Source organism: Roseovarius sp., from assembly GCF_965228755.1.
GTDB lineage: Bacteria > Pseudomonadota > Alphaproteobacteria > Rhodobacterales > Rhodobacteraceae > Roseovarius.
The window spans coordinates 111,434-164,859 of record NZ_CBDDIG010000002.1; the positions used below are offsets into that span (position 1 = coordinate 111,434).

Genomic DNA, 53,426 nt, shown 5'->3' on the forward strand with positions numbered 1-53,426 from the left:
AGGCCGATCGTGTCTTCCAGTTCGCCGGCAAGCGTGGTGGCAATATCGGCGAAGAATTCCGGCTGACCAAGTTCGATCTCAAGGGCCTCGATTTCCCCTGCTGTGTGGTCCAAACCCATTGCATACACCCGTACAAAACAAACGTCTGGTGGCATGGGCCTGCCGCGCCACCGCTGATTTCCGCAGCATTGGCGCAAATACCTAATTTTAGGTGAACCGGCCCCCGGATTACACGCGGCCGGCCAAAAAAAACGGGCCGCGCATTGCGGCCCGCCTGCAGGATCGTCCGAAAGGCGCTGCTCAGTGCAGCTTGGCCTCCACGTCGGCGATCGACTCGTCGATCAGCTTGTTGGCCTGCGTCGCGGAGATTTCCTTCGCCACCACTTCCTTGGCCACGGCCACTGCCACGGTCACGGCCCGGTCGCGCACTTCCTTGACCGCGCTCGCCTCGGCCGAGGCGATCTGGTCTTCGGCGGCCCGGATCCGGCGCTCGATCGACACTTTCAGGTCGGCCTTGGCCTTCTCGGCGGCCTCCGCGGCCTCCTGCTTGGCATGGGCGACGATGCGGTCCGCCTGGCCCTGCACCTCTTTCTGCTTGCGCTCGTAGCTGGCCAGCAGCGTCTGCGCCTCCTCGCGGATGGCGCGCGCCTCGTCCAGCTCCGACTTGATGCCCTCGGCCCGCTTGTCCAGCTGCTTGCCCACAAGGCCGGGCACCTTGAGATAGAGAAGGATTGCGATGAAAAGCAGGAACGAGATCAGCACCACGAAATTGGTGTTCGACAGCGAGAAGAACGGGCCCGTCGCGGCCAGTGCGGGGCTGCCGGCGGTCAGCGCGGCGAATGTTGCGATCAGCTTCTTCATGTCGCTTACCCCTTGACCCGCGTCTGAACCGCGTTGGAAATCGTCTTGTCGTCGGCCTTGATGCCAAGCACCGCGACCAGCTCCTTCGCCGTCGCCTCGGCCACGTCCTTGACGCTCTCCATCGCGGAGGCGCGGATCTCGCCGATTTTCTTTTCGCCCTCGGCCGCCTTGGCGGCAATCTCGGCATCGGCCTTGGCCGTGGCCTCGTCCAGCTCGGCCTTGATGTCGGCCTTGGTGGCGGCGATGATGTTCTGGGCTTCCGCCCGCGCATCGGCCAGCGCCTTGTTATACGCTTCCTCGGCCTCGGAGGCTTTCGCCTTGAGGTCCTCGGCCGCGGCCAGATCGTTGGTGATGGTCCCCTGACGCTCGGCCAGAACCGCGGCGATGCGCGGCAATGCGAGGCGCGACAGGATGAAGAAGATCACGATCAGCGTGACGACCAGCCAGAAGATCTGGTTGCCCATCCAGTCGGGGCACAACTGCGGCATGCCGACCGCGCCGCCACTACTGTCGACGCAGGCACTTACAGTTTCATGCGTTTCGCTTGCCATGACGTCCTCCTTGGGAACTTTCCGAATACACCGGGCGGCTGCGCGTGTCGCGCCGCCACCCGGCCGTAAGGATCAGGTTCCGCAGGGTTTAGACGGCAAACATCAGCAGAAGCGCGACGAGGAACGAGAAGATCCCCAGGGCTTCCGAGAACGCGATACCGATGAACATGGTTGCGGTCTGGCCACCGGCCGCCGACGGGTTGCGCAGGGCGCCCGACAGGAAGTTACCCACAACGTGGCCCACACCGACAGCTGCACCGCCCATGCCCGTACAGGCAAGACCAGCACCGATGTAAGCACCCATTTGTACGACGTCGCCTTCCATTTCATGTCTCCTTACGTTGGAATTGGCAAAAAAGGTTGTTCGATCCCTAGTGGTGCGGATGCAGCGCATCCTTCAGGTACACGCAGGTCAGGATCGTGAACACGTAGGCCTGGATGAAGGCCACGAGCATTTCGAGCGCGTAGATCGCAGTGATCGCCACGATCGACAGCGGGGTCACGACAAGGCCGATCCCCGCGGAAATCAGGATCATCGGCGCGAAGGCCGCGAACACCTTGATCACGGCGTGGCCGGCCATCATGTTGCCGGCAAGACGGATCGAGTGGCTGACCGGGCGCACGAAGTAGGAAATCACCTCGATCAGCGCCAGGATCGGCCGCAGCGGCAGCGGCGCGGCGCTGATCCAGAACAGGCTGAGAAAGCCGGCACCGTGCTTGACGAAACCCAGGATGGTGACCGTCAGGAACACCGCCATCGCCAGCACCGCCGTCACGCCGATATGGCTGGTGGTGGTGAACGAGCCGGGCAGCAGGCCCAGGAAGTTCGAGAAGACGATGAACATGAACAGCGTCATGATATAGGGGAAATACGGCAGCGCGTCCTTGCCCGCCACGTCCTCGACCATCTTGCGGATGAAGCCATAGGCAAGCTCGGCGATCGACTGGATGCGCCCCGGCACCAGCGACCGGCTCGAGCTTCCCAGCACCAGCAGCGCGAAGATGCACAGGATCGTCAGCGCCATCCACAGCGTCACGTTGGTGATGGTGAACATGCCCACCGGCCCGTCGCCGAACAGCGGCTTGACGATGAACTGGTCCATCGGGTGGAAAACCAGCCCGCCCTCTTCTGCGTGTTCGGCACCGTTCGCTGCTTCAGTCGCCATCTTTCATCCTCTTGTCTTCCGCCCCGTCGGGCGCGTCGTCCGCCTGCTGGATTTCCTTCGCGCTCCGCATCATCGTCTTGATGCCGGCCACGAAGCCCAGCAATGTAAAAATCACGAGGAAGACCGGAAGCGTGCCGAAAAGGCTGTCCAGCCCGAACCCCATGCCGAAACCGATCGCCAGACCGGCCACGAGTTCGATCACCATCCGCCACGCAAGATGCGCCTGGCTGTAGTGCTGTTCCTGGTGCGGCTTCGGGGTGTCCTTGCCTTTCAGCCTGTTGATCCTCGCCTCGAGCTGCGCCATGCGCTCGCTGTCATCTGGATCGGTCACCCTTGCCCCTCCGGAACGGTTGCGCCTTTGCTATGCGCGGGCGGGCCCCGAGTCAAGCGCGCGCGGCACCGCAGAAACCGGCCTGCAAGCCATTGGTTTCAAATTACTTTCCAATCCCCGTCAATCACCTCCACCACCCGCCGCGCCCCACGTCGCGCCGCAAACCCCGGATTCCGCATATTCAACCATTCGGTTGAGGTTACCGCGCCCGGACGGCCCGCACGCATCATCCCCGTTGACGGCGGCGGCCCGAGCGGGCTTAACAGGTGCCATGTCTCACCCGCTCGATGCCGCCTTCTCGGCCCTTGCCGACCCCACGCGCCGCGCCATCCTCACCATGCTGCTCGAGGATGACATGGCCGTCACCGACGTGGCCGAGCCCTTCGACATGTCGCTCGCGGCCATCTCCAAGCATCTCGGCATCCTCAGCCGCGCGGGCCTCATCACCCAGGAACAGCGCGGCCGGGTGAAATGGTGCAAGCTCGAACCCGACGCCCTGCGCGACGCCTCGATCTGGATGCAAAGCTTCGGCCAGTTCGAGGCGGTCAATCTCGACGCCTTCGAACGCTTCCTCGCCTCCGAGCTTGCCGATGACCGCTGACCACATCCCGCTCTCGCCCGACCGCCTGCCACCGGCCATCGTCGAGCGGCTGCAACTGCCCCTCGTCATGCCGATGGAGCCAGGCCCCGAGGCCGCCTGCGGCGTCTTCCGCGCCGATGGCAGCTTCCGCCAGATGTCGCGTACGCTCCTCTCCGGCGCCCGCCTCTCCGGCATCCCGCAGCTCGAACAGACCCCCTTCGCTGAAATCGTCCCCGGCCGCTGGCTCTTCGTCGGCATCGGGCGGCACCATTTCGGCCATTTCGTCGTCGAGACCCTGATCCGCCTCTGGGCCCTCGGCCCCTACCGGGACGAGCTCGACGGCATCGTCATCATCCCCAAGGACGGCATGGACTTCTCCGTCGCGCTAGACCGCCGCTACGGCAGCTTCCTGTCGATGCTGACCGAGGGCCTGCCGGTCCACCTCGCCAAGTATCCCAGCCGCTACGAAACCCTGCTCCTGCCCTCGCCCGGCTTCGGGCCGCTGGGCTGGGTCGCGGGCACCGATATCTACCGCCGCGAAATCCGCGCCCGCATCGCCCGCCACATCAGGCCGGATGGTCCGGAAAAACTCTACATCTCCCGCTCCGCCCTCAAGCAGGAGGAAAAGCAGGTCCATGACGAACAGAAGATCGAGGACCTGATGCGCCGCGCGGGCTACCACATCTTCCACCCTCAGGACCACACGATCGAGGAACAGCTCGCCTTCTACATGGCCGCCCGCACCCTCGTCGGCGGCGACGGCTCGGCCTTCCACCTCGCGCCCTTCTCGATGCAGCCGGGCGCCCGCGTCGGCCTGATCCAGCGCCGCCACCGGCCCAAGGTCTTCGACGCCTTCACCGCCCAGATCGAGGCCTTCGCGCAGTCCGAAGTCAGCCTGATCCGCCCGGTACTGCCGAAAACCGAGGACACCCCCCACCCGAGCGAGGCCGCCACCCCGATCGACTTCGCCGTGGTGGAAGAGGAACTCGACAGCGCCGGCTTCCTCTAGCCCCGCACCACGTCGCGGCGGCGCACGACCCCGGCTTCTTCTGGCCAAAAATATCCCCGCCGGAGGCACCGGAAAATCCCATTTTCCGGTCAATTTTCCGCCCCGGAAAATTCCCCCGCCTCAGCCCGGGTGCTCGTCCTTCAGCAGAAGCACCAGCGCCACCACCGTCATGCCGACCCCCAGCAGCACCATCCCCGGCGGCAACCCCTTGCCCAGCGCCGCCTGCCAGCAGGCCACCCATGTGGGCGTCAGGTAAGTATAGGCCATCACCTTCGCACTCGGCAGCCGCAGGCTGGCGAACTGCAACAGCACGAAGGTCACCGCCGTCGCCATCACCGCCGTGTAGGCGATCGTCACCCAGACGATCGGCGGCAGCGTCGCCCACTCGGTCGCGATCAGCTTTTGCCACCCGGCCGCCGTCACCAGCACCGTCGCCCCCACCATCGCCCCGAAAGAGAACACCACCGGCTTCTCCCCGCGGTTCAGCAGCCGCACCATCGGCGTATAGACCGCATGCGCCACGCAGCCCCAGAAATAGACGATCTCGCCGCGCCCCACCTCGAAGGCCGCCACGTCCTGCCAGCTCGCGTCGAAGATCACCCACAGCGCGCCCACCGCCCCCACGGCCAGCGCCAGCGCCATCCGCGCCGTCGTCACCTGGCGCAGGAGCAGGTAGCCGAACACCCCCGACAGGATCGGCGTCAGCGTGAACACCGCGGCGGCCGACACCGGCTCGGCGGTCTTCAGCCCCTCGAACATCAGCACGAAGTACAGCCCCATCGACCCGCCCAGCAGCAGGTACCGCCACGGCGCCGCGAAGGCCTTGCGCGGAATGCCGGCCACCACGTGCGCCGCCACGCCCAGGATCACCGACGCGGCCATGAACCGCACGGCGTTCAGCACCACCGGCTCCACATGGTTCGCCGCCATCGAGCCCAGCGCGAACGACCCGGCGACCAGCGCCGAGAAGCAGAGCATCGCCAGATGCCCCTTCATCGCTTCGGTCATAGGTCCTCCCAGGCCTTCGCACGATCCTTCAGGAAGGCCAGGAAGGCCTGCACCTTGGTGGTCCGGTGCAGGTCCATATGCGTGACCAGCCACAGCGGCGCCGCCCATTCCTCGCGCGGTTCGGTCACCTCGACCAGCCCGCCCATCTCCTCGGCCTGCAGCCGCGACATGAACCCGATCCCGGCGCCTTCGCGGATCGCCCGCCGCTGGGCATGCACGTCTCCGCTCCGGAAAGTGATGCACTCCACCGGCACCGTCTCGCGCAGCCAGCGCGAGAACGGCGCGCGCGACTTGGGATCGTCGGCACTGACGAACCGGTGCTTGTGATACTCGCTCACATCCTTCGGCAACCCGTGGGCCGCGGCATAGCCTTCGCTGGCGAACAGCGTGATCCGCTGCTTGTGGAAGGGCTGGACCACGTTGTCGGGCTGGTCCGGCGGGTTGCCCGCCCGCACCGCCACATGCGCCTCGCCGTATTCCAGCCGGAACAGCCGCTCGCCGGTCAGGAAGCGCACCACGATCTCCGGGTGCTCCTTCTGGAAATCCGCCAGCACCGGCACCAGCAGGTGGCTGAGCCCGCCCAGCGTGGTCACCACCAGTTCGCCCGACACGTCGTTGCCGCGCCCCTTGATCCGGCCGGCCAGCTGGCTGAACTGGTCATCCGTCGCCTGCGCCACGCGCAACAGGTCCTCGCCGGCTTCGGTGGGCGTATAGCCCCGCGCATGCCGCTGGAACAGCTTCACGCCCAGCCGCTCCTCCAGCGCGTCGATATGCCGGATCACGGTGGCGTGGTGCACACCCAGCACCTCCGCCGCGCCGCTCACCGTCCCGATCCGGGCGACGTTATACGCCGTCCGGATTTCATCCCAGTTGTCCATCGGCATCGCCTATCCTCCGGTTTGCGCCGCCAGCGCGGCAGGTTTGCGCCATTCCATCATCAGCAGATAGGGCGCGCGGTTGTAGCGATCGGCCTTCGCCCCTCCCACGGCCCGCGGCTCGTCGAAATGCTCCAGTTCCAGCCCGAGCCCCAGCAGCGTCTGCATGTACCACGCCAGCGGACGGTGCCAGTTGAGGATCGACATCCCCTTCCATTCGGCGCGAAACGCGTGGTGCTCGAAATACCGGTCCACCACCATGCGCGCCGCGACATCCTCGTCGCGTGCCCAGCCATCCGCCTTGGTCTGCGACGCGGTCAGCCACCCTTGCAGGTTGGCGATCAGCAGCCGCCCCCCGGGGGCCAGCACCCGCGCCATCTCGGAAAGCCCGGCCCGCGCGTCGGCAATGTCGATCAGCGTCAGGTAACTCACCACCAGATCGAAGGCGCCGTCACCGAACGGCATGTCCTCGGCCCGGCCTTCGACGAAAACGGCGCCGCCGCGTTCCCGCGCCGTATCAAGCAGCGCCGGCGTCGGGTCGAGCCCCGTCACCTCGGGCACCTGCGCCGCCATCATCCGACAGAACCGGCCCTCGCCACAGCCCACGTCCAGCGCACGCCGCGCCCCGCCGACCCGCTCCAGCATCGGCGCGTCGAGAACCTGCGCCCGGCTGAAATCCCCGTCGCGGCCCACATGCTCAAGCCACGCGGCGGCCGACCGGGCCCAGCCATCATCCATGTCGTCCCTCGGGTTCATGTGCGAATATCAACATAGCCTATCACTTTCCTAGCGTTGCGTTCGCGTCAGCACAAGCCAATCTTCATGCCAATCGCAACCAACCTTCCAAGGAACCCATCCCATGACCCACACCATCCTGCATATCGACACCTCCGCCCGGCATACCGGATCCGTCAGCCGCGATCTCTCGGCGCGGATCGTCGCCGACCATCCCGGCGCCCGCGTGATCACCCGTGACCTCGCCGACGCGCCCCTGCCCCAGATCACCGAAGACTGGGTCGCCGCCAACTTCACCCCCGCTGACAGCCGCACCCCGGCCCAGCAGGCCGTGCTTGCCCAGTCCGACGCGCTCGTCGCCGAGCTGAAACAGGCCGACACCGTCGTCATCGGCCTGCCAGTCTACAATTTCAACGTGCCCACCGCGCTCAAGGCATGGATCGACCTCGTGGCCCGCGTCGGCCTGACCTTCCGGTATACCGAGAACGGCCCCGTCGGCCTGCTCGCCGGCAAGCGCGTCATCGTCGCGCTCGCCTCGGGCGGCACCGAAGCCGGCTCCGACATCGACCACGCCACGCCCTACCTGAAATTCATCCTCGGCTTCATGGGCATCACTGATGTCACCATGATCGCCGCCGACCGGCTGGGCATCGACGCCGAGGCCAGCATGGACAAGGCGCTGGCCCAACTGGCCGAACTGCGCACCGCCGCCTGACCGGCCGGCTGAATTCATGAGCAATCCGCCGCCCGCCTCGCCGCGGGCGGCGGTTTTTTCGCCCGCTCCCCCGCCGAATTTGCTATCTTGCGTACAAACGGCGACCGGGAGGCCAATGAAGATACGACGCAACACGCCCGACCTTCTGGTCGCCGAGCAGGTGCCGCTGCTGCTGGCCATCGTGCTGTTCGCCTTCGTCATGGCCTTCGTGACACCCGGCGTCATGCTGGTCTTTGCCGGCGAATGGCTGGGGCTCGCCTTCGGCGGGCTGGGCGGCGGCCTCGGCTTCGCGGCAATCTGCGTGTTCGTCGAACGGCTTCAGGTCATCCTCGACACGTCCAACAGGACCGCCACGATCCGCCGCCGGACCGTGCTCAGCCAGCAGGAGGTCGTTCTGCCGCTGGTCGAGCTCGTCCGCGCCACGACCGAAAGCACCTACAGCTCGGGCGAGACCCGCCAGCGCCTCTTTCGCCCGACCCTCGTGCTCGACGACGGCACCGGCGCGGGCGAGGTGCTCCACCCGATCACCAACGTCTACTCCTCCGGCACTGGCGCCGCCCGCCTCGTCGCCGCTATCAACGACTGGCTCGCCGTCAGCCGCCGCACCAGCCAGCCCGCCTGACCCTGCCGCGGCAGCCTTCACTTGACTCGCCGGCGCTTTCGGCTTAACCGACCCCAAATTTCCGGAAGTCCGTAAAGCTTCCGGTCCCATGGGCCCGGCCCGGGATCGCCCCCCACCAGCGAGTTTCGCCCGTGGGGGCGTTTATGATTTGAACCGCCTCTCCTATGTTCGGGGGGCATGACAGTAACCGGCGAAGGAGGCCGCAGGCATGTTTGAAAATCTATCAGAACGCCTATCCGGCGTCCTCGACCGGCTGACGAAACAGGGCGCGCTGTCCGAAGACGACGTCAAGACCGCCCTGCGCGAGGTTCGCGTCGCGCTGCTCGAGGCCGACGTCTCCCTCCCCGTCGCGCGCGAGTTCATCAAGAAGGTACAGGACCAGGCCACCGGCCAGGCGGTGACGAAATCCGTCACCCCCGGCCAGCAGGTCGTCAAGATCGTCCATGACGCGCTGGTCGACACGCTGACCGGCGAAGGCGACCCCGGCGCCCTCAAGATCGACAACGCGCCCGCCCCGATCCTCATGGTCGGCCTGCAGGGCTCGGGCAAGACCACCACCACCGCCAAGCTCGCCAAGCGCCTCAAGGAACGCGACGGCAAGCGCGTGCTCATGGCCTCGCTCGACGTCAACCGCCCGGCGGCCATGGAACAGCTCCAGATCCTCGGACAGCAGGTCGGTGTCGACACCCTGCCCATCGTCAAGGGCGAAGACCCGGTCACCATCGCCAAGCGCGCCAAGACGCAGGCCTCCCTCGGCGGCTATGACGTCTACATGCTCGACACCGCCGGCCGCCTCCACATCGACGCCGAGCTGATCCAGCAGGCCGCCGATGTCCGCGACGTCGCCAACCCGCGCGAAACCCTGCTCGTGGTCGACGGCCTGACCGGCCAGGATGCCGTCAACGTCGCGACCGAGTTCGACGACAAGATCGGCGTCACCGGCGTCGTCCTCACCCGGATGGATGGCGACGGCCGCGGCGGCGCCGCCCTCTCGATGCGCGCCATCACCGGCAAGCCCATCCGCTTCGTCGGCACCGGCGAGAAGATGGACGCCATCGAAACCTTCGAGCCCGAGCGCATCGCCGGCCGCATCCTCGGCATGGGCGACATCGTCTCGCTCGTCGAAAAAGCCCAGCAGACCATCGAGGCCGAACAGGCCGAGCGCATGATGAAGCGCTTCCAGAAGGGTCAGTTCAACATGAACGACCTGAAGATGCAGCTCGAGCAGATGCAGAAGATGGGCGGCATGGAAGGCATGATGGGCATGATGCCCGGCATGGGCAAGATGGCGAAACAGATGGAAGGCGCCGGCATCGACGACCGGATGCTCGTCCAGCAGATCGCCCTGATCCAGTCCATGACCAAGAAGGAGCGCGCCAACCCCAAGATCCTCCAGGCCTCCCGCAAGAAGCGCATCGCGGCGGGCGCCGGCATGGAAGTCTCCGAGCTCAACAAGCTGCTCAAGATGCAGCGGCAGATGGGGGACATGATGAAGAAGATGGGCAAGATGGGCAAAGGCGGCATGCTGAAACAGGCCATGAAGCGCATGTTCGGCAAGGGCGGCCCCTCGCCCGAGGAGATGGCCCAGGGCATGGACCCCAAGGCGCTCGAACAGGCCGCCCGCCAGATGGGCTCGGGCCGCGGCATGCCCGGCGGCTTCCCCGGCATGGGCGGTGGCCAGTCCCTGCCGCCGGGCCTCAGCGGGTTTGGCAAGAAGAAATGAACGGCGCGGCCCGGATATCCGGCCCGGCGGCTGACGGCGCGGGGGCAATTCCCCGGCTCGAGACCGTGCGCCTGATTCTCCGCGCCCCGCGCGTCGAGGAATTCGAGGCCTATTGCGCCTTCGTCGCCAGCGACCGCGCGGCGCACATGTTCCAGCTCGACCGCCCCGCCGCGTGGAAGGAATTCGCCGCCGAGCTGGGCCACTGGCCGCTCTTCGGCTACGGGCCCTGGCATGTCGAACGCCGCGAGGATGGCGCACTCGTCGGCGCGGTCAGCATCCTCAACCACGACACCTACCCGGAAACCGAGATCGGCTGGCACCTCTATGACGGGTTCGAGGGCCAAGGCTACGCCTTCGAGGCCGCCACCGCCGCCCGCGACTGGGCCTTTGCCGAACGCGGCCTGCCCACGCTGGTCAGCTATATCAGCCCCGGCAACACCCGCTCCATCGCGCTGGCCGAACGCCTCGGCGCAACCCTCGACCGCGACGCGCGCGGCGAAGACGAAACCGACCTCGTCTACCGCCACGCCCGCCCCGCCGAAAGGGCCGCGCAATGACCCTCGCGCTGCACATCCCCCGGCTGGAAACGCCCCGCCTGATCCTGCGCGCGCCCGAGCCTGCCGATTTCGAGCCGCTCTGCGCCTTCCTCACCGACCCGGTCCGCGCCTGGGGCTTCGGCGTCGAGAAAGACCGCCCGACCGCCTGGCGCTGGTTCGCCGCCAATATCGGCCACTGGGCCCTGCGCGGCTACGGCTACTTCACCATCGAGATGAAAGAAACCGGCGAGGCTTGCGGCATCTCCGGCATATGGGAGCCCGAGGGCTGGCCCGAACCCGAGGTGGGCTGGGTCGTCTTCGACGGCTACGAGGGCAAGGGCATCGCCTACGAGGCCGCCACCCGCGCCCGCGACTGGGCCTATACCGATCTCGGCCTGACCACGCTCACCTCGAACATCGTGCCCGGCAACACCCGCTCGGTCGCGCTGGCCGAACGCATGGGCGCCACCTACGAGCGCACCTACCACAACCCCAACATGGGCGAGGACATGCTCTATCGCCACCCGGGCCCCGCGGCGCTCGGGCTCGAGACCGACAATGACGGCAGCCCGGAGGCTTACGCCTGATGTCGCTGCCCCCCTCCGTCCCCGTGATCGAAACCGAAGACCTGATCCTGCGCGGCTACCGCGAACAGGATTTCGAAGCCTTCGCCCGCTTCGCCGCCTCCGACCGCGCCCGCTTCGTCGGCGGGCCGCAGGCGCGCTACGACAGCTGGCGCTCCTTCATGGCGGGCATCGGCCACTGGTCGCTCCGGGGCTACGGCATGTGGATGCTCGAACACCGCGAAACGGGCGAGGCCGCGGGCCGTGTCGGCGTGATCTACAATGACGGCTGGCACGAGCCCGAGCTGGGCTGGCACATCTACGACGGGTTCGAGGGCCGCGGCTATGCCTACCAGGCCTGCCGTGCCGCCCGCCGGCACGCGGCCGAAGAACTCGGCATGAACGCGATCATGTCCTACATCGCCCCCGACAACACCCGCTCCCTCCGCCTGGCCCAACGCCTCGGCTGCTGGCACGAGCGCGATGTCGAGGTGCTGGGCAGCCCCTGCCAGCTCTGGCGCCACCCGACCGAACTGGTGGGCGCATGACCCACCCGATCCCCTTCCACGAAACCCCGCCCACCGGCGCCACGGCCGATCTCGCCGCCCGGATACAGGCGCTGATCCCGGTGCTGGAAACCGAACGCCTGGTCCTGCGCGCCCCCCGGATCGAGGATTTCGAGGCCTTCGCCGCCATGGTCGACGGGCCGCGCGGGTCGTTCTTCGGCCACCCGCAAACCCGCGCCGACGCGTGGGAGATCTTCATGCAGCTCACCGGCACCTGGCCCCTGCGCGGCCACGGCGCCTGGACGATCACCGACCGCGCCTCCGGCGCCGTGCTGGGCATGGTCCTGATCGGCGCCGAACCCGGCGACATGGAGCCCGAGCTCGGCTGGGCCGTCACCCCCGAAGCCGAAGGCCGCGGCATCGCCTTCGAGGCGGCACAGGCCGTCCGCGACCACGCCTTCGGCCCGCTCGGCCTGACCCGGCTGGTCAGCTACGTGGATGCCGACAACATCCGCTCCGTCGCGCTGGCCGAACGCCTGGGCGCCACCCGCGACCAGGCCGCCGAAGCCGCCCTGCCCGAGGCCGACCGCTGCGCGGTCTACCGCCATTCCGCACCGGGGGGCCGCTGACATGGCCACCGCACAGATCCCCGTCCTCGAAACGCGCCGCCTCTCCCTGCGCGGGCCGGAGCCGCAGGACTATCCGGATTTCAAGGCCACCTTCGCCTCCTACCGCTCGCGCTTCATGGGCGGGCCGCTCAACCCGTACGAGACCTGGATGCTCTACGCCGCCGAGATCGGCCACTGGACGATCCGCGGCTACGGCATGTGGATGATCCACGACAAGGAAACCGACCGCACCCTCGGCATGGCCGGCGGCTGGTTCCCCGCGGCCTGGCCCGAACGCGAACTCGCCTGGATCATCTGGCCCGAAGAGGCCGGCAACGGCTACGCGCTCGAGGCCACCCACCGGGTCCGCAAGCACCTCTATGCCGATCTCGGCTGGGATAACGCGGTCAGCTACATCGACCCCAAGAACCTCGATTCCATCCGCCTCGCCGAACGGCTGGGCGCGGTCCGCGACCCCGACGCCGCCACCATCGACGGCAACGACACGGTCTACCGCCACCCCGCGCCCGAACGCCTTCAATCCGGCCAGCTCCGCGACGGGATCGAACTCGAAATCGAGCATTACTGCGACCCGCTCTTCAAACCGAAGGGGATGCCCATTGACTGACGCAACCACCCGCGCCGCCTCGCTCCTCAAGGAGCACCGCGAGAGCATCGACAGGCTCGACGCGATCCTCGTCTACACGCTCGGCGAGCGCTTCAAACACACCCAGGCCGTGGGCAAGCTCAAGGCCGAACATGACCTTCCCCCGTCCGATCCGGCCCGCGAAGAGGCCCAGATCGCACGGCTCGAAGACCTGGCGACCCAGGCCGATCTCGACCCGGATTTCGCCAAGAAGTTCCTGAACTTCATCATCGCCGAGGTGATCCGGCATCACCAGCAACACCAATCGTAGGGCGGGTCACCCCGCCGAACCAACGCCATTCAAAAGGAGAAATCGCAATGGCCATGAAAATCCGCCTTGCCCGTGGTGGCAGCAAGAAACGTCCCTTCTACAGCATCGTGGCGGCCGACAGCCGCATGCCGCGTGACGGCCGCTTCATCGAGAAGCTGGGCACCTACAACCCGCTTCTGCCGAAGGACAGCGAGGACCGCGTCAAGATGAACGTCGAGCGCATCCAGTACTGGATGGATCACGGCGCCCAGCCGTCCGACCGCATCGCCCGCTTCCTCGAGAACGCCGGCGTGCTCGAGAAGAAAGAGCGCGCGAACCCCAAAAAAGGCACCCCGGGCCAGAAAGCCCAGGACCGCGCCGAGCAGAAGGCCGAGAAGGCCAAGGCCGCCGAGGAAGCCGCCAACGCCCCGGCCAAGGAAGCCCCGGCAGAAGAGGCCGCTTCCGAAGAGGCGACCGAAGAGTAAATCGGGCAGGAAACTGGAATGTCGCGGTTCTCATCAGACTTCCAGTCCGGCCTGATCGACCTGATGCGGTGGCGGCGCGACGTGCGCCGTTTCCGCACCGATCCGGTGGACGAGGCGCTGCTGACGCAGTGCCTCGACACCTTTCTTCTCGCCCCCTCCGTGGGGCTCTCCGAGCCATGGCGCCTCGTCCGCATCGAAAGCGACACCGCCCGCGCCGCCGCGCTCGACAATTTCCGCGAAATGAACGCCCAGGCGCTCGACGGCTATTCCGGCGACAAGGCGAAGCTCTACAGCACGCTCAAGCTCACCGGCATGCAGGAAGCCCCGGTGCAACTCGCCGTCTTCTGCGACACCGCCACCGCCAAGGGGGCGGGGCTCGGTGCGCTGACCATGCCCGAGATGCGGCAATATTCCGTCGTCGCCGCCATCACCCAGTTCTGGCTCTACGCCCGGGCGCAAGGCTTGGGCGTCGGCTGGGTCTCCATCCTCGACCCGGCCCGCCTCCGCCGCGACCTCGACCTGCCCGACGACTGGTCGCTCGTCGCCTATCTCTGTGTCGGCTGGCCCGAGGCCGCCTCCGACACCCCCGAACTCGAACAGGCCGGGTGGGAAGACCGCCGCGGCTCGCTCCCCCTGGAGGTGCGCTGATGGAAGACCGTGTCTGCCTCGGGGCCATCGCCGGCGCCTTCGGCGTCAGGGGCGAGGTCCGGCTGAAAAGCTTCACCGCCGAACCCGAGGATGTCGCCGCCTACGGCGCGCTGACCTCCGAGGACGGCCGCCAAAGCTACGAGATCACCCTGACGGGCCAGACGAAGAACGGCCTCACCGCCCGCCTTTCCGGCATCGCCACCAAGGAACAGGCCGACGCCCTGCGCGGCACCCGCCTCTATGTCGACCGCGCCCGCCTCCCCGAACCCGAGGAGGACGAGTTCTACCACGCCGACCTGATCGAGGTGGAGGTCTTCGACACCGGCGGCACCCGTCTTGGCACGGTCAAGGCGGTTCACAACCACGGCGCCACCGACCTGCTCGAGATCCGCCTGCCCGGCAGCGCCGCCACCGTCCTGCTGCCGTTCACCCGCGATGCCGTGCCCACGGTCGATCTCACCGCCGGCCGGATCGTCGCCGACCCGCCCGAGGGGCTCTTCCCCGACGACGCAAAAAGCTGATTGCGTACGAAACGGCCGGAACCAGACGCATCACGTGACGTTATCCCTCAGACGCCGCCATATTCCGCGCGGCCAACTGAAAGGACTGCTCCAATGCTCGAATGGATCCTCATCCTCCTCGCCATCGCCGCCATCGCCGCCATGCTGGGCTTCGGCCGCCTCTCCGGCGTCGCCCTCTCGGGCGCCAAGATCCTCGTCGTGGTCGCGCTCGTGCTCTTCCTGCTCATGGCGCTCGGCGTGATCGCCCTCGGCTGACCCTGCCGGGCCGGGGCCGGTCACGACGAATGCGCTTGACCGCCCCGGCCCGACACCCCCAAAAGACAGGCCATGTCTGACCAGCCCCGTTCCCATGGCCGCAAATCCATCACCGCCTCGCTGAAACCCCGCGGGCTGATGGATCACAACCCCCGCCTCGCCGGGGTCTGGACCGCCCATATCATCACCCTCTTCCCCGAGGCCTTCCCCGGCGTGCTGGGCGAAAGCCTCACGGGCCGCGCTCTGAAAGACCGGCTCTGGGCGCTGGAAACCACCCATGTGCGCGAGTTCGGCGAAGGCCGCCACCGCAATGTCGACGACACGCCGGCCGGCGGCGGCGCCGGCATGGTCATGCGCGCCGACGTCATGTCCCGCGCGATCGAGGCCGCCACCTCCGGCGCGCCGCCCACGCGCCCGCTCCTCTACCTCAGCCCCCGCGGCCGCCGCTTCGATCAGGCCATGGCCCAGCACCTCTCCGAAGGCCCCGGCCTCACCATGATCTGCGGCCGCTTCGAAGGGCTCGACGAGCGCGTCATCGAGCACTACGGCATCACCGAGGTCTCGCTCGGCGACTTCGTCCTCACCGGCGGCGAGATCGCGGCACAGGCGATGATCGACGCCACCGTCCGCCTGCTGCCCGGCGTCCTCGGCAACGCCGCCTCGACCGAAGAGGAAAGCTTCACCTCCGGCCTTCTCGAACACCCGCAATACACCCGCCCCGCCGAGTGGAACGGGCGGGCCATCCCCGAAGTCCTCCTCTCCGGCAACCACGCGAAAATCGCCGAGTGGCGGCAAGAGCAGGCCGAAGCCCTCACCCGCGCCCGCCGCCCCGACCTCTGGAAAGCCTACACCGCCCGCCGCGACAAAAGCGACTGACCCCTCGCCACCGCCCCTTCCGCGTCCTATCTTCAAGCCGAAGCTCAGGGAGGGGATCACCATGCACCGACGTACCGTTCTCAAGGGCGCCTTGGCGACCGGCCTCGTCACGACCCTCCCCCGCCTTGCCACCGCCGACCCCCTCACCCTCACCGCCGCCCCGGGCGAGGCGCCCCTCGTCGTCCCCGACGGCCCGGCCACCAAGGCCTGGCTCTACAACGGCACCGCCCCCGGCCCCGTGATCCGCGCCCGCCAGGGCGACACCCTCAACGTCACCGTCCAGAACGACCTGCCCGAGCCCACCACCGTCCACTGGCACGGCCTCCGCGTCCCCGTCTCCCAAGACGGCATGCCCTTCCTCAGCCAGCCCCCCATCGCCCCCGGCGACAGCTTCGACTACACCCTCCCCCTGCACGACGCCGGCACCTTCTGGTATCACCCCCACGTCAACAGCTCCGAACAGGTCGGCCGCGGCCTCCACGGCCTGCTGATCGTCGAGGAACCCCCCGAGATCGCCGCCCGCCTCCAGGCCGACCGCGAGATCACCTGGGCCCTCGACGACTGGCGCCTCGACAACGACGCCCAGATCGCCCCCTTCGGCAATCGCCACGATCAAAGCCACGGCGGCCGCACCGGCAACGTCCTCACCGTCAACGGCACCTACCTGACACGCACGCTCGTCCGCTCGGGCGAACGCCTCCGACTGCGTATCTGCAACGTTTCGAACGCCCAGCACTTCCACCTCAAATTCGCCCCCTTCGACCCGTGGCTCATCTCCCTCGACGGCCACCCCGTCGCGCCGCGGAAACTCGGCGACAGCGGCGTCTGGCTCGGCGCCGGCCAACGCGCCGACCTGATCCTCGATATCGACATGGCCCCCGGCACCCCCGCCCGCGTGATCGACGACGCGTACGGCCCCGACCGCGCCTTCGAGGTGATGACATGGGAGGTCTCCGACGAACCACCCCTCCGAGAGGCCCCGCTCGGCCCGCCCGAGGCCTTGCCCCCCAACCCGGTCGCCCAACCCGACCTCGCCAATGCCGAAACCCACACGCTTACCTTCGACGGCGGCGCCATGGGCAGCATGGCCGAGGCGATGATGGAGGGCAAGATGCTCTCCATTCAGGAACTGGCCCAGGCGGGCCGCTTCTGGTCGATCAACGGCACCGTGCCCGCCCACCTCCACGACACCGAACCGCTCCTGCGCCTCGCCCTCGGCAAATCCCACCGCATCACGCTGGAAAACCGCACCCGCTGGCCCCACCCCATCCACCTCCACGGCCACAGCTTCCAGCTCACCGACCCCCGCGCCGGCAACATCGCCACCCTACGCGACACCGCCCTTCTAATGCCCGACGAGACCGTCGAGATCGCCCTCGTCGCCGACAACCCGGGCAAGTGGATGCTCCACTGCCACATCCTCGAACACCAGGCCTCCGGCATGATGGGCGTGGTCGAGGTCGCCTGACCCTGCCACCGGCGCCGCGGGGCCCTTTTTTCCTTGAATTTGAGCGCCGAACCTGATTTACCGCGCCCATTCCGAACCAGCGTCGGCGCGCGTGATTCCCGTTTTTCTTCTGATGGGTCCGTCTCCGCGCCATTTTCGCTTTTCCGGACAGGCCCTTAGGGGCACCGAACAAGACAAGACGACCTGACCTCTGGCGGGCGCCCCCGGCAAGACCGGCACGGCGGACCCGGACGAAGACCAAGAGCTCTGAGGACGCGAGACACCTTTGCGGGCCAAACCGCAAGCACAATTAGGAGAATGCAGCGATGGACATTATCGCTCAGATCGAGGCGGAACAGATCGCCGAACTCGGGAAGGACATCCCCGACTTCAAGGCCGGCGACACCGTCCGCGTCGGCTTCAAGGTTACCGAGGGCACCCGCACCCGGGTGCAGAACTTCGAAGGCGTCTGCATCAGCCGCAAGAACGGCGAGGGCATCGCCGGAAGCTTCACCATCCGCAAGATTTCCTTCGGTGAAGGCGTGGAACGGATCTTCCCGCTCTACTCGACCAACATCGACAACATCACCGTGATCCGCCGCGGCCGCGTTCGCCGCGCCAAGCTGTACTATCTGCGCGCACGCCGGGGCAAATCGGCCCGGATCGCCGAGGATACGAATTACAAGCCCAAGGACGACGGCAAGAAACCCGTGCAAGGATCGGCGACATGAAAAAAGACATCCACCCCGATTACCACTTCATCGAAGTCAAGATGACCGACGGCACCGTCGTGACCATGCGCTCGACCTACGGGTCCGACGGCGACAGCCTGTCGCTCGACATCGACCCCTCGGCCCACCCGGCCTGGACGGGCGGCGGCCACCGCCTGACCGACGCAGGCGGCCGCGTGTCGAAGTTCAAGAACAAATACGCAGGCCTCGGCTTCTGATCGAGCGCCACGCACCGAACCACCAAACGCCGCCCCCCGGGGCGGCGTTTTCTTTTTCGGCCCCGCCCCGAATCCACCTGATGCAACCGCGCCAGCCCCGCGCGGCAACTGCGCGAAGCTCTCTTTCAAATCGCCACCGGCACCGGTAAGTTGCGCAAAAAATCGCGCACGGACCAGGCGCAGAACGAGGGGCAACGGAACATGGCGCATATCATCGTCGTGGGGAACGAAAAAGGCGGTGCGGGCAAGTCGACCGTGTCGATGCACGTGGCCACGGCATTGGCCCGGCTGGGCCACAAGGTCAGCACGCTCGACCTCGACCTACGCCAGAAAACGCTCGGCACCTACATCCGCAACCGCGAGCGTTTCCTGCAGAAATCGGGGCTGAACCTCCCTTCGCCGGCCTATCGCGACCTCCCCGAGGTGGACCAGTCCGCCCTCCAGCCGGGCGAGAACATCTATGACCGCCGGCTTTCCGCCGCCGTGGCCGAACTGGAACCCGACAGCGACTTCATCCTGATCGACTGCCCCGGCTCCCACACCCGCCTCAGCCAGGTCGCCCACTCGCTGGCCGACACGCTGATCACGCCCCTCAACGACAGCTTCATCGATTTCGACCTCCTCGCCCATGTCGACAGCGACGGCATGAAGATCCTCGGCCCCTCGGTCTATTCCGAGATGGTCTGGAACGCCCGTCAGTTGCGCGCCCAGGCCGGGCTCCGACCGATCGACTGGGTCGTGGTCCGCAACCGCCTCGGCGCGCAACAGATGGTCAACAAGGAAAAGATGGGCGCGGCGCTCGACAACCTCGCCAAGCGCATCGGCTTCCGCACCGCCCCGGGCTTCAACGAGCGTGTCATCTTCCGCGAACTCTTCCCCCGCGGCCTCACCCTGCTCGATCTCAAGGATATCGGGGTGAAACAGCTCAACATCTCCAACGTCGCCGCCCGGCAGGAACTCCGCGACCTGATCAAGGCGCTAAAGCTCCCCGGCGTCGAGGTCGATTTCTGAGCCACCCCGAAATCTTCAAAAGATTTCGCCCCGTTTTCTTTTCGAGAAAACGGCCACTTAGCCACGCCCACACACTTCGAGAACATGCGCACTGGCCATCAAATCCAGGTGCCCGCCCCCGCCATTCTTGAACAGCGTGATCTCCTCGTCGCTCTCCCGCCGGAAAATCCTCTTCGGCAAATCATAGAAATCCGCCAGCACATCCCCCTCCGAAATCACCCCGCGCGCCAGAGGATCGGCGATCTCGCCGATATTCTCCATCGTGTCGCCGCGGATATCCACGAACACCCTGGCCCGCCGAATGGCGGCGTCATCCGCCTCCCGCATATCCGGCAGGAACGCCCCGATCAGGTCGACATGCTGCCCCGGCCGCAGCCACGCCCCCTCGATCAACGGTTCCTTCGCCAGCGTCGCACAGCTCACGATATCCGCCCAGCGCACCGCCGCCTCCAGGTCGGTCACGACCTCCACCCCCGGATACTCCGCCGCCAGCCGCTCCGCCCCCTCGACCGACCGGTTCCAGACGCGAAACGCACAGCCCGGAAACCCCGCGCCATAGGCCTCCACCATCGACCGTGCCACCACGCCCGCACCCACGACCAACACCCGCCGGCTCTCCGGCCTTGCCAGCTTCAGCGCCCCCAGCAGACTGTCGGCCGCCGTCTTCCACTTGGTCACCAGGTGGAAATCCAGCACCGCCTTCAGCGCCCCGGTCCGGTCGTCGTAGACATACACCCCGCCATTGATGTTCGGCGCGCCATGCTCCGGCGCGCCGGGAAACACATGCGCCGATTTCACCGCCAGCCCCAGCCCGTCGATCCACGCCGACAGCGTGATCGCGGTATCCTCGCCCCTCGTCAGGTAACTCACTTCGGCTGTCGCACGCGGCAGGTGATGCCCCGCCTCCAGCGCCCGCGCCATCGCCAGCCAGTCCAGGTGCCGCTCGCCCTCCGCGTAGGAAATGAACGCCGGCTCCACCGTCAGACCACCCGCCGCCGCCTCAGGGCCACGAAGTTCGACGCCAAAAGCGCCCCGATCACCACCGCGCCCCCGATCATCGCCCAGCGCCCCGGATCCTCGCCCACGATCGCCCAGACCAGCAGCGGTGCCAGCACCGATTCCAGCAGGATCAGCAGCGACACTTCCGGCGAACTGATATACCGCGGCCCCAGCGTCAGGAAACAGGTTGCCACCGCGATGAACGCCCCGTGCCCAAGGAACAGGTGCCACTGCGCCTCTACCGGCGGCCCCGGCTCGATGAACGGCCAGATCAAAAGCGCCGCCCCGATATAGGCCAGCGGAATCGCCGGGATCATCGAGATATCCTTCAGCCCCCTGACCGCCGTCAGCGCGCCCGAATAGGCAATGCACACCGACAGCGCATAGAGATCCCCCGACCAATGCGCCACGGCGTTCTCACCAGACCCGTAAGCGATGATCGCCAGCCCCGCCATCACCGCCAGCATGGTCATCACCACCCGCCGGCTGATCGGTTCGCCCAAAAACACCCGCGCGAAAATGGCCGAAAAGATCGGCATCGAGGCGAAGATAAACACCACGTTCGCCACGCTGGTATGCGTCACCGCCAGCACGAAGCCCGGCGCCGTGTACCCGATCAGCACCATGTAGATCACCCCGGGCCAGCCCGAACGCAGCACCTGCCCGAACCCCTTCGTGCCCTGCACCGCCAGAAGCCCCAGAAGGATGATCCCCCCGGCACTCATCCCGCGCCAGAACGCGGTGACCATCGGCTCGGCGTCGATCAGCCGCACGTAAAGCGAATCCGGCACCACGAACAGCACGCCCAGCGTGGTGATGATCAGACCTTTGAGATGTTCGTTCATGGCGCCAGCAGAACGGGTTTTCCTCGGGAAAGTAAAGTCCCGCGCCTACCGCCCCCCGGCCAGCCGCTTCAGCATCGACCGCAACAGCGCCGTCTCCTCGTCCGAGAATTGCGAGGTCAGCCTTGCATCGTATTGCCGCGCCACCTCGTGCAGGTCGCGATAGGCCGCCCGCCCCGCCGTCGTCAGGTCGGGATACTCGAACCGCCGGTCCGCCGCGTGCCGCTCGCGCGTGATGAACCGCCGCGCCGCCAGCTTCTGCACCGCCCGGCTGACCTTGGTCTTGTGAATGACCGCCCGCTCGCCGATCTCCTTGGCGGTCATCCGGCCATAGATGCCGAGGTGGAACAGCACCCGCCACTCGGTCCGCAACATCCCGTAGCGGCCCTTGTAGATCGTCTGGAACTCCTGCCCCGACGCCTCCGCCGCCTGGTTCAAAAGGTAAGGCAGGAAATCCGCCAGCTCGAAGGTTTCATCACTCGTATCGCGCATCATGCCCCTGCATGTAGCCTTGTTAGTTACAAATTCAACTGTTAGCTCCATGGGCCAAGGAGGACCGCTGCCATGAACCGCCAGACCAAGTCGCACGGCCTGACCCAGGCCGCCACGCCCGTGGGCACGCATGAAGGCTACATGCCCGGTTTCGGCAACGATTTCGAAACCGAGGCCCTGCCCGGCGCCCTGCCCCAGGGCATGAACTCGCCGCAGAAATGCAACTACGGCCTCTACGGCGAGCAGCTCTCCGGCACCGCCTTCACCGCCCACCCGCCCGAACGCACCTGGACCTACCGGATCAGGCCCTCGGTCAAGCACTCGGCGCGCTACACGAAGATCGACCTGCCGCACTGGAAATCCGCCCCCAACGTCGACCCCGACGTGATCTCGCTGGGCCAGTACCGCTGGGATCCGGTGCCCCATTCCGATGAACACCTCACCTGGCTCACCGGCATGCGCACCATGACCACGGCCGGTGACGTGAACACGCAAGTGGGCATGGCCAGCCACATCTACCTCGTCACCGCCTCGATGGAGGATGCATATTTCTACTCCGCCGACAGCGAGCTGCTGGTCGTCCCGCAGGAAGGCCGCCTCCGCTTCTGCACCGAGCTCGGCATCATCGACCTGGAACCCAAGGAAATCGCCATCCTCCCCCGCGGCCTCGTCTACCGGGTCGAGGTGCTGGAAGGCCCCTGCCGCGGCTTCGTCTGCGAGAACTACGGCCAGAAATTCGAACTCCCCGCCCGCGGGCCGATCGGCGCCAACGGCCTCGCCAACCCGCGCGACTTCAAGGCGCCGGTCGCGGCGTTCGAGGACCGCGAAACCCCCTCCACCCTCACCATCAAGTGGTGCGGCCAGTTCCACGAAACCGAAATCCCGCAAAGCCCGCTCGACGTGGTCGCGTGGCACGGCAACTACGCCCCCTGCAAGTACGACCTGCGCACTTACTCCCCGGTCGGCGCGATCCTCTTCGACCACCCCGACCCGTCGATCTTCACCGTGCTCACCGCCCCCTCCGGCGTGCCCGGCACCGCGAATATCGACTTCGTCCTCTTCCGCGAACGCTGGATGGTGGCCGAGGATACCTTCCGCCCGCCCTGGTACCACAAGAACATCATGTCCGAGCTGATGGGCAACATCTACGGCCAGTACGACGCCAAGCCGCAGGGCTTCGTCCCCGGCGGCATGAGCTTGCACAACATGATGCTGCCCCACGGCCCAGACCGCGACGCGTTCGAGAAGGCCTCGAACGCCAATCTCGGCCCCGACAAGCTCGACAACACCATGTCCTTCATGTTCGAAACCCGCTTCCCGCAGCACCTCACCCGCTTCGCCGCGACCGAGGCGCCGCTGCAGGACGACTACATCGATTGCTGGGACAGCCTCGAGAAGAAATTCGACGGCACGCCGGGCCGCAAATGACGCGCAATTGAGTATTTCCGGAACAATGAAAGCCCCGGACAGCGCCCCCATGGACAGCGTGACGATCCTCGGCAGCAAGGGCGGCCCGGCGATCCGGCCGGGCTCGGCCATGCCCACGTCGATCCTCGTGCGGATGGACGGGCAAACCGTGCTGGTCGATGCGGGCCTCGGGGCGGCGGCGGGCGTCTGCCGCGCGGGCGTCGCGCTGACGGAAATCGACGCGGTGCTCATCACCCACCTGCATTCCGACCACTACCTCGAACTCGGGCCGCTCCTGCACACCGCCTGGACCGCCGGGCTCAAGCGCGAAGTCCCCATCTACGCCCCCTCGGGCCTCCCCGCCTACTGGGAAGGCTTCCGCGCCTCCATGGCCTACGACATCGACACCAGAACCGAAGACGAAGGCCGCCCCGATTTCGACAGCCTCTTCCCCATCCACCTGCTCGACGACCACCTCGACCTGACGCTGGGCTCGCTGAGAATCACCGCGCTCCCCAACCTCCACCCGCCCGTCACCGAAAGCTACGCCCTCCGCTTCGACGCCCCCTCCGGCAGTGCCGTCCTCTCCGGCGACACCGCGCCCATCCCCGCGATGGTCGACTTCGCCCAGGGCGCCGACCTCCTCGTTCACGAGGCCATGCTCACCGACCACGTCACCGCCCTCGTGAACCGCATGGGCTATGCCGACGACCGCCTCCTGAAGCACATCCTGCGCAGCCACACCGCCGCCCATGACGCCGCCAAACTGGCCGAACGCGCCGGCGTGTCACAGCTCGCCCTCAACCACCTCATCCCCTCCGGCGACCCGGACGTCACCGAAGACACATGGCGCGCCGAGGCCGCCCCCCATTTCTCCGGCACGCTCCACATCGCCCATGACGGGCTGACCCTCCCCCTGAAAGCCACGCCATGAAATACGCCACCCTCGACAACGGCACCCCCGACGGCCAGCTTGCCATCCTCTCCGATGACGGCCAGTTCTGCCGCCTGCCCGAAGGCGCCACGCTGCAATCCCTCCTCGACGGGGTCGAGCCCTCCCCGAAAGGGGCGGAGAGGCCCTTCGACGAGACAACCTGCCACTCCCCCCTCCCCCGCGCCTACCAGTTCCTCGACGGCTCGGCCTACGTGAACCATGTCGACCTCGTCCGCCGCGCCCGCGGCGCCGAGATGCCGGACCGCTTCTGGCACGACCCGCTGATGTACCAGGGCGGCTCCGACAGCTTCCTCGCCCCCACGGCGCCGATCCCGGGCGACCCCGCCTGGGGCATCGACTTCGAGGCCGAAATTGCCGTCATCACCGGCCCCGTCCCCATGGGCGCCACCCGCGACCAGGCCCGCGCCGCCATCCGCCTCGTCCTGCTCTGCAACGACATCTCGCTCCGCGCGCTCATCCCCGACGAGCTGTCCAAGGGCTTCGGCTTCGTCCAGTCGAAGCCCGCCTGCGCCTTCTCGCCGCTCGCCATCACCCCCGACGCCCTGCCCGGCTGGGATGGCGACAAGCTCCATGGCACCGTGCATGTCGAGCTCAACGGCAAACCCTTCGGCCGCGCCAATGCCGGCGAAGACATGACCTTCGACTTCCCCACCCTCATCGCTCACGCCGCCAAGACCCGCCACCTCGCCGCCGGGACCATCGTCGGCTCCGGCACCGTCTCCAACCGCGATCCCGACGGCGGCCCCGGCAAACCCGTCAGCGCCGGCGGCCGCGGCTATTCCTGCATCGCCGAACAGCGCATGGTGGAAACCCTTCAGGAAGGCGAGGCGAAAACCCCCTTCCTCCAGCCCGGCGACCGCGTCAGGATCTGGATGGAAGACGAGGCCGGCCACCCCCTCTTCGGCACCATCGACCAGACGGTCGCCTCATGACCTCAGCCAGCGGCCTGCCATTCCTTCACCGCCTCCAGCGGCCACAGCAGCATAAGGATGTTGAGTGCCAGCCCGTCGCGGATCACGATCGCGGTCAGCACCTCGAACCCGATCACCACGAGCACACTCACCCAAACCGGCACGAAACGGGCCAGCGCAAACCCCACCCCCATCGCGGCGATATCGGACACCGAGTTCAGCACGCTGTCGCCCACGTAATCCGCCGAGACCGTCGTATCGCGATACCGCTGGATCATCGCATCGGTGTTCTCCACGATCTCCCAACCGCACTCGACCACCGTCGCGATCACCAGCCGCCAGCCCACCGGCATCCTTGGCACAACCAGCCACAGCGCGGCATAGAACAGCAACCCGTGCAACAGGTGGCTCGGCGCGTACCAGTCCAGAACCTGCTGGTTCGCCTCCTCCGTACCGACCGTGCCCCACAGGTCGACATAGCCGCAGGGGCACACCCCCGCCCGGCCCATCGCCAGCAGGGCAACACCCGTCGCCACGGTGATCAGGAACGCCAGAACATAGGGCAACCGGCTGTCTGTCATGGCGAAAACCCAAGCACAGCCCCCCGCCCCTGTCCATCTCAGAAAGGAGCCCCCCATGTCCAAGGCCTTCGCCTCCCAAGGTGACCTCACCGAGAAAACCATCAGCTTCACCGAGGTCGGAAACGGCCTCTGGGCCTTCACCGCCGAGGGCGACCCCAACTCCGGCGTCATCATCGGCGATGACAGCGTCATGATCGTCGAGGCCCAGGCGACGCCCCGGCTCGCGAACAAGGTGATCGAGAAGGTCCGCGAGGTCACCGACAAGCCGATCACCCACCTCGCCCTCACCCATTACCACGCCGTCCGCGTCCTCGGCGCCTCGGCCTACGGGGCCGACCAGGTCATCATGTCCGACACGGCCCGCGCCATGGTCGCCGAACGCGGGCAGGAAGACTGGGACAGCGAGTTCCAGCGCTTCCCCCGCCTCTTCGAAGGGCACGAGTCCATCCCCGGCCTGACATGGCCCACCACCACCTTCTCCGACACGATGACCGTCTATTTGGGCAACCGCCGGGTCGACCTCATGCATCTCGGGCGCGCCCATACGGCAGGCGATATCGTCATCCATGTCCCGGACGAAAACGTCATGTTCACCGGCGACATCGTCGAATACCACTCCGCCTGCTACTGCGGCGACGGGCATTTCTCCGACTGGGGCGACACGCTCGACGAGATCAAGTGGTTCGATGTCGACGCCATCGCGCCGGGCCGCGGCGACGCGCTGATGGGCCGTGAAATGGTCAACGCCGCCATCGAGAACACCCGCGATTTCGTGGAAAGCACCTACCGCCCCGCCGCCCGCGTCGCCGCCCGCGGCGGCACTTTGAAGGACGCCTGGGATGCGGTGCGCGAGGCGTGCGACCCGAAATTCTCCGACTACGCGATCTACGAGCACTGCCTGCCGTTCAACGTCGCCCGCGCCTATGACGAGGCCCGCGGCATCGACACCCCCCGCATCTGGACGGCCGAGCGTGACGTGGACATGTGGGAACAGTTGCAGGGCTGAGGATGCACAGATCCGTCACTCCCACCGCGCCGGCCTTACAGCGTCAGTCGCGCGTCCGGCTTGCACACCTCCTGCTTCAGCGCCACGGCGCCGGGCAGGTTGGCAGGCTTCGGCCGGCGCCACGCCGGGTGGCGGATGACCTCGGCCACCGGCCGCGGCTCTGTCTCGGTCGCGGCATCGGCGGCCTCGGTCATGGCATCGTCCGCCTCGGTCGGCCCGGTCAGGTAGAGGGTGGCAAGCGTCACGAACACGCCCATCGTCGTCAGCGTCAGCAGGATCAGCCCGGCCAGCGGCGTGGTCAGGAACGACACCGATACGACGACCAGCAGAACGCCACCGATCACGCCGGCGCCGCGATGGACCGGATCGGCCTGCCGCAGAACCACGCCCAGCGCCGCCAGCATCAGCCCGCCCCCGGCAAGCGCCGTCATTGCAAGATTGACCGGTGCCAGGTTGATCGGCCGCAGGCTTTCGCCCACCACGGGCACCACGGCCACCGCCAGGCCGCCGAGGATACCGATACCGGCCAGCCCGACAAGGCCCAACCCGGCCCGGCGATCCGGTCTTACGCTTTCACTCATGTACTCGGCAGTCGACATGACACTCCCCAGGTCTTTGTCTTTTCGTTCTGCGCCATCAACCCCGCCACACCCGGCATTGTTCCGGATCACACGCGCCGCGCATCCGCCCCGTTGCCCCCGCGCCACACCCGGCATCCGTAAGGCCCGCCCATGACCCGCCTCTTCGACACCCCGCTCTACCCCTACGCCCGGCACCCCGACCAGGATGCCGCAAACCCCGTCCGCCACCCGGTCATCGTCATCGGCGCCGGCCCCGTCGGCCTCGCCGCCGCGCTTGACCTCGGCCAGCAGGGCGTGCCGGTCGTGGTGCTCGACGAGAACGACAAGGTCTCCCACGGCTCCCGCGCCATCTGCTTCGCCAAGCGCACCCTCGAGATCGCCGACCGCCTCGGCTGCGGCGACCCGCTGACAGACCGCGGCGTACGCTGGAACCTGGGCAAGGTCTTCTTCGGCGACCGCAAGGTCTACGAGTTCAACCTCCTCCCCGAGGACGGCCACCGCCGCCCGGCCTTCGTCAACCTCCAGCAATACCACCTGGAAAACGACATGGTCGCCCGCCTCCGCACCCTGCAGGCCGAAGGCGCCCCCATCGACCTGCGCGGCAACAGCCGCGTCACCGACATCGCCGCCCACCCCGACCATGTCGCCCTCACCGTCGACACGCCCGACGGCCCCTACGACCTCGAAGCGGAGTACGTCATCGCCTGCGACGGCGCCGGCTCCCCGACCCGCGACAGGCTCGGCCTCGGCTTCACCGGCCGCGTATTCGAGGACAACTTCCTCATCGCCGACGTCACCATGCAGGCCGATTTCCCCACCGAGCGCTGGTTCTGGTTCGACCCGCCCTTCAACCCCGGCCAGTCGGCCCTGCTCCACAAACAGCCCGACGGCGTCTGGCGCATCGACCTGCAGCTCGGCTGGGACATCGACCGCGAGAAGGAGAAAGAGCCCGACCGCGTCCGCGCCCGCGTCCGCCAGATGCTGGGCGACGACGTGGCGTTCGAGCTCGAATGGGTCTCGATCTACACCTTCCAGTGCCGCCGCATGGACCGCTTCCGCCACGGCCGCGTCCTCTTCGCCGGCGACGCCGCGCACCAGGTCTCGCCCTTCGGCGCCCGCGGCGCCAATTCCGGCCTGCAGGACACCGACAACCTCTGCTGGAAACTCCGCCTCGTGCTGGCGGGCGAGGCGCCCGAGACCCTCCTCGACAGCTACGACAGCGAACGCGTCGAGGCGGCGGACGAGAACATCCTCAACTCCTCCCGCTCCACCGATTTCATCACGCCCAAGTCGAAAACCAGCCGCCTCTTCCGCGACGCCGTGCTCGACCTCTCCGAACACCACGCCTTCGCCCGGCCCTTCGTCAATTCCGGCCGCCTCTCGGTGCCCTGCATCCACGCGGGCTCGCCGCTCAGTACCCCCGACGCCCTGCCCGGCGGCCCGGCCCGCACCCGCCCCGGCGCCCCCTGCCCCGATGCGCCGCTCGGCAATGGCTACCTGCTCGACCACCTGCGAAACGGCTTCACCCTGCTGGCCCTCGGCCGCGAGGCCCCCGCCATCCCCGGCACCACCCCCCTCGGCCTGCCGGAGGTCACCGACGCCCTGCGCACCCGCTACCTCGGCAAGGCCGACAGCGCCCTCTACCTCCTCCGCCCCGACCAGCACGTCGCCGCCCGCTGGACCGACGCCACGCCGGCAGAGATCGAAACCGCCCTCACCCGCGCCAAGGGAGGCCACGCATGACCCTCACACTCACCCCCAATATCGACGCCCCCGACGACCTCTACGCCGACCTCCTCGCCGCCCACGAGGGGCTGACCGACGACCAAAGCGCCGCCTTCAACGCCCGCCTCATCCTCATCCTCGCCAACCACATCGGCGACCGCGACACCTTCCGCGAGGCCCTGAAGGCCGCCGCCCCGATACCCTGACCCCCGCTTTCATCTTTCCCCAAATACTCGATCCCCCCGACAGCCTCCCACGCCTCGGCCGCGGCCACCCCCCGCATTTTCATTGTTCCCAAAATACTCAAATCCCCCCGCCCCAACCTCCCCGCAGGCGCCCCGAATTCTTCAAAAGAATTCGACCCGATATCTTTTCAAGATATCGCCCCCCTCCCTTCCCACCGTCAAAAACACCGACGCAATACCGACAAAATACCGACGTCATACCGACGTCGGTCTCCCCGAGAAAATCAGTATCGCAATCACCCGCAGGACAGTCGCCAAGCCGTCACCCCCGGCCGGGACGCCCCGCTACCCGTCCCGCTCATGCACCTCGATCACGTTCCCTTCCGGGTCGTAGAAATAGATCTGGTGCCACCCCGCTACCGCCGAATCTCCCCAGTCGGCAAAGGGCACCCCCTCCGCCTCCAGGTGCGCCTTGAACGCCGCCAGGTCGTCGGTCCGGTACGCCACGTGCCCCTTCATCACCGGGTTCACCAACTGCCCCGTCCGGAACCCCGCCTGCACGTCCTTTCGCGCGATATGCAGATGCATGTGCCCGTCGGAAACAAAGGCCACGTCGCCGGCATAAACCCCCTCGTCATTCCTGAGCGCCGGCACATCCTCGTCGGTCGCCTCCAGCCCCAGCACCTCGCGATAGAACGCGTCCATCTCCTCGACCTTCTCGGTCGACAGGTTGATATGATGCAGCCGCGCCCTCATGCCTCCTCCTCCACCTGGTGCACCTCGATCACGTTGCCGTCGGGGTCGTAGAAGAAGATCTGGTGCCACCCCGCCACCGCCCGGTCGCCCCAGTCCGAATACCGCACGCCCTTCTCGTCCAGGTGCCGCATGAACGCCTGCAGATCATCCGTCCGGAACGCGATATGCCCCCGCTCCACCGGGTTGACGACCTGCCCCGTGGCAAACCCCGCGCCGAGATCCCGCTGCGCCAGGTGCGTCTGCACCACCCCGTCCGTCACGAAGGCCACGTCGCCCGCATAACCCTTCTGCTTCTCCAGCACCGGCACGCCGCGATCCTCCCGCCGCTGCCCCATGACCCGGCGATAGAAGTCGTCCATCTCGCCCACCTTCTCGGTGACCAGATTGATATGATGCAGCCTGAGTGCCATCTGCCGCGCCTCCCCGCGCCGGTTCCTGTGGACCCCCAGTCAACAACAGGCTTAGGGTGGCGGCAAGACACTTGCAGGAAAGGCCCGCCCCATGTCCGCCCCCGAAAACACCTTCAAGACCGCCCTCAAGCGCGGAGATCAGCTCTACGGCTGCTGGGCCGGCTTCGCCGATCCCTACCCGACCGAGGTGCTCGCCACCGCCGGCTTCGACTGGCTCGTGCTCGACGCCGAACATGCGCCGAACGACCTGCGCACCATCATGGCCCAGCTCCAGGTGCTCGAGGGCAAGCCCTGCCACCCCGTCGTCCGCCTGCCGATGGGAGAGGCATGGGCGATCAAGCAGGTGCTCGACGCCGGCGCCCAGACCCTGCTGATCCCCATGGTCGACAGCGCCGACGAGGCACGCGACCTCGTCCGCGCCATGCGCTACCCGCCGCAAGGGATCCGCGGCTCCGGCGCGGCGCTGGCCCGCGCCTCGCGCTTCTCGTCGGTGCCCGACTACATCACCACCGCCAATGACCAGATGTGCCTGCTGGTGCAGATCGAAAGCCGCGCCGCGGTCGAGGCGCTGGATGACATCCTCGCGGTCGAGGGCGTCGACGGCATCTTCATCGGCCCCTCCGACCTCGCCAACGACATGGGTTATCTCGGCGACAGCGATGCTCCGGAAGTCCGCGACACGATCAAGGATGTCCTCGCCCGCGCCGCCGCCTCCGACACCGCCGCCTGCATCCTCGCGGTCGATCACGACACCGCGCTGACCTACCGCGACTGGGGGGCCCAGGTCATGGCCGTGGGGATCGACGTGCTGATGCTGGCCCAGACCGCACGCGCGGTCGCGCAGAAATGGCGCAATGGCTAGGCGGCACCTGCTGGCCGACCTGGGCGGCACCAACACGAGGCTGGCGCTGGCCGATGACGGCCGGCTCCTCCTCGACACCCTGCGCCGCTACCGCAACGACGATTTCGCCAGCTTCGAGAGCGTGGTCTCGGCCTTTCTCGCCGACCTCTCCCCCGGCCCGGTCGAGGCAATCTGCGCCGGCGTCGCCGGCCCGGTGCTGGGCGAGACGGCACAGCTCACCAACCACCCCTGGCGGGTCGATGCCGCCCGCCTCCGCGAGGTCACCGGCGCAGGCCCCGTCCACCTGATGAACGACCTGCAGGCCCAGGGCTACGGGCTCGACGACCTGCCGCCCGACACGGTCCGGACCGTTTTCCCCGGCCAGCCCGCGGCGCCGGGCGCCCCCCGCCTCGTCCTCAACCTCGGCACCGGCTGCAACGTCGCGGTGATCCATTCCCGCCCCGAGGGCCTCTTCATCCCGCCCGCCGAATCCGGCCATTCCGCCCTGCCCCATGCCACTGGTCGCCTCGGCGCGCTCTTCGACCACCTGCGCGGAGTGCAATCCCACATGCCGATGGAAACCGCCATCTCCGGCCCGGGCCTCACCAACACCCACGCCTTCCTCACCGGCGCCGACCTCTCCCCCACCGCCATCGCCACCGCCGCGGCGCAGGGCGACCCCGCCGCGCTCGACACGCTCGCCCTCTTCGCCGAAGCCCTCGGCCTCATCGCCGGCAACTTCGCCCTGCACCACCTGCCCGCCGGCGGCCTCCACCTCACCGGCAGCCTCGCCCCCGTCATCGCCCCGCACCTGCCCGCCTCGGCCTTCCACGCCCGCTTCACCGCCCGCGGGCCCTATACCGACATCGTCCGCGCCATCCCCGTCCGGCTGGTCACCTGCGACACGCTTCCATTGCTGGGATGCGCGCGATACCTGCGGCAGGTAACGGCCGGTTAAGCCGATCCGGCACATACTCCATCCCGACACCAACGGAGCCCTCCCATGCCTCGGACCCCACCCCGCACCACGTGCGGACTCAATGACATCCGCGACATCGAAACCGTCCTCGCCCATTCCGGCGGCGAGCCCGTTGAAATCCTCACCGAGTCGGGCCGCATCGGACATTTCGTCCCGCAGGCATGGGTAGAGAAGCACGAGGTCATGACGGAAGACGCGCTGATCGAAAAGCTCCGAGAGCACACGACCTGATCACCGCATTGGAAATGGCCCAATGGCTCCGCACAAAGTCTGGTGAATCCGGACCCGCCTGACCACAAGCCCTTCCCCCGTCCCGCCCGCTCTGTCATACTATCTTCAACCAACAAACCAAAGAGCAGCAGCATGGCCGACGACCTTCTCACCGTAACGGAGTCCTCCGACTACAACGCCGCCTCCATCGAGGTGCTCGAGGGGCTGGAGCCCGTCCGCAAGCGCCCCGGCATGTATATCGGCGGCACCGACGACCGCGCGCTGCACCACCTCGTGGCCGAAATCCTCGACAACTCCATGGACGAGGCCGTCGCCGGCCACGCCTCCCGCATCGAGGTCACGCTGCACGAGGACTATTCCGTCACCATCACCGACAACGGCCGCGGCATGCCGGTCGACGAGCACCCGAAATTCCCCGGAAAATCCGCCCTCGAGGTCATCCTCTGCACGCTCCACGCCGGCGGCAAGTTCTCCGGCAAGGCCTACCAGACCTCCGGCGGCCTGCACGGCGTCGGCGCCTCCGTGGTCAACGCGCTGTCCGATTCCATGATCGTCCAGGTCGCCCGCAACAAGGCGCTCTACGAACAGCGCTTCTCGCGCGGCAAGCCGCTGGGCAAGCTGGAACAGATCGGCCAGGCCCCCAACCGCCGCGGCACCACCGTCACCTTCCACGCGGACGAGGAGATCTTCGGCTCCCACCGGTTCAAGCCGCACCGCCTCTTCCACTCGATCCGCTCAAAGGCCTACCTCTTCTCGGGCGTGGAAATCCGCTGGAAATCCGCCATCCCCGACGGCGACACGCCGATGGAGGCCAGCTTCCACTTCCCCGGCGGCCTGTCGGACTTCCTCCGCGAAACCCTCGGCACCGCCTCCACCTATGCCGAACGCCCCTTCGCCGGCACGGTCGAGTTCCAGGAACGCTTCGGCACCCCCGGCAAGGTCGAATGGGCCATCAACTGGACCCCCTCGCGCGACGGCTTCCTGCAGAGCTACTGCAACACCGTCCCCACGCCCGAGGGCGGCACCCATGTCGCCGGCTTCTGGGCCGCGATCCTCAAGGGCATCAAGGGCTATGGCGAGCTGGTGAACAACAAGAAGGCCGCCAACATCACCCGCGAAGACCTGATGACCGGCGGCTGCGCCCTCGTCTCCTGCTTCATCCGAGAGCCCGAGTTCGTCGGCCAGACCAAGGACCGCCTCGCCACCACCGAGGCCCAGCGCCTCGTCGAAAACGCCGTCCGCGACCATTTCGACAACTGGCTGGCCAGTGATACCAAGTCCGCCGGCGCCATCCTCGATTTCCTCGTCCTCCGGGCCGAGGAACGCCTCCGCCGCCGGCAGGAGAAGGAGACCCAGCGCAAATCGGCCACAAAGAAGCTCCGCCTCCCCGGCAAGCTGGTCGACTGCACCTCCAACACCCGCGAAGGCACCGAGCTGTTCATCGTCGAGGGCGACTCGGCCGGCGGCTCCGCCAAGATGGCCCGCTTCCGCCAGACCCAGGCGCTCCTGCCCCTCCGCGGCAAGATCCTCAACGTCCTCGGCGCGGCCAGCTCGAAGCTCGGCTCAAACGCCGAGATCAACGACCTGACCCAGGCGCTCGGCGTGGGCCTCGGCTCCCGCTTCCGCATCGACGACCTGCGCTACGACAAGGTCATCATCATGACGGATGCGGACGTCGACGGCGCCCACATCGCCTCGCTCCTGATGACCTTCTTCTTCACCCAGATGCGGCCCCTCATTGACAACGGCCACCTCTACCTCGCCTGCCCGCCGCTCTACCGGCTGACCCAGGGCGCCAAGCGTGTCTACTGCCTCGACCAGGCCGAGCGCGACGAATGGCTCGCCAAGGGCCTCGGCGGCAAGGGCAAGATCGACGTCTCCCGCTTCAAGGGCCTCGGCGAAATGGACGCCAAGGACCTGAAGGAAACCACGATGGACCCCGCCACCCGCAAACTCATCCGCGTCACCATCGACGAGGACGAACCGGGCGAAACCGGGGATCTGGTGGAGCGGCTGATGGGCAAGAAGCCGGAACTGCGGTTCCAGTACATCCAGGAGAACGCGCGGTTCGTGGAGGAGTTGGATGTTTGAGGATGGCTGAGCCCACAACTGTTGAACACGAAATTCCCAAGGACATAATTTTTGCCATAGGTAACTACGTACAACTTTGCGCTCGCATAGAAAAACTTATCGTTCGCGCAGTATTAATTGTTGAAAATCTGGAAGGTGAAAAACTTAAAAATCGGGCTGCTCAGCTATATAAGATGAGCACAAAAGAACTTATCGGCGCAGTAAAAGAAATCTCAGAGCGCCTAAACGAAGGCCACAGATGGGCCGTCTACTTTCGAGAACTGCGACCTTATCTTTATGAATTTGTCGACAACCGCCACAAAACAATACACGGCGTAGTTACTTTCGATCCTGCACTTCAAGTGTCCTACTTTGATAAAAAGTCCGGTGAATTTGTAACAGAAACGGTCGGGCTCGAAGCAGTTAACGCGATGCTTTCCCACGCGGATCAGATCGTTCGCGCATTGATTTCGTTTTGCAGTGAGGCCGCCGTAGAAAATTCTTAGAAAATTTTTATGTCCACCGCGCGGATTCAAGGCGCAGCAAGCTGCGGTGCCGCGCGATCGCCCGCTGCCCGACAGGCGATTGCCCCGCAATCGCCGAGAGGGAGACCGCCCCCCGGGGCTGGCGATTGATCACCGCAGGCACTCCGCTCGAATGTCCTCCTGACGCCCCACCATAAACTGCCTCCACACCCGTCGGTTCGCCACCCCGCGGTCTGGTCACCGCGCGGCCTCCTACCAGCAACGCCGATTCACAGTACCCCTTGAAACCCCCATCCGACGGGTCAAGTTATAACCCATCCCTCCGCCGCCACGCCCAAACCCATGCTCAAACCCCTCCTCCTCCTCGCCGCCATAGCCCTCACCGCCTGCACCCCCCTGCAGAACTGCACCTACAGCGCCACGCGCGAATTCCGCACCCTCGAGCACGACATCCGCGAAACCGAGGAAGCCCTCGCCCGCGGCTACCGCACCGAGCGGCGCACCGTCCCCCGCACCATCTTCACCACCTGCTACCGCCGCGATCCGGCCACGCAGAAACCCGTGGCCTTCCCCTGCCGCGACACCGTCTTCCGCACTGAAACCATCCGCATCCCCATCAACCGCGCCCGCGAGGCCCGCAAGCTGGCCGAATACCGTGCCGCCCTGCCCGCCGCACAGGCCCGGGCCAGCGCCGGGGTCCGCCAGTGCCAGGCCACCTATCCCGAGGAGGCCTGACCCGCGCCCCGTTGCGCCCCGCACGGCACGTTAACCCCGCCTCCGCCGGTGAAAAACACCGACAAAATACCGACGTTATACCGACGTGATACCGACACGGCATTTTGCCCTGAAATCAGCCCGTTAACCCCGATTCGCCCGCCTGCAGCACACCGGCCGGGAATCTTACCTCTACCCGCCCCGTTAATCCCTTGCTAACGTCCCGGACATGCGCTGGTTCATCCTCCTCTCCTGCCTCCTGCTTCTGTCCTGCGGCCGCCCCCTGACGCCCGCGGAAAAGAGCTTTGCCAAGCAGATGCACGGCGACACGATCAACGTCTCCCGCATCCGCTTCAACAACGGCGCCCTGATCGGAGAGACCACCTATCTCCGCCAGAAACGCCCCCGCCTCGCCTGCCGCGAACGTATCCTGCCGGAACCCAGGACAGAGAAGGTCACCGTCTCCCCGGCGGCCTTCGTCTTCAACAACAACGTCTTCTTCGCCCGCGACTGGTACCAGCGCGACTACCTGCCCGAGTATCCCGAGAAGATCGACCTCGTCAGCGCCATGCTCTTCGCCCACGAGATCGTGCATGTCTGGCAATGGCAGAACCGGGCGAAAACCGGCTACTCGCCGCTCCGCTCCGCAGCCGAGCATTCCCGTTCCGACGATCCCTACCTGTTCGACATCACCACCAACGCGAACTTCCTCGATTACGGCTACGAACAGCAGGCCTCGATCGTCGAGGAATACATCTGCTGCGCCACGCTCGACCCCGACGCCCCGCGCACCAAACGCATGGCCCAGATGCTCCGCGGCGCCTTCCCGATGAGCCGCCTGCACATTCCGGACAAGGTGCTGATCCCCTGGAAGGACGCGGAACTCGAGAACATCTGCCGCTAGGCGCCTAGCCCTCGGCCTGGATGCTTTTCAGGTAGGTCATCAGCGCCGCCAGCGGCCGCGGCGTCGGCGTCAGAACCCCGTCGCCCGTATCCACCGGCACGGTCTCGCCCTCCAGCAGCAGGCCGAATTCCGGCATCTCCTGCCCCGGCTGCCCGGCGCGCTCGTACCCGTCGATCACGCTCAGCACATGCGCCGTCGGAAACGCGCCGCCCCGCTCCAGCCGAGTCAGATCCGCCGGCCGCGGATCCTGTGACGCCGCCCACGGCCCGTCGCCCTTGCCCGACACGCCGTGGCATTGCACGCAATTCTCCATGTAGAGCGCCTGCCCTTCCGACGGCTGCGGCATCGACGGCGCGACACAGGCCACGGCAACGCCCCCGAACAACCCCAGGATAATCCATCTCGTCATGCCTGCCTCCTCGCTCCGGTTCTGGCCGGTAATTGTCAGTTGCCCCTGTTCTAGTCCGGCGGCAAACTCCGCGTCAACGAGGGGAGAAAGCCCATGCGCAGCTTCGACGAGATTTTCGCCATCGCCGCCGAGCGGAAAGGCGGCCCCGACGCGCTCGAAGCACAGCTTGCAAGGCCGAAATCCCCCGCCGACCTCGCCGCCATCCCCGACGACCGCTGGCTTTCCCAGATGTCGAAATCCATCTTCCAGGCGGGCTTCAACTGGAAGGTCATCGAGAACAAGTGGGAGGGGTTCGAAACCGCCTTCGACGGGTTCGACGTGGGCCGCTGCGCCTTCATGGACGACGCGAAATTCGACGCGCTCGTCGCCGACAAGACCATCGTCCGCAACCCCATCAAGATCGTCACGGTCCGCGACAACGCCGCCTTCCTGCTGGAATTGCGCGACGAAGGCGGGGCGGGCAAGGTACTGGGCGGCTGGCCGTCAGAGGATTACGCGGCCCTGCTAGAAATGCTCAAGAAACGCGGGTCACACCTCGGCGGCAATGCCGGGCAATACGCCATGCGCTTCATGGGCCGCGACAGCTATATCATGTCCCGCGACGTGGTCGCCCGCCTTGTCGCCGAAGGCGTGATCGACAAGCAGCCCAGCTCGAAAACCGCGATGAAATCGGTGCAATCCGCCTTCAACACCTGGATGAACCAATCCGGCCGCTCCCTCACCGAGATCAGCCGCGTGCTCGCCATGTCCGTCTGATTGGGGGCCAGCCCCCAAGCCCCCGGGATACTTATCCCCAAGAAGAAGCAGGGCCCACCCCCAGCCCTTCACCGTTCCGGAAATACTCCCGCCGGAGGCATCCGACAGCACGGCCGGACGCCTCCGCCAAAGAGATCAGGCCAGCTTGCCCGCCAGCGCGTCGTCGATCAGTTTCATGGTTTCATCCACGCCGTAAAGCGCGATGAACCCACCGAAACGCGGGCCCTGGCTTGCCCCCAGAAGCACCTCGTAAAGCGCCTTGAACCAGTCGCGCAGCGGGTCGAACCGGTCGCGCCCCACGGCATAGACCACCGATTGCAGCGCCTCGTCCTCGACCGGCCCGTCATAGGCGGCCAGCTGGTCGCGCAGCTCGGTGAGCGCCTCGCGCTCGGCCTCCGTCGGCGCACGATAAGTCTTCGCCGGCGCCACGAAATCCTCGTAATACTTCACCGCGAAGCCCGCGGCGGCATCGAGGTCCGGATGCGTCTCCGGGCTGGCATCGGGCGCGTAGCGGCGGATGAAGCCCCAGAGCTGGTCCTTGTCATTCGCATGCGCGACCGAAGCGAGGTTCAGCAACATCGCGAAGGGCACCACCATCCGGCTTTCCGGCACGTCGCCGTTGTGGATGTGATAAACCGGGTTCGCCACCTGCTGTGCCGCGTCCTGCCCGGGATAGGCGCGCAGCTGCTGGTGATACTCGTCCACCGCCCGCGGGATCACGTCGAAATAGAGCCGCTTTGCCGTCTTCGGCTTCTGGTACATGAAATACGACAGGCTCTCGGTCGAGGCATAGCTCAGCCACTCGTCGATCGAGATGCCGTTGCCCGACGACTTGGAGATCTTCTGGCCATTGTCGTCGAGGAACAGCTCGTAGGTGAAATGCTCCGGCGCCTTCCAGCCCAGGATCTCGCAGATCCGGTCGTAGATCGGCGTGTTGGTCGAATGGTCCTTGCCATACATCTCGAAATCGACGCCCAGCGCCGCCCAGCGCGCGCCGAAATCGGGCTTCCACTGCAGCTTCACGTTGCCGCCGGTCACCGGCAGGGTCCATTCCTTGCCATCCTCGTCGTCGAAGGTGATCGTGCCGTCCTTGGCGTTCACCTCCTTCATCGGCACGTAAAGCACGCGGCCGGTCTCGGGGTGCAGCGGCAGGAAGATCGAGTAGGTCTGCTGCCGCTCCTCGCGCAGGCTTTTCAGCATCACCTTCATCACGTCGTCATACCGCTCGGCCGCCCTCAGCAGCACCTCGTCGAACTGGCCGGTATTGTAGAACTCGGTGGCCGAGATGAACTCGTACTCGAACCCGAACGTATCGAGGAACCGGCGCAGCATGGCGTTGTTGTGATCGCCGAAACTGTCATGCGTCCCGAACGGGTCGGGCACCGACGTGAGCGGCTTCTGAAGGTGCTCCCTCAGCATCTCCTGGTTCGGCACGTTGCCCGGCACCTTGCGCATCCCGTCAAGGTCGTCGGAAAAACAGATCAGCTTGGTCGGAATGTCCGAGATCAGCTCGAACGCCCGCCGGATCATCGTGGTGCGCAGCACCTCGCCGAACGTGCCGATATGCGGCAGCCCGCTCGGGCCATAGCCCGTCTCGAACAGCACGTACCCCTTCTCGGGCGGCGCCTTCTCGTACCGTTTGAGAACGCGGCGCGCTTCTTCAAAAGGCCAGGCTTTCGATGAGAGGGCGGCGTCGCGCAACTCTGACATTGGGATATCTCCGGTTCATTGGCGTCGCGCATGGCTATACGCGAAGGTCGCACGGCTTCCTATTGCCGCCGGGCGGGACAGTCAATATTCTGCACTGCAACAAGACCCCGGAAAGGACAGCCCGTGCCCGAGCAGATTCCCCACCCCCTCACGCCGCAGGATTGCCTCGTCGCCGTGATGATCGCGGTCTCGGCCTCCGACGAGTCGATCCGCACGGCCGAACTTCTGACGATCGAAAGCCTGGTGAACAACCTGCCGATCTTCGCCACCTACGATCTCGACCGGATGAAGGTCATGTCGCAGATGGTGTTCGAGCTCTTCTCCGAGGAGGACGGGCTCGACGCGCTTTTCGGCCTCGTCCGCGACAACCTGCCCGAGCGGCTGTTCGAGACCGCCTACGCGCTTTCCTGCGACGTCGCCGCCGCCGACGGGGCGCTGACGGAAAGCGAGCTGCGCCTGCTCGAGGAAATCCGCTTCGAGCTCGAGCTCGACCGCCTGCACGCCGCCGCCATCGAGCGCGGGGCCCGCGCCCGCCACATGACGATCTGACCCTGCCGGGTTCCCTTGCCGGCAATTCGCGCTTAACTGTGACAGACAGACAACCGGAGGTGATCCCATGCGCTGCGTCTTCGTGAACATCCGCTGCAAGCCGGGCACGTCCTACCGCGTGGCCGAGGAAATCGCCCTGCGCGAGATACATTCCGAGCTCTATTCGACCTCGGGCCCCTTCGACCTGCTGCTCAAGCTCTACGTCCCCGAACCCGAGGATGTGGGCCACTTCATCAACGAGCACCTGCTCGACATCGAGGGCATCGAACGGACCGAGACGACCCTGACCTTCAAGGCGTTCTGAAGCCGCCCGGTTGGTGGGGTCGCACCCACCCTACGGAGCGTTGCATTTCCCGCCCCGGGCCTGACCCGGGGCCTCTGGTGGTACGGGACGGGTGAGTGACGCCGCTGTTGCGTAAGGTGGGTGCCAACCCACCACACCGGCCCGCCGCATTAACCCGCTCGACACCCTTTGCCCCGATACCCGCCTACGCGATGATCTCGAACTTCGTCACGTCGACCATCCCCCGGTCGGTGATCTTCAACGCCGGAATCACCGGCAGCGCCAGGAATGCAAGCTGCAGGAAAGGTTCCGTTAACTCCACGCCGAGCCCCTTCGCCGCATCGCGCAGCTCGACCAGCCGGTCGCGCACCACCTCGAACGGCTCCAAGCTCATCAGCCCCGCCACCGGCAGCGCCAGCTCCGCCAGAACCTCGCCGCCCCGCGTCACCACGAACCCGCCTTCCAGCTCGCTCAACCGGTTCGCGGCCAGCGCCATGTCCTCGTAATCCTGCCCCACGCAGACGATGTTGTGGTGGTCGTGGCAGACGGTCGAGGCAATCGCCCCCGCGGTCATCCCGAACCCCCGCACGAAGCCCGTGGCGACGTTGCCGTTCTTCCCGTGCCGCTCCACCACCGCAATCCGCGCCAGGTCGCGCGCCACGTCCGGCCGCTTGTCGCCATCGGCAATGGCGATCTCCTCGCGCAGATGCTCGGTAATGATCTTTCCTTCAAGGATTCCAATCACATCCGTCTCTTCCCGGTTGCCCGTCGCCCGGAAATCCTCGGCCCGAACCCGCGGCGCATTGACCGAGCCACGCCCCACCGGCGCGATCTCCTCCCGCGCCGCGAAGGCCGCGTCATCCGCCACCACGCCCCCGCACAACACCAGCCGCGCATCGCAGGCCTCCAGCGAGCCCAGCGCCACGATATCCGCCCGATACCCCGGCGCCACCAGCCCCCGGTCCTTCAGCGCGAACGCCTCCGCCCCGGACAGCGACGCCGCCCTGTAGGCCGCCAGCGGCGAACAGCCCAGCCGGATCAGCTCGCGGATCATGTAATCGAGATGCCCGTGCTCGGCGATATCGAGCGGGTTCCGGTCGTCGGTGCACAGGCACATGTAAGGCGCCGTCACCTCGCTCAGCACCGGCTGCAACGCCTCCAGATCCTTGCTGACCGACCCTTCCCTTATCAGCACCCGCATCCCCTTGCGCAGCTTCTCCAGCGCCTCTTCCGCACTGGTCGCCTCGTGCTCCGTCCGGATCCCGGCGGCGCAATAGGCGTTCAGGTCCTTGCCCGACAACAACGGGCAATGCCCGTCCACATGCCCGCCCTCGAAGAGGCGCAGCTTGGCCATCGCCCCTGGATCACGGTGAATGACACCGGGATAATTCATGAACTCCGCCAGCCCGATCCCCGAGGGATGCCCCCTCAGCGGCGCCAGCTCCTCCGCCTCGATCCGCGCGCCGGCGGTCTCCATATCCGTCGACGGCACGCAGGACGACAACTGCACCCGGATATCCATCACCGTCCGCTCGCTCGCCTGCTGGAAATACCGGATCCCCTCCACCCCGATCACGTTGGCAATCTCGTGCGGGTCGCAGATCGCCGTTGTCACGCCCCGCGGCGCGACACAGCGGTCGAACTCGAACGGCGTCACCAGCGAGCTTTCGATATGCAGATGCGTGTCGATGAACCCCGGCACCAGCACCAGCCCGCTGACATCAATCACCTCGCGCCCCTCGTAATCCTCGCCGATGCCGACGATCCGGTCGCCACAGATCGCCACGTCCCCCTTCACGCGCGTCCCGGTCACGAGGTCGAACACCTCTCCCCCGCGCAACACCTTGTCCGCCGGTTCGTCCCCGCGCCCCTGCGCGATGCGTGTCTCCAGATCGGCCATGTCCACTGCTCCTTCTTGTTGTCCCGATGTTGCCCGTTTCGGTCCACCCCGCCAATGCCGCATTTTTCCAACGGTCAACCCCTTTGCGGGCTCTCCCGCCTTTCTTGGCAAGAACCCGCGTGCTAAGGTCCGGCAAAACAATACAATGCGGGCAAAATATCGGGATGACAGCCAAAGACAGGCGGGACGAGATGCCGGTCCTCGTGGTGGACCTCGACGGAACCCTGATCCGGTCGGACTCGCTCTATGAAACCTTCTGGGCGGGCATGGCCGAGGATTGGGGCACCGCGCTGGCCGCCCTCCGTGCCCTGACCAGCGGTCGAGCGGCGCTCAAGAAATCCATGGCCGGCCGCACCGTGCTCGAGCCCGAGCACCTGCCCTACAACACCGTCGTGCTCGACTACGTCCGCGACTGGCGCGCCAATGGCGGGCGCGCGGTGCTGGTCACCGCCGCCGACGAAAGCATCGCCGACGCGATCTCCGATCACCTCGGCCTCTTCGACGAGGCGCATGGCTCTGACGGCCAGCACAACCTCAAGGGCGCGGCCAAGGCCCGCTTCCTCGAAGAGCGCTACGGCGTCGGCGGCTTTGCCTATATCGGCGACAGCGCGGCCGACCTGCCGGTGTGGGATGCCTCGGCCAAGTCTGTCTCGGTCGATGCCTCGCCCGCCCTGCAGCGACAGGTCGCGGCCCAGGGCGGCGACAGCGAACACCTGCAAAGCGGCACGAAATCCGGCTACCTCGCCGCCCTTCGCCCGCACCAGTGGCTCAAGAACGTGCTGGTCTTCGTGCCCCTCGTCGCGGCGCAATCCTTCACCGGGCAGGACATCCTCAATACCATCCTCGCCTTCATCGCCTTCAGCCTCGTCAGCTCCAGCGGCTATCTCCTGAACGACCTGATGGACCTGCGCGCCGACCGCGCCCACCCGCGCAAGTGCAGGCGCCCGCTGGCCGCGGGGCGGGTGCCCATCGCCCACGGCACGGCGATGATGCCGCTGCTGCTGCTGGGCGGGCTGCTGACGGCGCTCATCGCCGGGCCGAACCTGCTGGGCGTGATCTTCGGGTATTTCTTGCTGACCACGGTCTATTCCACCTGGCTCAAGCAGCGCGCCGTGGCCGATATCGGCACGCTTGCGGGGCTCTATACCCTTCGCATCATCGCCGGCGGGGTAGCCACGGGGCTGGCGCTCTCGGTCTGGCTGCTCGCCTTCTCGATGTTCTTCTTCTTCGCCCTGGCGGCGGTCAAGCGGCTGGCCGAGCTGGTCGATCTCGAGAAACGCGGCATCCGCACCGCCAAGCGCCGCGGCTACCATGTCGAGGACGCGCCGCTCATCTCGCAGATGACCACCGCCTCGGGCTATATCTCGGTGCTGGTCCTCGCGCTCTACGTCAACACCTCCGCGGTCCAACAGCTCTACACCGCGCCCTGGCTGCTCTGGGGCATCTGCCTCGTGCTGATGTACTGGATCAGCCGCGTCGTTCTGGTCACCCATCGCGGCAAGATGGATGACGACCCCATCGTCTATGCCCTGCGCGACCGAACCAGCCTGTTCTGCATCCTGCTGGTCGCGCTCTTCGCCGGCGGAGCCTCGGTGCTGTGAGCCGCGGAACGCTCATCCTGCGCTATGCCGGTTTCGCGGTCATCGCGGTGCTGGTCAACCTCGCCACCCAGCGCCTCGTGCTGGCCATAGGCTGGTCCACGCCGGGTGTCGGGCTGGCCGCCGCCATCGCGGCGGGCACGGCCACCGGGCTGGTGGTCAAGTACCTGCTCGACAAGCGCTGGATCTTCTATGACACCGAAGGGGGCATGGCCAATCACGGCCGGAAATTCGCGCTCTACACCACCATGGGGCTAGTCACCACGGCCATCTTCTGGGGCACGGAAACGCTGTTCTGGCTGCTCTGGAAAACCCACGCCATGCGCGAGGCGGGCGCCGTGATCGGCCTGACCATCGGCTATGTCACCAAGTACCAGCTCGACCGCCGCTTCGTCTTCGCGCCCGGCGCCCGGGCGGAGGCGGCGGAATGAAGCTCTCGGGCTGGGGCCGCTACCCGGTGGCCGACTGCACGGTGACCGCCCCCCGCACGCCCGAGGCACTGGCCGGGGCCCGCAGTAACGGCCCGCTCATCGCCCGCGGCAATGGCCGCGCCTATGGCGACAGCGCCATGAACGAGGACAACACCGTCTCGATGCGCCATTTCAACCGGCTCATCGCCTTCGATCACACCACCGGCCAGCTCACCGCCGAGGCAGGCGTCCTGCTGGGCGACGTGATCGACGCCTTCCTGCCGCACGGCTGGTTCCCGGCGGTCACGCCCGGCACCAAGTTCGTCACGCTGGGCGGCATGGCGGCGGCCGATGTGCACGGCAAGAACCACCATGTCGACGGCGGCTTCGGCAACACTATCGACTGGCTCGACATCATGGGGCCCGACGGAACCGTTACCCGCTGCTCACGCGAGGAAAACGCCGAGCTCTTCGACTGGACGATCGGCGGCATGGGCCTCACCGGCGTGATCCTCCGCATGGCGATCCGCCTGCGCCGCGTCGAAACCGGCTGGATCCTCCAGCACGCGCAGCCCGCTCCCAACCTCGCCGCCGCGATGGAGGCGTTCGAGGCCGCGCAAGACGCCCCCTATTCCGTCGCCTGGATCGACTGCCTCTCCACCGGCGCCAACCTCGGCCGATCCATCGTCATGCTGGGCGAGCATGCCCCCCTCGACCGCCTGCCCACCCGCTTCCGCCAGGTCCCCTTCGGCCCCCCGCCCGGCCGCACCCGCAGCGTGCCCTTCAACCTCCCCGGCTTCGCCCTCAACCGCTGGACGGTCGGCGCCTTCAACGCCGCCTATTACCGCGCGGGCCTCCGCAACGCCGGCACCAGCTACGTGCCGTGGGACACCTATTTCTACCCGCTCGACGGCATCCTCGGCTGGAACCGCATCTATGGCCGCCGCGGCTTTCTCCAGTTCCAGTGCGTCCTGCCCGACGACACCGCCCGCGCAGGGCTCGAGGCCCTGCTCACCGCCACCGCCGAGGCCCGCCAGGGCTCCTTCCTCGCCGTCCTAAAGAAGATGGGCCCCGAAGGCGGCCGCTTCTCCTTTCCCATGCCCGGCTACACGCTGGCGCTCGACTTCCCCGTTTCCGACAAGGTGCTTGAACTCATGGAACAACTCGACCGGATCACCCTCGATCACGGCGGCCGCTTCTACCTCGCCAAGGATGCGCGCCTCACCGCCCACATGCTCCACGCCACCGACCCCCGCGCCGGGGCCTTCGCCGCCATGCGCCGCGAGACCGGCGCCGACACCGGCTTCGTCTCGATGCAATCCGAAAGGCTTGGGCTATGAGCGCCGGTCCGGTCCTGATCCTCGGCGCGCGCTCCGATATCGGCATGGCCATCGCCCGTGCCTATGCCGCCGACGGCCACGCCATCCAGCTCGCCGCCCGCAACGCCGACACGCTCGAGCCCGAACGCAACGACATCGCCCTGCGCCACGGCACCGACGTCACCCTGCACGAGCTCGACGCGCTCGACTATGACAGCCACGAGGCCTTCCTCGACACCCTGCCCGACCTGCCCGACACCGTGGTCTGCGCCGTGGGCTACATGGGCGAACAGTCGGAAAACGAGGCCGACATGCACGCCGCCCGCCTCGTCATGCGCTCCAACTTCGAGGGCCCCGCCAATCTGCTCGCCCTCCTCGCCAACCGGTTCGAAGACCGCGGCTCCGGCACGCTCATCGGCATCAGCTCCGTCGCCGGCGACCGCGGCCGCGCCACCAATTACGTCTACGGCTCGGCCAAGGCAGGCTTCACGGCGTTCCTCTCGGGCCTGCGCAACCGGCTGGCGAAACGCGGCGTCCACGTCATGACCGTCAAGCCCGGCTTCGTCGCCACCAAGATGACCGAAGGCATGGACCTGCCCGAGAAGCTGACCGCCGACCCCGACAAGCTCGCCCGCGCTGTGCTGCGCGCCGCGAAGATGCGTCGCAACGTCATCTACGTCAAACCGGTCTGGTGGCTGGTGATGCTGATCATCCGCAACATCCCCGAGGCGATCTTCAAGAAGCTCAGTATCTGACGGCTACTGCTGCGCCAGTTGCGCGGCGGCACCCAGCGTGCCCCGCCCGATCATCGCATCGAGCGCCCCGGTATACAGCCCGCGCTCCTGCAGGATCGTCTGGAAGTTCAGTGCCGTCTCCCGGTCCCAGCGCGGGACGTACCCGTTCACCGTGCCGCGCAGCTCGTCCACCCGCAGGTCGCCCGTCTCCAGCGCCGCGATGTACAGCTCCGCCGCGCGCACCGGGTCATACTCTACCCCGTCGCCCTGTTCATACATGAAGCCCAGCTCGTTCATCGCCTGCGCATCGCCCTTCTCGGCGGCGCTCTGCACCCATTTCAGCCGCACCTCGGGGTCGTCGAACACGCCGTCGCCCTCGTAGAACGCCTTCAGCGCCTTCTCGGCCTCGGCACTGCCCTGTGCGGCGGCCTTCTCGTAAAGCTCAGCCGCCTTGATCGGGTCGGGCAGGTCCAGCTCCCGCGCCAGCCGGCCCGGAACGCTCCGCGGGTTCATGTAAATCTCCGCCAGCCGGAACTGCGAGAAGTGATAGCCCGCATCGGCCGACTCCGTCAGCAATTCGAGCATCCGGTCGAAATCCTGCCGCACGCCCCGGCCAAGCTGGTACATGATCGCCAACGTCGACATGGCCGGGATATCGCCGCCATCGACGGCCTTCTGGTACGCGGCCACCGCGCGCTTGTGATCCTCGCGCACCGGGCCGATCCCGAAATTGTAATAGTCGCCCAGCTTGGTATGCGCCGCCGCGACACCCGCCTCGCCGGCCATGCCGAACACCTCGAGCGCCCGCTCGTGGACCCCCTCGCGCTGCATGATCACGGCAAGGTGGAACATCGCATCGGCGTCCGGCTCGGCCCCGATCACGGCGGCCTCGCAATGCGGGCGGGCGGTGCCAAGCGTGCTGAAATAGGTGTTCAACGCCTCGCGGCTGACCGGCGCGCCGGCATCCGGCGTTCCGGCAATCTCGGCACAGGCCTCCGCCGCGGATTGCGCGAAACCGCCGTCCGGAACCGTCGCCGCCCCCAGCATCGCCGTCGCTGCCGCAATCCCCAGTGTCACACGCCGCATGTCAAATCCCTTTTCAAAACATGACCGAACAAATTCATCAGGGCCAAAACCCTCTGCCATATACCGATCAAATTGCCAGCCTCGCCGGCAAAAAGCTACTGGTCATTGCAGCGCAGATTGTCGGCTGGACCGAAACAATCCCGCCACCGATCCCCCGGCTTTTCACGCCAACCGGCACGGTGCCGGCAAATGGCCGCAAAGCCTTGCCACTTTGGGCGGGTTCCTGCCGTTTGACGTGGCGTCGGGACGCCATCGTTGACCGGTTTATTGAAGCGTCAATTAATCGCTTCTAAGGGACAGTGCATGACCACCGAATCTGCAAACGAGCTGGAACAAGTGATGCCGCGCGATTTGCCCCGTCGTGCTGCGCCGAAAGGTGCGGCGATCGTCGGGGTCTATCTGCTGGGCATGACCGCCATCGCGGCAAGCGCCTACGCGCTGCGCGATCAGGGATTCAGCGCACCCGACATCGTGACCGAAATCACCGATAGCCTTCCCCTGCCCGATGACCTGGCAGGTCAGGAACCATCGCCGCATCTCGGCCTTCTCTCCCGCCCGGCGGGCAACTCCGACGCGCCGAAGCTGGCCTCGCTCAGCGCGCCCGACACGCGCCTGACCGACGATCTTTTCTCGCCGCTGTCGCGCATCTTCGCGGGCAAGCCCTCGGTCCTCCCGCCCGAACGCCCCGCCTTCGGACAGGATCCGTCGCTGGAAATCCTCCCCGACGGCACCGAAATCGCCGAACCGCTCGAGCTCGACGCGCTCACACCGGACGCACCCGGCATCGTCACCGCCTCCCTGCGCCCGCGCCTGCGGCCGCAGACGCTCGAGACCGGGCCGGCCGACACCGCCTCCGACCTGCGGCTGGCCAGCCTGTCGCCCGCCGCGATGAAGGCGCTTCTGGCCCCGGAAACCCCGGCCGAGCCCCTCGCGACCCCGCGCATTGCCAACAGCTCCGGCAAATGCCCCAACCAGCTGTCGCGCGACATTCCCCGCCGCCCGGGCAGCGCCCGCGGCGCCCAGGCCGTGCTTGCCAGCGTCGCCAATGTCGACGGCGTCAAGCGGGACCAGACCGTGCTGCGCGAAATCCTCGGCGGCAACATGCCCGGCTTCATCCGCAACCTCGCCCCGGTCAACATCAGCGGGCGCGCGGCGGATGGCAGCAATGTCAGCATCACGCTCTGCGTGACCCCCGACTACCTCGCCCTCGGCAGCGACCGCGACTACGTGCGCGTTCCGCTCGGCCTGCGCGCCGCCACCCGCATCGGCGAGCAGTTCAACATGATCCTGCCCACCCCGCGCATGGTCGACCAGATCTACCGCCAGGCCGACCTGCGCCTCTCGCCCCGCCCGATGACACCGGGGCCACAGATGACCTCGACCAACTATTTCATGCGCCACAACGCCACTGTCGAGGCCCAGCGCCAGTCGGCCGGCGCCGCGCCCGGTACGCTGATTTCCGGCCACAAGAAAGACGTGGTACTGACGACGCGCCTGGCGTCCAACCGGGGCCGCGTGGCGATCTATGGCTGGCACCGCAGCAACGGCCAGCCGATCCAACCGCTCAGCACGGTGCACGGCGCGGGCTATGCCGATTACAGCCACGGCGTCCGGCTGGTCAGCCGCACGGCCTTCCTGAATGGCAAGTCGATCGACCTGCGCACGCTGATGGCCGACCCCCGCTATGCCGGCCTGCTCAGCAGCGAAGGGCCGATCTCGGGGCCGAACCTGCGGATGGCGGCGCTCGCCTCCAACTGAGGCGAAAACGCTGGTCTGACACGGAAAAGGCGCCCACATGGGCGCCTTTACTTTTCGTTAACCGGTTAACGAAACCTTACTTAACATCCTTGAAGCAGCGGAAGCCCAGGTGGTAATTCCGGTGGCTGTTCGACGCCATTACCCGCCCGCCATGCCAATAAGGCGCGCGCCAGCGGCTCCAGTGGGTATGCGCCCGCACCGTGTCCCAGATGAACCAGCTCCCCTTCATCTCGGTCACGCCCAGCTTGCGGCTGCCCCGGCTCGACATCTCGTCGGGCGACAACGGCAGGTTCATGTGCTCGGCCGCATTGCCGTCGATATCGTAGACCCCCAGCGGGCTCTTGCAGGCCGGGAAGCTGCCCGCCGGATAGGTGTTCGACCCGCAGCCGGTGAAGCTCCCGCCATTGCAGCCGCCATTCTTGAAACTGCCGGTGGCGCAGACCCCGGCCTTCCACTGCGGCCCGATGGAATACCGCGCCGACGCCTGGTACTTCGCGTTATGCGCCGCCCGCGCCGCCTGCACACTCCGCCCGAAGAAGTAATCCGGCGGCGTCAGCGCCCCGTGCGAGGCGCCTTCCCATTCATGCGCATCGCCGATCCGCTTGCCCTCGGCCCAGCACAGCTCGGCCGCCTCGTTCGCCTGCACCCATGTCACCGGGTACATCCCCGGCACGTTCGGATACTCGAACATGTCGGCGCACACCTTCGCATCCCCCGGGCTCTCCGACGCCGGATCGTACAGCGGCGCCATGTAAGGCTCGCCACAGATCCGCTCGAACGCGGCATTGCGGTAATAGCTCTTCGGGTCCTGCCCCAGTTTCGCCGCCAGCTGCTGCGGCGTCAGCGGGTGGCGCGTCACCGCCGGGTTGCCCTGCCCCATGTAGCGCGACCCGGCAAAGATCGACCGGATCCGCTGCATCTCCGCCCCGCTCAGGCCCCGCGCGGCCTGCATCTCGCGGAACATCCTCTCGTTGTTTTCCTGAAGCGTCTGCGCCTGTCCGGGCAGCGACCCGATCACCACCAGAAGCCCCGCCGCCAGAACGGCCCTCGAACGTTTCAGCATGCTCTTTCCCCGATTTCTACTTTCTGAGCAGGTAAACAAAGTCACGGTTGTCGGAGAACCCGACGAAACGGGCGATCGGATGCCCGTCATTGCCCTGCGCATCCACCGCCGACATCCCGTTCACAAGGTGATGCGGCACCACGCGCCCCTCCTCGTTGGTATAGAGCGCCATGTAGGTATGCTCCTGCGAGTTCATGTCGAGCAGCATGGCATGGTCACAGCCATAGGCCTGGAACGTCCGTGCCTGCGCCGAGGGCGTGGCCGAAGAGAAATAGGCGTAGATCAGGAACTTGCGGCCATTGACCTCCTTCATGCAGGCCCCACCGCGCAGCGTCCGCAGATCGGCCTCGGCCGAGCCGGACCAGTTGCCGCCAAGCCAGCTTGTCACCTGGTCGCCCGGCACGCCGTTCTCGATCAGCGGCACACCGTTCTGGCGCGCGAACCGCACCCGCGGCAGCAGCTCGCGATCCGCCTCGGTCCAGGTCCGCATGTGGATCGAGCCGTCATCCAGCACGAAGATCGTCGACAGGCCCGGATGCAGCTTGCTGAAGATCACCCCGTTGGCCAGGAACCCGTAATGGTGGCCGTAATTGGTGACCGCCTTGTCCCCCGCGCGCCACGCCCCGTGGTCGCGCTTGAACCCGCCGGCGAATGTCGCCGCCACCCGGTCGGTCAGCGCCGGGCTCAGCATCCCGGTCCGCACCAGCGGGTCGGACCGGTTGAACCCGTCCGGCCCCGGCAATTGCCAGTTCTTGCCCGCCCCGCTCGGCCGCGGCGACCAGTCGAGGCGCGGGTGATCGGTGCCCACCTCGTAGCCCAGCTCGAACTGAGACAGGTCGAACGCCACCAGGTACACATCGGCGCGGTTCTCCACGCCATCCAGCCAATGCGTTTCGCCCTTCCGGTTCAGGATATCGGGGTGGATCATGCCGGGCTGCATCGCGCTGGCATAGATGCCCGGCGCGTCCTTCACGGCATACCAGCTGCCCGCCTGCATCCCGCCATCCGCGCCGTCCAGCTCGAACCCGAAATAGGCCCGGAACACCGGATGCTGCGACAGGTTGGCCTTGCCGAGCGAGGCCGCCACCTCGCCGGAATCGCCGCCCGCGACCACTTCGCCCGACACCATGTAGGCGTCTTCGTAGAACGAGCCCTTGATGATCCCGACGATGCTCTCGCCAAAGATCACGTTGTCGCGCAGGAACTCCGCCACCGCCTCGCGGTTGCTCCGCGAGCCGCGCACATGGTTGCGCACGAACACCCGGTCGCCGCAGATCGGCGCATAGGGCAATCCGGAATTGACCGCCTTGTCGAGCTCCGAATTCCGCCCCGTCCACGGCGCACAGCGCTCGACGATGCCGTTACTTTCGAAGATCAGCTCGGGCGTGTCCGTTGTCCGGAGCGACACGATGGTCTCCTCCGGGTCGGTCATTTCAAGGTGATAGGTGGTCGTCTTGGTATGCCGTGCGACCGTCGTGATATCGAGCAGGAACCACGTATTGAACGCCGGGTTGAGCGAGGTCAGGGTAAATTCCGTCCCATCCGCATCCTGCGTCGTGGCGGACCGCCGGAAAGGCTGAACCTCCCGGATCGACTTCGGCCTGTCGGCCTCGTACTCCGCCCATTGTTTCTCAAGCAGCGCCCCATCCGCGGATTCGAGGTCCGTCGCCTCCGCGTGCGGCGCCGATCCCAAAAATATGCCAGCCACCGCGGCACCGGCGACGGACGTCCATAAATTTCTGATTTTAAACACCGAATCATCCCTTGCAATTGCCTGTAATTACAGGCGTTTGCGTTTCCCCCGGAGGGTCCCCGAAATTGCAGGTGATGCCCCCCAAGCTCACCGAACGGCTTCATGCTATTGCGAGAGGGTTGTTTTCTCAAGATGTTGATAAGGGCCGCGGTAAATGTCGCGGCCGCTGTTGCTTGGCTGCGCCGTCCGGCACCCCCGTGCCGAACGGCCTGTTTCGTCGGCCTAAGCGGCCGGTTGCAAATCGGTCCCGGGCGCGGGGCAATCGCACCGGACCGACAGGCTGCGTTGTCCGATCGCCACCGTCAGCACCGCCGCGATTCCCGACACCACCGACACCCAGAAGCCGTTCTCCGGGCCGAAATTGTCGACCACCCACCCGGCGACGAACGCGCCGAACGCCATACCGATACCGATCCCGGTCATCACCCAGGTGACGCCCTCGGTCAGCATCGACGCCGGCACGCGACGTTCGACCAGGCCGAACGCCGTGATGAACGTGGGCGACACGGCGATCCCGCTGACAAAGACGGCAAAGGCGAGAATGGCCACCGAGCCGCTGGCAAACAGCAGGGGAACGGCCGTCGCCGCAAGCACACCGACAGCGATCAGAAGCTGGCGCTGCAACGGCATCTGCGGGTTGAGCGCACCAAGGACGAGGCCCAGCACGAACGAGCCCACCGCGTAGACCCCGATCACGAGGCTGGCGGCGTCCGGCTGTCCGAGTTTCTCGGTAATCGCCACCGCGCTGACCTCGGCCGTGGCAAAGATCGCCCCGACGAAAATGAGCGTCAGCGTCACGATCTGGACCGGGCGCAACCGGATGGCAGAGCCCTGCGCCCGATCCTCCCCCGTCCACTCGACCACCTTGGGCTCCGTGCGCCGTTGCATCAGGAAGGCGGCACTTCCGACCGAAAGTAGCAGCGTGTTGGCTAGAATACCCGCCTCCGGAAAGAACGACACCGACAGGCCGACCGACAGCGACGCGCCGGCGATGTAGATCAGTTCATCCGCCGCCGATTCGAAGGCGAAGGCGGTATTGAGTTCGGGCCGATCCCGGAAAATCGCGCTCCAGCGGGCGCGGACCATGGCCGACATGCTCGGCATGGCAGCGGCAAGAAAGGCCGAAGTGAACAGCGTCCATAGGGGCCAGCCGGAATGCGCCGCGGCCGCAAGGGCCAGGAATGCCGCGGCCGAAATGGCCGTTGCGGGACCAACGACCGCCAACTGACCGAAACGGTCAACCAGTCGTGATATCTGCGGCGAGACAAGCGCGTTCGTCAGCGCGAAAACCGCCGCCACGGCACCGGCCAGCCAATACTCGCCATGGGTCTGGGACAGCATCGCCACGATGCCGATAGGCGCCATGGCAAGCGGCAACCGCGCAAAGAACCCGGCCGCCGAGAAACCTTTCGTTCCGGGGACACGAAAGATGACCGCATAGGGATTAGGCATCTGTTAACTCCTTGATTCGTGCCGAGGCACATTTTACATACGTAGCGTATGCCAACGGAACTAATAACATACGCCGCGTATGTCAATACACATAC

At 66.7% G+C, this 53,426-nt stretch carries 65 protein-coding genes (1 of these 65 cut by a window edge); 42 read left to right on the top strand and 23 right to left on the bottom strand.

Going from position 1 to position 53,426, the window contains the following annotated elements; genetic code table 11:
* The 6 genes from ACO07J_RS00685 to ACO07J_RS00710 form a co-directional block, all read right to left on the bottom strand.
* Positions 1-119 carry the 5' end (the start) of a methanogen output domain 1-containing protein gene (locus ACO07J_RS00685; protein ID WP_422025340.1) on the bottom strand. The gene continues 403 nt to the left of window position 1, outside the view, so only the first 119 of its 522 coding nucleotides appear in the window; its start codon is at positions 117-119; its stop codon lies beyond the left edge, outside the window.
* Positions 120-300: 181 nt separating this feature from the next.
* On the bottom strand, positions 301-861 hold the full coding sequence (locus tag ACO07J_RS00690; protein ID WP_422025342.1) for a F0F1 ATP synthase subunit B: 561 nt from the start codon (positions 859-861) through the stop codon (positions 301-303).
* Between the two features lie 5 nt (positions 862-866).
* On the bottom strand, positions 867-1,412 hold the full coding sequence (locus ACO07J_RS00695) for a F0F1 ATP synthase subunit B' (protein ID WP_422025344.1): 546 nt from the start codon (positions 1,410-1,412) through the stop codon (positions 867-869).
* Positions 1,413-1,500: 88 nt separating this feature from the next.
* The gene (locus ACO07J_RS00700) at positions 1,501-1,737 is read right to left on the bottom strand and encodes a F0F1 ATP synthase subunit C (protein WP_085799500.1); all 237 of its coding nucleotides are present in this window, start codon (positions 1,735-1,737) and stop codon (positions 1,501-1,503) included.
* Positions 1,738-1,783: 46 nt separating this feature from the next.
* Positions 1,784-2,578, bottom strand: a complete 795-nt coding sequence (locus ACO07J_RS00705; protein ID WP_300896065.1) for a F0F1 ATP synthase subunit A — start codon at positions 2,576-2,578, stop codon at positions 1,784-1,786.
* Positions 2,568-2,909 (bottom strand): AtpZ/AtpI family protein, encoded by a 342-nt coding sequence (locus ACO07J_RS00710; RefSeq protein WP_422025347.1) that lies wholly within the window; start codon positions 2,907-2,909, stop codon positions 2,568-2,570. Before ACO07J_RS00710 ends, ACO07J_RS00705 begins: the two co-directional genes overlap by 11 nt.
* Before the next feature lie 271 nt (positions 2,910-3,180).
* On the opposite strand from ACO07J_RS00710, the gene ACO07J_RS00715 reads away from it, so the two are divergent.
* Positions 3,181-3,510 (top strand): ArsR/SmtB family transcription factor, encoded by a 330-nt coding sequence (locus ACO07J_RS00715; protein WP_300896063.1) that lies wholly within the window; start codon positions 3,181-3,183, stop codon positions 3,508-3,510.
* Entirely contained in the window at positions 3,500-4,498 is a 999-nt protein-coding gene (locus ACO07J_RS00720; RefSeq protein WP_422025350.1) for a glycosyltransferase 61 family protein, read from the top strand. The genes ACO07J_RS00715 and ACO07J_RS00720 overlap by 11 nt, the downstream gene beginning before the upstream one ends.
* A 120-nt stretch (positions 4,499-4,618) precedes the next feature.
* On the opposite strand, the gene ACO07J_RS00725 is transcribed toward ACO07J_RS00720, so the two are convergent.
* From ACO07J_RS00725 to ACO07J_RS00735, 3 genes are read right to left on the bottom strand one after another with little or no spacing between them, the layout of a single operon-like run.
* Positions 4,619-5,506, bottom strand: coding sequence for a DMT family transporter (locus tag ACO07J_RS00725; RefSeq protein WP_422025352.1), 888 nt, complete (start codon positions 5,504-5,506; stop codon positions 4,619-4,621).
* Positions 5,503-6,384: a LysR family transcriptional regulator gene (locus tag ACO07J_RS00730; protein WP_422025633.1), complete on the bottom strand. Its 882-nt coding sequence runs from the start codon at positions 6,382-6,384 to the stop codon at positions 5,503-5,505. Before ACO07J_RS00730 ends, ACO07J_RS00725 begins: the two co-directional genes overlap by 4 nt.
* Positions 6,385-6,393: 9 nt before the next feature.
* On the bottom strand, positions 6,394-7,137 hold the full coding sequence (locus ACO07J_RS00735) for a class I SAM-dependent methyltransferase (RefSeq protein WP_422025354.1): 744 nt from the start codon (positions 7,135-7,137) through the stop codon (positions 6,394-6,396).
* Positions 7,138-7,240: 103 nt separating this feature from the next.
* Between ACO07J_RS00735 and ACO07J_RS00740 the strand changes: the two genes are divergently transcribed.
* The 18 genes from ACO07J_RS00740 (at position 7,241) to ACO07J_RS00825 (ending at position 19,477) form a co-directional block, all read left to right on the top strand.
* Positions 7,241-7,831 carry an FMN-dependent NADH-azoreductase gene (locus ACO07J_RS00740; RefSeq protein WP_422025356.1) on the top strand — a complete coding sequence of 197 codons (591 nt, stop codon included), beginning with the start codon at positions 7,241-7,243 and terminating at the stop codon, positions 7,829-7,831.
* Positions 7,832-7,946: 115 nt separating this feature from the next.
* On the top strand, positions 7,947-8,453 hold the full coding sequence (locus ACO07J_RS00745; RefSeq protein ID WP_422025357.1) for a hypothetical protein: 507 nt from the start codon (positions 7,947-7,949) through the stop codon (positions 8,451-8,453).
* Positions 8,454-8,661: 208 nt separating this feature from the next.
* Entirely contained in the window at positions 8,662-10,176 is a 1,515-nt protein-coding gene (ffh, locus tag ACO07J_RS00750) for a signal recognition particle protein (RefSeq protein ID WP_422025359.1), read from the top strand.
* Positions 10,173-10,733, top strand: a complete 561-nt coding sequence (locus ACO07J_RS00755; protein WP_422025361.1) for a GNAT family N-acetyltransferase — start codon at positions 10,173-10,175, stop codon at positions 10,731-10,733. Before ffh ends, ACO07J_RS00755 begins: the two co-directional genes overlap by 4 nt.
* Positions 10,730-11,299: a GNAT family N-acetyltransferase gene (locus ACO07J_RS00760; RefSeq protein ID WP_350131127.1), complete on the top strand. Its 570-nt coding sequence runs from the start codon at positions 10,730-10,732 to the stop codon at positions 11,297-11,299. Before ACO07J_RS00755 ends, ACO07J_RS00760 begins: the two co-directional genes overlap by 4 nt.
* The gene (locus ACO07J_RS00765) at positions 11,299-11,823 is read left to right on the top strand and encodes a GNAT family N-acetyltransferase (protein WP_422025364.1); all 525 of its coding nucleotides are present in this window, start codon (positions 11,299-11,301) and stop codon (positions 11,821-11,823) included. The genes ACO07J_RS00760 and ACO07J_RS00765 overlap by 1 nt, the downstream gene beginning before the upstream one ends.
* Positions 11,820-12,410 carry a GNAT family N-acetyltransferase gene (locus tag ACO07J_RS00770; protein ID WP_422025366.1) on the top strand — a complete coding sequence of 197 codons (591 nt, stop codon included), beginning with the start codon at positions 11,820-11,822 and terminating at the stop codon, positions 12,408-12,410. Before ACO07J_RS00765 ends, ACO07J_RS00770 begins: the two co-directional genes overlap by 4 nt.
* Before the next feature lies 1 nt (position 12,411).
* Positions 12,412-13,017, top strand: a complete 606-nt coding sequence (locus ACO07J_RS00775) for a GNAT family N-acetyltransferase (RefSeq protein ID WP_422025367.1) — start codon at positions 12,412-12,414, stop codon at positions 13,015-13,017.
* The gene (locus ACO07J_RS00780; RefSeq protein WP_350158603.1) at positions 13,010-13,306 is read left to right on the top strand and encodes a chorismate mutase; all 297 of its coding nucleotides are present in this window, start codon (positions 13,010-13,012) and stop codon (positions 13,304-13,306) included. Before ACO07J_RS00775 ends, ACO07J_RS00780 begins: the two co-directional genes overlap by 8 nt.
* A gap of 47 nt (positions 13,307-13,353) precedes the next feature.
* Positions 13,354-13,770, top strand: coding sequence for a 30S ribosomal protein S16 (gene rpsP, locus ACO07J_RS00785; RefSeq protein WP_422025370.1), 417 nt, complete (start codon positions 13,354-13,356; stop codon positions 13,768-13,770).
* Positions 13,771-13,788: 18 nt separating this feature from the next.
* Entirely contained in the window at positions 13,789-14,418 is a 630-nt protein-coding gene (bluB, locus tag ACO07J_RS00790) for a 5,6-dimethylbenzimidazole synthase (protein ID WP_422025372.1), read from the top strand.
* Positions 14,418-14,939: a ribosome maturation factor RimM gene (rimM, locus tag ACO07J_RS00795; RefSeq protein ID WP_422025374.1), complete on the top strand. Its 522-nt coding sequence runs from the start codon at positions 14,418-14,420 to the stop codon at positions 14,937-14,939. The genes bluB and rimM overlap by 1 nt, the downstream gene beginning before the upstream one ends.
* Positions 14,940-15,032: 93 nt before the next feature.
* The gene (locus tag ACO07J_RS00800; RefSeq protein WP_350131111.1) at positions 15,033-15,194 is read left to right on the top strand and encodes a DUF1328 family protein; all 162 of its coding nucleotides are present in this window, start codon (positions 15,033-15,035) and stop codon (positions 15,192-15,194) included.
* Positions 15,195-15,266: 72 nt separating this feature from the next.
* Positions 15,267-16,070, top strand: a complete 804-nt coding sequence (gene trmD / locus ACO07J_RS00805) for a tRNA (guanosine(37)-N1)-methyltransferase TrmD (RefSeq protein WP_422025376.1) — start codon at positions 15,267-15,269, stop codon at positions 16,068-16,070.
* A 61-nt stretch (positions 16,071-16,131) separates the two neighbouring features.
* Entirely contained in the window at positions 16,132-17,538 is a 1,407-nt protein-coding gene (locus ACO07J_RS00810; RefSeq protein ID WP_422025378.1) for a multicopper oxidase family protein, read from the top strand.
* A 305-nt stretch (positions 17,539-17,843) separates the two neighbouring features.
* Positions 17,844-18,248 (top strand): 50S ribosomal protein L19, encoded by a 405-nt coding sequence (gene rplS, locus ACO07J_RS00815; protein WP_422025380.1) that lies wholly within the window; start codon positions 17,844-17,846, stop codon positions 18,246-18,248.
* Positions 18,245-18,466: a 50S ribosomal protein L31 gene (gene rpmE, locus ACO07J_RS00820; protein ID WP_422025382.1), complete on the top strand. Its 222-nt coding sequence runs from the start codon at positions 18,245-18,247 to the stop codon at positions 18,464-18,466. Before rplS ends, rpmE begins: the two co-directional genes overlap by 4 nt.
* Positions 18,467-18,667: 201 nt before the next feature.
* On the top strand, positions 18,668-19,477 hold the full coding sequence (locus ACO07J_RS00825; protein ID WP_422025384.1) for a division plane positioning ATPase MipZ: 810 nt from the start codon (positions 18,668-18,670) through the stop codon (positions 19,475-19,477).
* Positions 19,478-19,534: 57 nt separating this feature from the next.
* On the opposite strand, the gene ACO07J_RS00830 is transcribed toward ACO07J_RS00825, so the two are convergent.
* Genes ACO07J_RS00830 through ACO07J_RS00840 form a run of 3 tightly spaced genes read right to left on the bottom strand, consistent with a single transcriptional unit; the run spans position 19,535 to position 21,810 of the window.
* A complete protein-coding gene (locus ACO07J_RS00830) occupies positions 19,535-20,455 on the bottom strand; it encodes an ornithine cyclodeaminase family protein (protein WP_422025386.1) in 921 nt (306 codons plus the stop codon).
* A 2-nt stretch (positions 20,456-20,457) separates the two neighbouring features.
* Positions 20,458-21,321 carry a DMT family transporter gene (locus tag ACO07J_RS00835; protein WP_422025388.1) on the bottom strand — a complete coding sequence of 288 codons (864 nt, stop codon included), beginning with the start codon at positions 21,319-21,321 and terminating at the stop codon, positions 20,458-20,460.
* Positions 21,322-21,366: 45 nt separating this feature from the next.
* Positions 21,367-21,810, bottom strand: coding sequence for a MarR family winged helix-turn-helix transcriptional regulator (locus ACO07J_RS00840; RefSeq protein ID WP_422025390.1), 444 nt, complete (start codon positions 21,808-21,810; stop codon positions 21,367-21,369).
* Positions 21,811-21,882: 72 nt separating this feature from the next.
* On the opposite strand from ACO07J_RS00840, the gene hmgA reads away from it, so the two are divergent.
* From hmgA to ACO07J_RS00855, 3 genes are read left to right on the top strand one after another with little or no spacing between them, the layout of a single operon-like run.
* Positions 21,883-23,238 (top strand): homogentisate 1,2-dioxygenase, encoded by a 1,356-nt coding sequence (gene hmgA / locus ACO07J_RS00845; RefSeq protein ID WP_422025392.1) that lies wholly within the window; start codon positions 21,883-21,885, stop codon positions 23,236-23,238.
* A 49-nt stretch (positions 23,239-23,287) separates the two neighbouring features.
* Positions 23,288-24,151, top strand: coding sequence for an MBL fold metallo-hydrolase (locus ACO07J_RS00850; RefSeq protein WP_422025394.1), 864 nt, complete (start codon positions 23,288-23,290; stop codon positions 24,149-24,151).
* A complete protein-coding gene (locus ACO07J_RS00855) occupies positions 24,148-25,104 on the top strand; it encodes a fumarylacetoacetate hydrolase family protein (RefSeq protein WP_422025396.1) in 957 nt (318 codons plus the stop codon). The genes ACO07J_RS00850 and ACO07J_RS00855 overlap by 4 nt, the downstream gene beginning before the upstream one ends.
* Positions 25,105-25,106: 2 nt before the next feature.
* On the opposite strand, the gene ACO07J_RS00860 is transcribed toward ACO07J_RS00855, so the two are convergent.
* On the bottom strand, positions 25,107-25,664 hold the full coding sequence (locus ACO07J_RS00860) for a DUF2585 family protein (protein WP_422025398.1): 558 nt from the start codon (positions 25,662-25,664) through the stop codon (positions 25,107-25,109).
* Positions 25,665-25,719: 55 nt separating this feature from the next.
* Here ACO07J_RS00860 and ACO07J_RS00865 point away from each other — a divergent pair, with 55 nt between their 5' ends.
* Positions 25,720-26,670 carry an MBL fold metallo-hydrolase gene (locus tag ACO07J_RS00865; protein WP_422025400.1) on the top strand — a complete coding sequence of 317 codons (951 nt, stop codon included), beginning with the start codon at positions 25,720-25,722 and terminating at the stop codon, positions 26,668-26,670.
* 35 nt (positions 26,671-26,705) lie between these two features.
* Here the strand turns inward: ACO07J_RS00865 and ACO07J_RS00870 are convergent, their stop codons facing one another.
* Positions 26,706-27,269 carry a hypothetical protein gene (locus ACO07J_RS00870; RefSeq protein WP_422025402.1) on the bottom strand — a complete coding sequence of 188 codons (564 nt, stop codon included), beginning with the start codon at positions 27,267-27,269 and terminating at the stop codon, positions 26,706-26,708.
* Between the two features lie 132 nt (positions 27,270-27,401).
* On the opposite strand from ACO07J_RS00870, the gene ACO07J_RS00875 reads away from it, so the two are divergent.
* Both ACO07J_RS00875 and ACO07J_RS00880 read left to right on the top strand, forming a co-directional pair.
* Positions 27,402-28,994 (top strand): FAD-dependent oxidoreductase, encoded by a 1,593-nt coding sequence (locus tag ACO07J_RS00875; RefSeq protein ID WP_422025404.1) that lies wholly within the window; start codon positions 27,402-27,404, stop codon positions 28,992-28,994.
* Positions 28,991-29,182 carry a DUF2783 domain-containing protein gene (locus tag ACO07J_RS00880; protein WP_422025406.1) on the top strand — a complete coding sequence of 64 codons (192 nt, stop codon included), beginning with the start codon at positions 28,991-28,993 and terminating at the stop codon, positions 29,180-29,182. The genes ACO07J_RS00875 and ACO07J_RS00880 overlap by 4 nt, the downstream gene beginning before the upstream one ends.
* Before the next feature lie 324 nt (positions 29,183-29,506).
* On the opposite strand, the gene ACO07J_RS00885 is transcribed toward ACO07J_RS00880, so the two are convergent.
* The gene (locus ACO07J_RS00885; protein ID WP_422025408.1) at positions 29,507-29,917 is read right to left on the bottom strand and encodes a VOC family protein; all 411 of its coding nucleotides are present in this window, start codon (positions 29,915-29,917) and stop codon (positions 29,507-29,509) included.
* The gene (locus ACO07J_RS00890) at positions 29,914-30,327 is read right to left on the bottom strand and encodes a VOC family protein (RefSeq protein WP_422025410.1); all 414 of its coding nucleotides are present in this window, start codon (positions 30,325-30,327) and stop codon (positions 29,914-29,916) included. Before ACO07J_RS00890 ends, ACO07J_RS00885 begins: the two co-directional genes overlap by 4 nt.
* Before the next feature lie 91 nt (positions 30,328-30,418).
* Between ACO07J_RS00890 and ACO07J_RS00895 the strand changes: the two genes are divergently transcribed.
* The 7 genes from ACO07J_RS00895 to ACO07J_RS00925 all read left to right on the top strand — a co-directional run bounded on the left by ACO07J_RS00895 (position 30,419) and on the right by ACO07J_RS00925 (position 36,551).
* A complete protein-coding gene (locus tag ACO07J_RS00895; RefSeq protein ID WP_422025412.1) occupies positions 30,419-31,189 on the top strand; it encodes an HpcH/HpaI aldolase family protein in 771 nt (256 codons plus the stop codon).
* The gene (locus ACO07J_RS00900; protein WP_422025414.1) at positions 31,182-32,126 is read left to right on the top strand and encodes a glucokinase; all 945 of its coding nucleotides are present in this window, start codon (positions 31,182-31,184) and stop codon (positions 32,124-32,126) included. The genes ACO07J_RS00895 and ACO07J_RS00900 overlap by 8 nt, the downstream gene beginning before the upstream one ends.
* Before the next feature lie 45 nt (positions 32,127-32,171).
* Positions 32,172-32,378 carry a hypothetical protein gene (locus tag ACO07J_RS00905; protein WP_422025416.1) on the top strand — a complete coding sequence of 69 codons (207 nt, stop codon included), beginning with the start codon at positions 32,172-32,174 and terminating at the stop codon, positions 32,376-32,378.
* 132 nt (positions 32,379-32,510) lie between these two features.
* A complete protein-coding gene (gene parE, locus ACO07J_RS00910; protein WP_422025418.1) occupies positions 32,511-34,469 on the top strand; it encodes a DNA topoisomerase IV subunit B in 1,959 nt (652 codons plus the stop codon).
* A 2-nt stretch (positions 34,470-34,471) separates the two neighbouring features.
* A complete protein-coding gene (locus tag ACO07J_RS00915; RefSeq protein WP_422025420.1) occupies positions 34,472-34,954 on the top strand; it encodes a hypothetical protein in 483 nt (160 codons plus the stop codon).
* A gap of 321 nt (positions 34,955-35,275) precedes the next feature.
* Positions 35,276-35,668, top strand: a complete 393-nt coding sequence (locus ACO07J_RS00920; RefSeq protein ID WP_422025422.1) for a hypothetical protein — start codon at positions 35,276-35,278, stop codon at positions 35,666-35,668.
* 208 nt (positions 35,669-35,876) lie between these two features.
* A complete protein-coding gene (locus ACO07J_RS00925) occupies positions 35,877-36,551 on the top strand; it encodes a hypothetical protein (RefSeq protein WP_422025424.1) in 675 nt (224 codons plus the stop codon).
* Between the two features lie 4 nt (positions 36,552-36,555).
* Here ACO07J_RS00925 and ACO07J_RS00930 read toward each other — a convergent pair whose 3' ends face one another.
* A complete protein-coding gene (locus ACO07J_RS00930; protein WP_422025426.1) occupies positions 36,556-36,960 on the bottom strand; it encodes a c-type cytochrome in 405 nt (134 codons plus the stop codon).
* A 93-nt stretch (positions 36,961-37,053) separates the two neighbouring features.
* Between ACO07J_RS00930 and ACO07J_RS00935 the strand changes: the two genes are divergently transcribed.
* Positions 37,054-37,716 (top strand): DNA-3-methyladenine glycosylase I, encoded by a 663-nt coding sequence (locus ACO07J_RS00935; protein WP_422025428.1) that lies wholly within the window; start codon positions 37,054-37,056, stop codon positions 37,714-37,716.
* A gap of 135 nt (positions 37,717-37,851) precedes the next feature.
* Here ACO07J_RS00935 and ACO07J_RS00940 read toward each other — a convergent pair whose 3' ends face one another.
* On the bottom strand, positions 37,852-39,426 hold the full coding sequence (locus ACO07J_RS00940; protein ID WP_422025430.1) for a lysine--tRNA ligase: 1,575 nt from the start codon (positions 39,424-39,426) through the stop codon (positions 37,852-37,854).
* 123 nt (positions 39,427-39,549) lie between these two features.
* On the opposite strand from ACO07J_RS00940, the gene ACO07J_RS00945 reads away from it, so the two are divergent.
* Both ACO07J_RS00945 and ACO07J_RS00950 read left to right on the top strand, forming a co-directional pair.
* Positions 39,550-39,975, top strand: coding sequence for a tellurite resistance TerB family protein (locus ACO07J_RS00945; protein ID WP_350131078.1), 426 nt, complete (start codon positions 39,550-39,552; stop codon positions 39,973-39,975).
* 67 nt (positions 39,976-40,042) lie between these two features.
* Entirely contained in the window at positions 40,043-40,279 is a 237-nt protein-coding gene (locus ACO07J_RS00950) for an Lrp/AsnC ligand binding domain-containing protein (protein WP_350131077.1), read from the top strand.
* 184 nt (positions 40,280-40,463) lie between these two features.
* Here ACO07J_RS00950 and ade read toward each other — a convergent pair whose 3' ends face one another.
* The gene (gene ade, locus ACO07J_RS00955; RefSeq protein WP_422025432.1) at positions 40,464-42,158 is read right to left on the bottom strand and encodes an adenine deaminase; all 1,695 of its coding nucleotides are present in this window, start codon (positions 42,156-42,158) and stop codon (positions 40,464-40,466) included.
* 164 nt (positions 42,159-42,322) lie between these two features.
* Here ade and ACO07J_RS00960 point away from each other — a divergent pair, with 164 nt between their 5' ends.
* From ACO07J_RS00960 to ACO07J_RS00975, 4 genes are read left to right on the top strand one after another with little or no spacing between them, the layout of a single operon-like run.
* Positions 42,323-43,759, top strand: coding sequence for a UbiA family prenyltransferase (locus ACO07J_RS00960; protein WP_422025434.1), 1,437 nt, complete (start codon positions 42,323-42,325; stop codon positions 43,757-43,759).
* Positions 43,756-44,187 carry a GtrA family protein gene (locus ACO07J_RS00965; protein WP_422025435.1) on the top strand — a complete coding sequence of 144 codons (432 nt, stop codon included), beginning with the start codon at positions 43,756-43,758 and terminating at the stop codon, positions 44,185-44,187. The genes ACO07J_RS00960 and ACO07J_RS00965 overlap by 4 nt, the downstream gene beginning before the upstream one ends.
* Positions 44,184-45,506, top strand: coding sequence for an FAD-binding oxidoreductase (locus ACO07J_RS00970; RefSeq protein ID WP_422025437.1), 1,323 nt, complete (start codon positions 44,184-44,186; stop codon positions 45,504-45,506). Before ACO07J_RS00965 ends, ACO07J_RS00970 begins: the two co-directional genes overlap by 4 nt.
* Positions 45,503-46,240 (top strand): SDR family oxidoreductase, encoded by a 738-nt coding sequence (locus tag ACO07J_RS00975; RefSeq protein WP_422025439.1) that lies wholly within the window; start codon positions 45,503-45,505, stop codon positions 46,238-46,240. The genes ACO07J_RS00970 and ACO07J_RS00975 overlap by 4 nt, the downstream gene beginning before the upstream one ends.
* A 3-nt stretch (positions 46,241-46,243) precedes the next feature.
* Here the strand turns inward: ACO07J_RS00975 and ACO07J_RS00980 are convergent, their stop codons facing one another.
* On the bottom strand, positions 46,244-47,305 hold the full coding sequence (locus ACO07J_RS00980; protein ID WP_422025441.1) for a tetratricopeptide repeat protein: 1,062 nt from the start codon (positions 47,303-47,305) through the stop codon (positions 46,244-46,246).
* 20 nt (positions 47,306-47,325) lie between these two features.
* Between ACO07J_RS00980 and ACO07J_RS00985 the strand changes: the two genes are divergently transcribed.
* Positions 47,326-47,598, top strand: coding sequence for a hypothetical protein (locus ACO07J_RS00985; protein ID WP_422025443.1), 273 nt, complete (start codon positions 47,326-47,328; stop codon positions 47,596-47,598).
* A gap of 10 nt (positions 47,599-47,608) precedes the next feature.
* The gene (locus ACO07J_RS00990) at positions 47,609-49,063 is read left to right on the top strand and encodes a hypothetical protein (RefSeq protein ID WP_422025445.1); all 1,455 of its coding nucleotides are present in this window, start codon (positions 47,609-47,611) and stop codon (positions 49,061-49,063) included.
* A 76-nt stretch (positions 49,064-49,139) separates the two neighbouring features.
* On the opposite strand, the gene ACO07J_RS00995 is transcribed toward ACO07J_RS00990, so the two are convergent.
* The 3 genes from ACO07J_RS00995 to ACO07J_RS01005 form a co-directional block, all read right to left on the bottom strand.
* On the bottom strand, positions 49,140-50,126 hold the full coding sequence (locus ACO07J_RS00995) for an SUMF1/EgtB/PvdO family nonheme iron enzyme (protein ID WP_422025447.1): 987 nt from the start codon (positions 50,124-50,126) through the stop codon (positions 49,140-49,142).
* A gap of 16 nt (positions 50,127-50,142) precedes the next feature.
* On the bottom strand, positions 50,143-51,834 hold the full coding sequence (locus ACO07J_RS01000; RefSeq protein WP_422025448.1) for a hypothetical protein: 1,692 nt from the start codon (positions 51,832-51,834) through the stop codon (positions 50,143-50,145).
* A gap of 267 nt (positions 51,835-52,101) precedes the next feature.
* The gene (locus tag ACO07J_RS01005; protein ID WP_422025450.1) at positions 52,102-53,331 is read right to left on the bottom strand and encodes an MFS transporter; all 1,230 of its coding nucleotides are present in this window, start codon (positions 53,329-53,331) and stop codon (positions 52,102-52,104) included.
* Positions 53,332-53,426 lie beyond the last annotated feature (95 nt).

Excerpts from the sequence above, each read along its gene's own strand:
- ACO07J_RS00890 (WP_422025410.1), bottom strand. The coding sequence starts at position 30,327 with ATGGCACTCAGGCTGCATCATATCAATCTGGTCACCGAGAAGGTGGGC.
- ACO07J_RS00920 (WP_422025422.1), top strand. The coding sequence starts at position 35,276 with ATGCTCAAACCCCTCCTCCTCCTCGCCGCCATAGCCCTCACCGCCTGC.
- ACO07J_RS00800 (WP_350131111.1), top strand. The coding sequence starts at position 15,033 with ATGCTCGAATGGATCCTCATCCTCCTCGCCATCGCCGCCATCGCCGCC.
- ACO07J_RS00935 (WP_422025428.1), top strand. The coding sequence starts at position 37,054 with ATGCGCAGCTTCGACGAGATTTTCGCCATCGCCGCCGAGCGGAAAGGC.
- ffh (WP_422025359.1), top strand. The coding sequence starts at position 8,662 with ATGTTTGAAAATCTATCAGAACGCCTATCCGGCGTCCTCGACCGGCTG.
- ACO07J_RS00690 (WP_422025342.1), bottom strand. The coding sequence starts at position 861 with ATGAAGAAGCTGATCGCAACATTCGCCGCGCTGACCGCCGGCAGCCCC.
- ACO07J_RS00930 (WP_422025426.1), bottom strand. The coding sequence starts at position 36,960 with ATGACGAGATGGATTATCCTGGGGTTGTTCGGGGGCGTTGCCGTGGCC.
- ACO07J_RS00725 (WP_422025352.1), bottom strand. The coding sequence starts at position 5,506 with ATGACCGAAGCGATGAAGGGGCATCTGGCGATGCTCTGCTTCTCGGCG.
- ACO07J_RS00775 (WP_422025367.1), top strand. The coding sequence starts at position 12,412 with ATGGCCACCGCACAGATCCCCGTCCTCGAAACGCGCCGCCTCTCCCTG.
- rplS (WP_422025380.1), top strand. The coding sequence starts at position 17,844 with ATGGACATTATCGCTCAGATCGAGGCGGAACAGATCGCCGAACTCGGG.
- ACO07J_RS00915 (WP_422025420.1), top strand. The coding sequence starts at position 34,472 with ATGGCTGAGCCCACAACTGTTGAACACGAAATTCCCAAGGACATAATT.
- rpsP (WP_422025370.1), top strand. The coding sequence starts at position 13,354 with ATGGCCATGAAAATCCGCCTTGCCCGTGGTGGCAGCAAGAAACGTCCC.
- ACO07J_RS00905 (WP_422025416.1), top strand. The coding sequence starts at position 32,172 with ATGCCTCGGACCCCACCCCGCACCACGTGCGGACTCAATGACATCCGC.
- ACO07J_RS00865 (WP_422025400.1), top strand. The coding sequence starts at position 25,720 with ATGTCCAAGGCCTTCGCCTCCCAAGGTGACCTCACCGAGAAAACCATC.
- ACO07J_RS00850 (WP_422025394.1), top strand. The coding sequence starts at position 23,288 with ATGGACAGCGTGACGATCCTCGGCAGCAAGGGCGGCCCGGCGATCCGG.
- ACO07J_RS00885 (WP_422025408.1), bottom strand. The coding sequence starts at position 29,917 with ATGAGGGCGCGGCTGCATCATATCAACCTGTCGACCGAGAAGGTCGAG.
- ACO07J_RS00990 (WP_422025445.1), top strand. The coding sequence starts at position 47,609 with ATGACCACCGAATCTGCAAACGAGCTGGAACAAGTGATGCCGCGCGAT.
- ACO07J_RS00860 (WP_422025398.1), bottom strand. The coding sequence starts at position 25,664 with ATGACAGACAGCCGGTTGCCCTATGTTCTGGCGTTCCTGATCACCGTG.
- ACO07J_RS01005 (WP_422025450.1), bottom strand. The coding sequence starts at position 53,331 with ATGCCTAATCCCTATGCGGTCATCTTTCGTGTCCCCGGAACGAAAGGT.
- ACO07J_RS00875 (WP_422025404.1), top strand. The coding sequence starts at position 27,402 with ATGACCCGCCTCTTCGACACCCCGCTCTACCCCTACGCCCGGCACCCC.
- ACO07J_RS00900 (WP_422025414.1), top strand. The coding sequence starts at position 31,182 with ATGGCTAGGCGGCACCTGCTGGCCGACCTGGGCGGCACCAACACGAGG.
- ACO07J_RS00895 (WP_422025412.1), top strand. The coding sequence starts at position 30,419 with ATGTCCGCCCCCGAAAACACCTTCAAGACCGCCCTCAAGCGCGGAGAT.
- ACO07J_RS00970 (WP_422025437.1), top strand. The coding sequence starts at position 44,184 with ATGAAGCTCTCGGGCTGGGGCCGCTACCCGGTGGCCGACTGCACGGTG.
- trmD (WP_422025376.1), top strand. The coding sequence starts at position 15,267 with ATGTCTGACCAGCCCCGTTCCCATGGCCGCAAATCCATCACCGCCTCG.
- ACO07J_RS00745 (WP_422025357.1), top strand. The coding sequence starts at position 7,947 with ATGAAGATACGACGCAACACGCCCGACCTTCTGGTCGCCGAGCAGGTG.
- ACO07J_RS00720 (WP_422025350.1), top strand. The coding sequence starts at position 3,500 with ATGACCGCTGACCACATCCCGCTCTCGCCCGACCGCCTGCCACCGGCC.
- ACO07J_RS00960 (WP_422025434.1), top strand. The coding sequence starts at position 42,323 with ATGACAGCCAAAGACAGGCGGGACGAGATGCCGGTCCTCGTGGTGGAC.
- rpmE (WP_422025382.1), top strand. The coding sequence starts at position 18,245 with ATGAAAAAAGACATCCACCCCGATTACCACTTCATCGAAGTCAAGATG.
- ACO07J_RS00705 (WP_300896065.1), bottom strand. The coding sequence starts at position 2,578 with ATGGCGACTGAAGCAGCGAACGGTGCCGAACACGCAGAAGAGGGCGGG.
- ACO07J_RS00735 (WP_422025354.1), bottom strand. The coding sequence starts at position 7,137 with ATGAACCCGAGGGACGACATGGATGATGGCTGGGCCCGGTCGGCCGCC.
- bluB (WP_422025372.1), top strand. The coding sequence starts at position 13,789 with ATGTCGCGGTTCTCATCAGACTTCCAGTCCGGCCTGATCGACCTGATG.
- ACO07J_RS00835 (WP_422025388.1), bottom strand. The coding sequence starts at position 21,321 with ATGAACGAACATCTCAAAGGTCTGATCATCACCACGCTGGGCGTGCTG.
- ACO07J_RS00730 (WP_422025633.1), bottom strand. The coding sequence starts at position 6,384 with ATGGACAACTGGGATGAAATCCGGACGGCGTATAACGTCGCCCGGATC.
- ACO07J_RS00880 (WP_422025406.1), top strand. The coding sequence starts at position 28,991 with ATGACCCTCACACTCACCCCCAATATCGACGCCCCCGACGACCTCTAC.
- ACO07J_RS00925 (WP_422025424.1), top strand. The coding sequence starts at position 35,877 with ATGCGCTGGTTCATCCTCCTCTCCTGCCTCCTGCTTCTGTCCTGCGGC.
- parE (WP_422025418.1), top strand. The coding sequence starts at position 32,511 with ATGGCCGACGACCTTCTCACCGTAACGGAGTCCTCCGACTACAACGCC.
- ACO07J_RS00760 (WP_350131127.1), top strand. The coding sequence starts at position 10,730 with ATGACCCTCGCGCTGCACATCCCCCGGCTGGAAACGCCCCGCCTGATC.
- ACO07J_RS00975 (WP_422025439.1), top strand. The coding sequence starts at position 45,503 with ATGAGCGCCGGTCCGGTCCTGATCCTCGGCGCGCGCTCCGATATCGGC.
- ACO07J_RS00695 (WP_422025344.1), bottom strand. The coding sequence starts at position 1,412 with ATGGCAAGCGAAACGCATGAAACTGTAAGTGCCTGCGTCGACAGTAGT.
- ACO07J_RS00715 (WP_300896063.1), top strand. The coding sequence starts at position 3,181 with ATGTCTCACCCGCTCGATGCCGCCTTCTCGGCCCTTGCCGACCCCACG.
- rimM (WP_422025374.1), top strand. The coding sequence starts at position 14,418 with ATGGAAGACCGTGTCTGCCTCGGGGCCATCGCCGGCGCCTTCGGCGTC.
- ACO07J_RS00950 (WP_350131077.1), top strand. The coding sequence starts at position 40,043 with ATGCGCTGCGTCTTCGTGAACATCCGCTGCAAGCCGGGCACGTCCTAC.
- hmgA (WP_422025392.1), top strand. The coding sequence starts at position 21,883 with ATGAACCGCCAGACCAAGTCGCACGGCCTGACCCAGGCCGCCACGCCC.
- ACO07J_RS00985 (WP_422025443.1), top strand. The coding sequence starts at position 47,326 with ATGACCGAACAAATTCATCAGGGCCAAAACCCTCTGCCATATACCGAT.
- ACO07J_RS00700 (WP_085799500.1), bottom strand. The coding sequence starts at position 1,737 with ATGGAAGGCGACGTCGTACAAATGGGTGCTTACATCGGTGCTGGTCTT.
- ACO07J_RS00995 (WP_422025447.1), bottom strand. The coding sequence starts at position 50,126 with ATGCTGAAACGTTCGAGGGCCGTTCTGGCGGCGGGGCTTCTGGTGGTG.
- ACO07J_RS00980 (WP_422025441.1), bottom strand. The coding sequence starts at position 47,305 with ATGCGGCGTGTGACACTGGGGATTGCGGCAGCGACGGCGATGCTGGGG.
- ade (WP_422025432.1), bottom strand. The coding sequence starts at position 42,158 with ATGGCCGATCTGGAGACACGCATCGCGCAGGGGCGCGGGGACGAACCG.
- ACO07J_RS00740 (WP_422025356.1), top strand. The coding sequence starts at position 7,241 with ATGACCCACACCATCCTGCATATCGACACCTCCGCCCGGCATACCGGA.
- ACO07J_RS00770 (WP_422025366.1), top strand. The coding sequence starts at position 11,820 with ATGACCCACCCGATCCCCTTCCACGAAACCCCGCCCACCGGCGCCACG.
- ACO07J_RS00940 (WP_422025430.1), bottom strand. The coding sequence starts at position 39,426 with ATGTCAGAGTTGCGCGACGCCGCCCTCTCATCGAAAGCCTGGCCTTTT.
- ACO07J_RS00840 (WP_422025390.1), bottom strand. The coding sequence starts at position 21,810 with ATGCGCGATACGAGTGATGAAACCTTCGAGCTGGCGGATTTCCTGCCT.
- ACO07J_RS00825 (WP_422025384.1), top strand. The coding sequence starts at position 18,668 with ATGGCGCATATCATCGTCGTGGGGAACGAAAAAGGCGGTGCGGGCAAG.
- ACO07J_RS00855 (WP_422025396.1), top strand. The coding sequence starts at position 24,148 with ATGAAATACGCCACCCTCGACAACGGCACCCCCGACGGCCAGCTTGCC.
- ACO07J_RS00810 (WP_422025378.1), top strand. The coding sequence starts at position 16,132 with ATGCACCGACGTACCGTTCTCAAGGGCGCCTTGGCGACCGGCCTCGTC.
- ACO07J_RS00765 (WP_422025364.1), top strand. The coding sequence starts at position 11,299 with ATGTCGCTGCCCCCCTCCGTCCCCGTGATCGAAACCGAAGACCTGATC.
- ACO07J_RS00755 (WP_422025361.1), top strand. The coding sequence starts at position 10,173 with ATGAACGGCGCGGCCCGGATATCCGGCCCGGCGGCTGACGGCGCGGGG.
- ACO07J_RS00870 (WP_422025402.1), bottom strand. The coding sequence starts at position 27,269 with ATGTCGACTGCCGAGTACATGAGTGAAAGCGTAAGACCGGATCGCCGG.